Source organism: Nostoc sp., assembly GCF_036919615.1.
GTDB lineage: Bacteria > Cyanobacteriota > Cyanobacteriia > Cyanobacteriales > Nostocaceae > Nostoc.
Genome location: NZ_JBALCN010000084.1, coordinates 1 through 57,671 on the forward strand (window position 1 = coordinate 1; position 57,671 = coordinate 57,671).

46 protein-coding genes and 2 pseudogenes (1 of these 48 running past the window's edge) are annotated in these 57,671 nt (G+C 41.3%); 31 read left to right on the forward strand and 17 right to left on the reverse strand.

What is annotated here, in order from left to right:
• Nucleotides 1-177 precede the first annotated feature (177 nt).
• Nucleotides 178-1,269 (reverse strand): 3-dehydroquinate synthase, encoded by a 1,092-nt coding sequence (aroB, locus tag V7K48_RS23360; RefSeq protein WP_335075813.1) that lies wholly within the window; start codon nt 1,267-1,269, stop codon nt 178-180.
• Nucleotides 1,270-1,415: 146 nt separating this feature from the next.
• On the opposite strand from aroB, the gene petL reads away from it, so the two are divergent.
• Nucleotides 1,416-1,511, forward strand: coding sequence for a cytochrome b6-f complex subunit PetL (gene petL, locus V7K48_RS23365; RefSeq protein WP_298908792.1), 96 nt, complete (start codon nt 1,416-1,418; stop codon nt 1,509-1,511).
• 110 nt (nt 1,512-1,621) lie between these two features.
• Here the strand turns inward: petL and bioB are convergent, their stop codons facing one another.
• Entirely contained in the window at nt 1,622-2,629 is a 1,008-nt protein-coding gene (gene bioB, locus V7K48_RS23370) for a biotin synthase BioB (RefSeq protein ID WP_335075816.1), read from the reverse strand.
• A gap of 297 nt (nt 2,630-2,926) precedes the next feature.
• On the opposite strand from bioB, the gene V7K48_RS23375 reads away from it, so the two are divergent.
• Both V7K48_RS23375 and V7K48_RS23380 read left to right on the forward strand, forming a co-directional pair.
• A complete protein-coding gene (locus V7K48_RS23375; RefSeq protein WP_334973871.1) occupies nt 2,927-3,502 on the forward strand; it encodes a GNAT family N-acetyltransferase in 576 nt (191 codons plus the stop codon).
• Nucleotides 3,503-3,911: 409 nt separating this feature from the next.
• A complete protein-coding gene (locus V7K48_RS23380) occupies nt 3,912-4,370 on the forward strand; it encodes a hypothetical protein (RefSeq protein WP_335075819.1) in 459 nt (152 codons plus the stop codon).
• A gap of 23 nt (nt 4,371-4,393) precedes the next feature.
• Here the strand turns inward: V7K48_RS23380 and V7K48_RS23385 are convergent, their stop codons facing one another.
• Nucleotides 4,394-5,071 carry an SMI1/KNR4 family protein gene (locus V7K48_RS23385; RefSeq protein ID WP_335075821.1) on the reverse strand — a complete coding sequence of 226 codons (678 nt, stop codon included), beginning with the start codon at nt 5,069-5,071 and terminating at the stop codon, nt 4,394-4,396.
• A 122-nt stretch (nt 5,072-5,193) separates the two neighbouring features.
• Between V7K48_RS23385 and V7K48_RS23390 the strand changes: the two genes are divergently transcribed.
• Nucleotides 5,194-6,651 carry a protein adenylyltransferase SelO gene (locus V7K48_RS23390; protein ID WP_335075823.1) on the forward strand — a complete coding sequence of 486 codons (1,458 nt, stop codon included), beginning with the start codon at nt 5,194-5,196 and terminating at the stop codon, nt 6,649-6,651.
• Nucleotides 6,652-6,721: 70 nt separating this feature from the next.
• Here the strand turns inward: V7K48_RS23390 and V7K48_RS23395 are convergent, their stop codons facing one another.
• Both V7K48_RS23395 and V7K48_RS23400 read right to left on the reverse strand, forming a co-directional pair.
• A complete protein-coding gene (locus tag V7K48_RS23395) occupies nt 6,722-8,446 on the reverse strand; it encodes an ABC transporter ATP-binding protein (protein ID WP_335075825.1) in 1,725 nt (574 codons plus the stop codon).
• Between the two features lie 96 nt (nt 8,447-8,542).
• Nucleotides 8,543-8,738: pseudogene (locus V7K48_RS23400) on the reverse strand (transposase); the annotation flags it as partial.
• A gap of 644 nt (nt 8,739-9,382) precedes the next feature.
• Between V7K48_RS23400 and V7K48_RS23405 the strand changes: the two are divergent.
• The 5 genes from V7K48_RS23405 to V7K48_RS23425 all read left to right on the forward strand — a co-directional run bounded on the left by V7K48_RS23405 (nt 9,383) and on the right by V7K48_RS23425 (nt 12,426).
• A complete protein-coding gene (locus V7K48_RS23405) occupies nt 9,383-9,607 on the forward strand; it encodes a hypothetical protein (protein ID WP_335075827.1) in 225 nt (74 codons plus the stop codon).
• A 43-nt stretch (nt 9,608-9,650) separates the two neighbouring features.
• Nucleotides 9,651-10,064: a secondary thiamine-phosphate synthase enzyme YjbQ gene (locus V7K48_RS23410; RefSeq protein ID WP_335075829.1), complete on the forward strand. Its 414-nt coding sequence runs from the start codon at nt 9,651-9,653 to the stop codon at nt 10,062-10,064.
• 110 nt (nt 10,065-10,174) lie between these two features.
• On the forward strand, nt 10,175-10,963 hold the full coding sequence (locus V7K48_RS23415; protein WP_335075832.1) for a Nif3-like dinuclear metal center hexameric protein: 789 nt from the start codon (nt 10,175-10,177) through the stop codon (nt 10,961-10,963).
• Nucleotides 10,964-11,262: 299 nt separating this feature from the next.
• Nucleotides 11,263-11,481: a hypothetical protein gene (locus V7K48_RS23420; protein WP_335075834.1), complete on the forward strand. Its 219-nt coding sequence runs from the start codon at nt 11,263-11,265 to the stop codon at nt 11,479-11,481.
• A 633-nt stretch (nt 11,482-12,114) separates the two neighbouring features.
• On the forward strand, nt 12,115-12,426 hold the full coding sequence (locus V7K48_RS23425; RefSeq protein WP_086765716.1) for a DUF6679 family protein: 312 nt from the start codon (nt 12,115-12,117) through the stop codon (nt 12,424-12,426).
• Nucleotides 12,427-12,514: 88 nt separating this feature from the next.
• On the opposite strand, the gene V7K48_RS23430 is transcribed toward V7K48_RS23425, so the two are convergent.
• From V7K48_RS23430 to V7K48_RS23440, 3 genes and pseudogenes are all read right to left on the reverse strand, one after another.
• Entirely contained in the window at nt 12,515-14,185 is a 1,671-nt protein-coding gene (locus tag V7K48_RS23430) for an MBL fold metallo-hydrolase (protein ID WP_335075836.1), read from the reverse strand.
• 76 nt (nt 14,186-14,261) lie between these two features.
• Complete coding sequence (locus V7K48_RS23435; protein ID WP_335075839.1) at nt 14,262-14,426, reverse strand: hypothetical protein; 165 nt, start codon at nt 14,424-14,426, stop codon at nt 14,262-14,264.
• A gap of 745 nt (nt 14,427-15,171) precedes the next feature.
• A pseudogene (locus V7K48_RS23440) lies at nt 15,172-15,606 on the reverse strand (DUF29 domain-containing protein).
• A 484-nt stretch (nt 15,607-16,090) separates the two neighbouring features.
• Here V7K48_RS23440 and V7K48_RS23445 point away from each other — a divergent pair.
• Complete coding sequence (locus V7K48_RS23445; RefSeq protein ID WP_335075841.1) at nt 16,091-16,972, forward strand: Npun_R2479 family HD domain-containing metalloprotein; 882 nt, start codon at nt 16,091-16,093, stop codon at nt 16,970-16,972.
• A 294-nt stretch (nt 16,973-17,266) separates the two neighbouring features.
• The gene (locus V7K48_RS23450) at nt 17,267-18,382 is read left to right on the forward strand and encodes an ABC transporter permease (RefSeq protein ID WP_335075843.1); all 1,116 of its coding nucleotides are present in this window, start codon (nt 17,267-17,269) and stop codon (nt 18,380-18,382) included.
• Nucleotides 18,383-19,390: 1,008 nt separating this feature from the next.
• Here the strand turns inward: V7K48_RS23450 and V7K48_RS23455 are convergent.
• Together V7K48_RS23455 and V7K48_RS23460 are read right to left on the reverse strand one after the other, a co-directional pair.
• Nucleotides 19,391-20,416, reverse strand: coding sequence for an ABC transporter permease (locus V7K48_RS23455; RefSeq protein WP_335075845.1), 1,026 nt, complete (start codon nt 20,414-20,416; stop codon nt 19,391-19,393).
• A gap of 249 nt (nt 20,417-20,665) precedes the next feature.
• Nucleotides 20,666-22,318, reverse strand: a complete 1,653-nt coding sequence (locus V7K48_RS23460; protein ID WP_335075847.1) for an ABC transporter substrate-binding protein — start codon at nt 22,316-22,318, stop codon at nt 20,666-20,668.
• A 743-nt stretch (nt 22,319-23,061) separates the two neighbouring features.
• Between V7K48_RS23460 and V7K48_RS23465 the strand changes: the two genes are divergently transcribed.
• From V7K48_RS23465 to V7K48_RS23495, 7 genes are all read left to right on the forward strand, one after another.
• Nucleotides 23,062-23,388, forward strand: a complete 327-nt coding sequence (locus V7K48_RS23465) for a hypothetical protein (protein WP_335075849.1) — start codon at nt 23,062-23,064, stop codon at nt 23,386-23,388.
• A 213-nt stretch (nt 23,389-23,601) separates the two neighbouring features.
• Nucleotides 23,602-23,784 (forward strand): hypothetical protein, encoded by a 183-nt coding sequence (locus tag V7K48_RS23470; RefSeq protein WP_335075852.1) that lies wholly within the window; start codon nt 23,602-23,604, stop codon nt 23,782-23,784.
• 137 nt (nt 23,785-23,921) lie between these two features.
• Nucleotides 23,922-25,451 (forward strand): photosystem II chlorophyll-binding protein CP47, encoded by a 1,530-nt coding sequence (psbB, locus tag V7K48_RS23475; RefSeq protein ID WP_335075854.1) that lies wholly within the window; start codon nt 23,922-23,924, stop codon nt 25,449-25,451.
• A gap of 103 nt (nt 25,452-25,554) precedes the next feature.
• Nucleotides 25,555-25,662 carry a photosystem II reaction center protein T gene (locus V7K48_RS23480; RefSeq protein WP_084227385.1) on the forward strand — a complete coding sequence of 36 codons (108 nt, stop codon included), beginning with the start codon at nt 25,555-25,557 and terminating at the stop codon, nt 25,660-25,662.
• A 295-nt stretch (nt 25,663-25,957) separates the two neighbouring features.
• Complete coding sequence (locus V7K48_RS23485) at nt 25,958-27,085, forward strand: 30S ribosomal protein S1 (RefSeq protein ID WP_335075856.1); 1,128 nt, start codon at nt 25,958-25,960, stop codon at nt 27,083-27,085.
• A gap of 206 nt (nt 27,086-27,291) precedes the next feature.
• Entirely contained in the window at nt 27,292-28,026 is a 735-nt protein-coding gene (locus tag V7K48_RS23490; protein WP_335075858.1) for an HAD family hydrolase, read from the forward strand.
• Nucleotides 28,027-28,250: 224 nt separating this feature from the next.
• Nucleotides 28,251-29,267 (forward strand): sulfate/molybdate ABC transporter ATP-binding protein, encoded by a 1,017-nt coding sequence (locus tag V7K48_RS23495; RefSeq protein ID WP_335075859.1) that lies wholly within the window; start codon nt 28,251-28,253, stop codon nt 29,265-29,267.
• 123 nt (nt 29,268-29,390) lie between these two features.
• Here the strand turns inward: V7K48_RS23495 and V7K48_RS23500 are convergent, their stop codons facing one another.
• Nucleotides 29,391-30,317 (reverse strand): hypothetical protein, encoded by a 927-nt coding sequence (locus V7K48_RS23500; protein WP_335075861.1) that lies wholly within the window; start codon nt 30,315-30,317, stop codon nt 29,391-29,393.
• Between the two features lie 632 nt (nt 30,318-30,949).
• Between V7K48_RS23500 and mnmA the strand changes: the two genes are divergently transcribed.
• Nucleotides 30,950-32,005 carry a tRNA 2-thiouridine(34) synthase MnmA gene (gene mnmA, locus V7K48_RS23505; RefSeq protein ID WP_335075989.1) on the forward strand — a complete coding sequence of 352 codons (1,056 nt, stop codon included), beginning with the start codon at nt 30,950-30,952 and terminating at the stop codon, nt 32,003-32,005.
• 561 nt (nt 32,006-32,566) lie between these two features.
• On the opposite strand, the gene V7K48_RS23510 is transcribed toward mnmA, so the two are convergent.
• The 4 genes from V7K48_RS23510 to V7K48_RS23525 form a co-directional block, all read right to left on the reverse strand.
• Nucleotides 32,567-33,229, reverse strand: coding sequence for a class I SAM-dependent methyltransferase (locus V7K48_RS23510; protein WP_335075864.1), 663 nt, complete (start codon nt 33,227-33,229; stop codon nt 32,567-32,569).
• Nucleotides 33,230-34,921: 1,692 nt separating this feature from the next.
• Nucleotides 34,922-36,151 carry a tetratricopeptide repeat protein gene (locus V7K48_RS23515; protein WP_335075866.1) on the reverse strand — a complete coding sequence of 410 codons (1,230 nt, stop codon included), beginning with the start codon at nt 36,149-36,151 and terminating at the stop codon, nt 34,922-34,924.
• Nucleotides 36,152-36,307: 156 nt separating this feature from the next.
• Nucleotides 36,308-37,042 carry an NB-ARC domain-containing protein gene (locus tag V7K48_RS23520; RefSeq protein WP_335075991.1) on the reverse strand — a complete coding sequence of 245 codons (735 nt, stop codon included), beginning with the start codon at nt 37,040-37,042 and terminating at the stop codon, nt 36,308-36,310.
• A complete protein-coding gene (locus tag V7K48_RS23525; protein ID WP_335075868.1) occupies nt 37,043-37,492 on the reverse strand; it encodes a hypothetical protein in 450 nt (149 codons plus the stop codon). It abuts the gene before it with no gap.
• A 218-nt stretch (nt 37,493-37,710) separates the two neighbouring features.
• Between V7K48_RS23525 and sat the strand changes: the two genes are divergently transcribed.
• The 6 genes from sat (at nt 37,711) to V7K48_RS23555 (ending at nt 46,212) form a co-directional block, all read left to right on the forward strand.
• Nucleotides 37,711-38,889 carry a sulfate adenylyltransferase gene (gene sat, locus V7K48_RS23530; protein ID WP_335075870.1) on the forward strand — a complete coding sequence of 393 codons (1,179 nt, stop codon included), beginning with the start codon at nt 37,711-37,713 and terminating at the stop codon, nt 38,887-38,889.
• Nucleotides 38,890-38,988: 99 nt separating this feature from the next.
• Complete coding sequence (locus tag V7K48_RS23535; protein ID WP_335075872.1) at nt 38,989-41,238, forward strand: caspase family protein; 2,250 nt, start codon at nt 38,989-38,991, stop codon at nt 41,236-41,238.
• 210 nt (nt 41,239-41,448) lie between these two features.
• Nucleotides 41,449-42,291, forward strand: a complete 843-nt coding sequence (locus V7K48_RS23540; protein WP_335075874.1) for a DUF2382 domain-containing protein — start codon at nt 41,449-41,451, stop codon at nt 42,289-42,291.
• Nucleotides 42,292-42,727: 436 nt separating this feature from the next.
• Nucleotides 42,728-43,618: a DUF2382 domain-containing protein gene (locus V7K48_RS23545; RefSeq protein ID WP_335075875.1), complete on the forward strand. Its 891-nt coding sequence runs from the start codon at nt 42,728-42,730 to the stop codon at nt 43,616-43,618.
• 618 nt (nt 43,619-44,236) lie between these two features.
• Entirely contained in the window at nt 44,237-45,130 is an 894-nt protein-coding gene (locus V7K48_RS23550) for a YsnF/AvaK domain-containing protein (protein ID WP_335075877.1), read from the forward strand.
• A 167-nt stretch (nt 45,131-45,297) separates the two neighbouring features.
• The gene (locus V7K48_RS23555) at nt 45,298-46,212 is read left to right on the forward strand and encodes an ion channel (protein WP_335075879.1); all 915 of its coding nucleotides are present in this window, start codon (nt 45,298-45,300) and stop codon (nt 46,210-46,212) included.
• 20 nt (nt 46,213-46,232) lie between these two features.
• Here the strand turns inward: V7K48_RS23555 and V7K48_RS23560 are convergent, their stop codons facing one another.
• Nucleotides 46,233-46,427 (reverse strand): hypothetical protein, encoded by a 195-nt coding sequence (locus V7K48_RS23560; protein WP_335075881.1) that lies wholly within the window; start codon nt 46,425-46,427, stop codon nt 46,233-46,235.
• 509 nt (nt 46,428-46,936) lie between these two features.
• Between V7K48_RS23560 and V7K48_RS23565 the strand changes: the two genes are divergently transcribed.
• Nucleotides 46,937-48,625: an alpha/beta hydrolase gene (locus tag V7K48_RS23565; RefSeq protein ID WP_335075883.1), complete on the forward strand. Its 1,689-nt coding sequence runs from the start codon at nt 46,937-46,939 to the stop codon at nt 48,623-48,625.
• 664 nt (nt 48,626-49,289) lie between these two features.
• A complete protein-coding gene (locus V7K48_RS23570) occupies nt 49,290-50,039 on the forward strand; it encodes a hypothetical protein (RefSeq protein ID WP_335075885.1) in 750 nt (249 codons plus the stop codon).
• A gap of 196 nt (nt 50,040-50,235) precedes the next feature.
• Here the strand turns inward: V7K48_RS23570 and V7K48_RS23575 are convergent, their stop codons facing one another.
• On the reverse strand, nt 50,236-51,570 hold the full coding sequence (locus tag V7K48_RS23575) for an HlyD family efflux transporter periplasmic adaptor subunit (protein WP_335075887.1): 1,335 nt from the start codon (nt 51,568-51,570) through the stop codon (nt 50,236-50,238).
• Nucleotides 51,571-52,514: 944 nt separating this feature from the next.
• Between V7K48_RS23575 and V7K48_RS23580 the strand changes: the two genes are divergently transcribed.
• The 4 genes from V7K48_RS23580 to V7K48_RS23595 form a co-directional block, all read left to right on the forward strand.
• The gene (locus tag V7K48_RS23580) at nt 52,515-52,841 is read left to right on the forward strand and encodes a hypothetical protein (RefSeq protein ID WP_335075889.1); all 327 of its coding nucleotides are present in this window, start codon (nt 52,515-52,517) and stop codon (nt 52,839-52,841) included.
• 637 nt (nt 52,842-53,478) lie between these two features.
• On the forward strand, nt 53,479-53,793 hold the full coding sequence (locus V7K48_RS23585; RefSeq protein ID WP_335075891.1) for a hypothetical protein: 315 nt from the start codon (nt 53,479-53,481) through the stop codon (nt 53,791-53,793).
• 192 nt (nt 53,794-53,985) lie between these two features.
• Nucleotides 53,986-56,130 carry a peptidase domain-containing ABC transporter gene (locus V7K48_RS23590; RefSeq protein ID WP_335075893.1) on the forward strand — a complete coding sequence of 715 codons (2,145 nt, stop codon included), beginning with the start codon at nt 53,986-53,988 and terminating at the stop codon, nt 56,128-56,130.
• 1,201 nt (nt 56,131-57,331) lie between these two features.
• On the forward strand, nt 57,332-57,671 hold the 5' portion of the coding sequence (locus tag V7K48_RS23595; RefSeq protein WP_335075895.1) for an SDR family NAD(P)-dependent oxidoreductase. It continues 536 nt past the right edge of the window; 340 of the gene's 876 nt are visible here — the first part of the coding sequence; its start codon is at nt 57,332-57,334; its stop codon lies off the right edge, out of view.

Genomic DNA, 57,671 nt, shown 5'->3' on the forward strand with positions numbered 1-57,671 from the left:
GTCCGTGTTCTTCTTTTAACCACTCAACTATTGCACCATAACTACTAAAGCCTTTTCCTGTTTTTAACTCCTCTAAGAGTGCTGCGATCGCAGTAACGATCAAGATAAGCGACGATGGATATGACCGATATGCCGCCTCAAGTTATCTGGGGGGATTTACTTTTTACTTTTATCTTTTTACATTCCCTGCAATACTTGCCGAATGATATCCGATGGCACCTCATCGGTAACTGTCACTACACCAATCTCCGTTGGTAAAACAAACTGGACTTTCCCCGCTTTGACTTTCTTATCTAATTGCAATGCCTGAATAATTTCTTCAATATCCACCCCAGCTGGAAACTGAGTCGGTAAACCCGTTTTTTGAATTAAAGCATTTTGACGTTCCGTGTCTTCCTTTTGCCACAGTCCCAAATCCACAGCAATTTGACCGGCTGCTACCATGCCAATGGCTACCGCTTCACCATGATTCACTAAACGATAACCAGTCAAACTTTCTACTGCATGACCGATGGTATGTCCATAGTTGAGAATCGCTCGTAATCCGCCTTCTTTTTCATCTTTGCTAACAACGTCAGCTTTCGCTTGACAAGAGGACGTTAATATGTTGTTTATTAATTCCGGTTTTACATAGCGGAGTTGGTCGAGGCGTTTACTTGCTTCTAACTGGGCAAACAATTCGGCATCCCAAATCACACCGTACTTAATAACTTCTGCCATTCCTGCCCGAAACTCGCGCATAGGAAGAGTTTTCAAGATATCTGGGTCAATCAAAACCAAGCGCGGTTGATGGAATGACCCAATCAGGTTTTTACCGTGGGGATGATTTACGCCAGTTTTGCCACCAATTGCTGAATCTACCATCGCCAAGAGAGTGGTAGGCACTTGAACAACATTAATGCCGCGCAGCCAAGTTGCAGCGGCAAAGCCAGTCATATCGCCAATCACACCTCCCCCCAAAGCCACCATCGTAGAAGAACGTTCTAAGCGATTTTCCAAGGCGATATCGTAGAGTTTTTGGATGGAATTAAGGGTTTTGTAGCGTTCACCAGGTGGTAAGGTGCAGCTAACAACTTCAAATCCAGCAGATGTCAGGGATGCGATCGCTCTTTCCCCAAAATGTTTTAAAATCGTCGGATTAGAAACTAGCAATACCTTCTTGCCTAACTTGAGACTAGCCATCTGTTGACCCAGCTGATCTAAACTCGAAGGTGCGATCGCAATCTCATAAGACTGCTCTGGTAAATTTACATTAATTACAGAAGTCATTGCCCAACCCCAAACAAGCTCTCGTGGGCTGTATTCTATCGCAATCTGGGAGTGAGGGAGTGATGGGGATGAGGAGACAAGGGTAATAACCAATGCCCAACAACTAATGATTCAATAGATTTAGGAAGTATTGTGGAGAAAAATAAATGTTTGCAATTGCAGCTTACATCGGCTTTTTAGCTTTGTTCTTTGGTTTGGCTGTTGCTCTGTTCTTCGGTCTGCGGACTGCCAAAATAATTTAACCAAGACTCTTGTGGGGTGGGCAGCGTTCGACTGAGCGCTCACGTCGAAGTCGAACGCTGCCCTCAGTTTACTAAGTACGGGCGAGACGCCCATCCTACAAGAAGATTATTTATCCCACAACAGCTGGACTTGCTACCTTCTCCTGTCTTTGAGAAGGCAGACGCATTCCCAAACCAAGTAAATTTAGCATTTCTCGGTCAGTATTGTAATCTGGACAGGGAGTTGTCACCGTCAACATCTTGTTGTCGTCACTGGAAAAGATAGAATTAGCTCCTGCCATAAAGCAGAAAGCTTGTTCAACTTGAGAAAGTCTAGCCCTACCGGCACTAAGACGCACATCGGAAGCTGGCATTAAAATTCTAGCTGTAGCAATCATCCGCACAATATCCCAAATGGGAACATCAGGCTGATTTTCTAAGGGTGTGCCTGGTACTTGTGAAAGAATATTAATTGGTACTGACTCTGGATGTGGATGTAAGTTTGCCAGAGTCTGTAACATCCCAACCCGGTCATCGACAGTTTCACCCAAACCAAGGATACCGCCGGAACATACAGTAACATTTGTCTGACGGACATTTTCAATTGTGTTCAAGCGATCGCTATATGTCCTGGTGGTAATAATTGTGCTGTAATATTCCTGTGAGGTATCTAAGTTATGGTTGTAGGCGTAAAGTCCCGCTGCTTCCAATTTCCTGGCCTGATTGGCTGTCAACATACCCAGAGTGCAGCACACTTCTAAACCCATTGCGGTCACATCCTTGACCATTTCCAGAACTTCCTCAAATTGTGAGTTATCCCGCACTTCGCGCCAAGCAGCACCCATGCAGATGCGACTAACACCAGTTTCTTTCGCTTTTTGGGCGATGCTAACTACCGTTTCCTTTTCTAGAAGTGCTTGCGCCTTTACCTCTGTTTTATAGCGGGAAGATTGGGCACAGTAGCTACAATCTTCTGGACAACCTCCCGTTTTAATCGATATGAGCTTACAAACTTGTATTTTTGTTGGGTCATGATATTGGCGATGCACGCTAGCAGCTTGATAAATAAGCTCTAGCAATGGCATGTTGTATATCGCCCGAATCTCTAATTCCTGCCAATCGTAGCGTATTCCCACCACATCACTATCCTTCTTATAGACTGGGTTGAATCTTGAGCTGTCTTTTGGTTGAATCTCCTGCGGTATAGCGTTTGGACAAAGCGATTTTATCGAAGTTATGCCACGCACTGAGCTTTATCACCCATTGGCTCTCAATCCTTCCGCTCTAGATATTAGACATCAGCTTATCAAGATTTTGGTTGGATGGCAGATTAAAAGCAAAAATACTCACTTCACTGCTGCTAAACCGCAGGTATGAGAGAATTTACAAAATTAGCGAGAATGTTTCAGGAAGAGATCCCGTCGATTAAGTAATTTATGATATCAGAACTGCCACTAATTACAAGCGATCGCCTATTCTTACGAGCAGCGATTCATGAAGATATACCCCAAATTCTCAAATATTTTACTGATAATAGAACTTATCTCACACCATTCTACCCTCTTTGGGCTGATGGTTTTTTCACTGAAGAATATTGGCTGTATCAGATAGAGAATAGTTTTCTGGAATTTCTCAATGGGCAATCGTTAAAACTATTTATTTTTACCAAAAAAAATCCTAATGTAATTATTGGAACAGTCAATTTCAGTAATTTTGTCCGAGGAGCCGCTCATTTTTGCTATGTTGGATATAGCCTTGCTGAAAAGAAACAAGGTAAAGGATACATGACAGAAGGGCTAAAAGCCGCAACTCAATATCTATTTCAAGAGTTAAATTTTCACCGAGTCATGGCTAATTATATGCCTCACAATCGGCGTAGTGGCAATGTACTCAAAAGACTCGGTTTTGTCATTGAAGGATATGCTAGAGACTATTTGTTAATTAATGGGCAATGGGAAGATCATATTATGACAAGTCTCATCAATCCTAATTGGCAAACACCTAAATTTTAACCAGCTATTTTTCTAATAAAATAAATATATTCATCTGAATTTATGAGTGCAGAGATTAGAGCTTTATGCAAACATAAACTGTTATTTGAAATAATCAACTAGAATTTTTGCAACAACTTAAAATAATCATCTAGCAATCATATCTGATTTAGGAAAATCGCAGTGTCCAGATCCCCAACTTCTGAAAAAAGTCGGGGATCTGAGTATTATATTTATTTATACACAGCTAATTAACAAATTTGAGACATCAATTAGCAACATTTATAAATTCATGGTAAATCCATAATAAATACACAACAACTCCACAAGCAAATGCAATAGTAATATTTGTTCACTATCCGGCTCAGTTATCAATATTCGCTTTAGCCGATGTGTCCAATGTTATTAAATGATTGAGGAGTTTTTCAAAATGTCTATTAATTCTATAAAGCGTTTATCTGTCTTTTCTACTATTTTCGCTTTTGCTACCATCTTACACGGAGTTGTCTTGGCAACACCAGTTCCAACAACTTCCACTACTACACCAGCCTTAAAAACTCAGACTAATCCTGCATCACACCAAAAAATTAAACTCACAAATCAACAGCGCCTACAAATTCAAGTGGCTCGCCAGCAAAGAGATAAGGATATTGAGGCTCTATTAAACTCGTCCCAAGATACTAAATTTAAGGCAGCACTGCAATCTCGTCAGAGAGTCAGAACAGTGTTAACATCTTTGGATCTGAATCAAGCTCAACAGAAACAGGTTCAATCAATTTTGCAAACTTATAACCTGCAAGTGAAAAAAATTCTATCTTCACAGGCATCACAACCAACATCAAATCCAACAGCAGTTACGCCACCAACATCACAACCAGTTACAAAATAAAAATTAGTTTGATTTAATTAAGGTTAAGTTTCGGAAGACTGGCGGATTTGATCTAAACTTCGGTTAAGCCAGTCTTCATACCAATCATAAAAACTCAAAGACTGCTCTTCATCACTATCTTGATAAAAATCATCAGGGTTGGTGTCATGGAAAGCATGACAAAAAGTCAAAGAAGCAGGATATATCCCATTATCATTAGTACGATCATCTATCCAGATTTTTCCTGACTGCTCCCCAGTAATGACTAACATCGCATAAATTCCACAACCATAATTTGTAATGGTGAGAGTGCCCTGAATTAATTTATCATCAAAGTAAGCATCATTGTTGGCAACAAAACCTGTATTATTCTTGACAATCAAATCTAAATCATTCCAAGCTTCTGTTAAAAGAAATGGTTTAGAGAGAATTTCGTAGTTTTCTTGGTATAATTTTTCTGGGATGACATCTTCATTTTCAATTCCCAATAGTCCGGATAAGCCATATCCTGGCCCGACACCACCATTACCAACTTCTAAGAGAAAGTTTCGATATTCACTTGGTAGTGTAATATTGTATCTGGATTCAAACACTTGAATATCTTTGTTACTCAAGCAAGGTTTAAATTGATATTGGTGTGACTCTGAGCCAAAAACCTCAAATGTAGCGTCTAAAATAGCTAATTGAGTTAACTTTTTCTTTAATTGCAAAACTTTATTCATTATGCGCTCCAGATTTTGATGGTGGCGCTGCCATATTTTAGATATGGGTCGCTTTTTGCGTTTATGCTGATGCTGAAGCCAGAGGTAGTATTAAGGGAAGAATGAATTAAGCTTTGCTCGTAATGACTCTGGCTGAAACTCCAAACTACAAGAATTCTAGCAATCCTTTTCTCACCCTCAACTACGAAAGCGCCTTAGAATCTCTAGGCGGTGACTACTACGATGAGGTTGCAGCGGCGGAATTTCCCCAACACCTCCTGCGTTGGCGTAACGATGAACTATTACCCCGTTTCGGTCTAGACCCCCAAGTAGTCAAAGACGAAGATTTTATCACAGCCTTTGGCAAATTTCAGGGCCGCAAACCCTTGTTAGCACTTCGTTACCACGGCTATCAATTTGGTGAGTATAACGGACAGTTGGGTGATGGTAGAGGCTTTCTCTATGGGCAAGTACGCGCCAATGATGGCGAATTGTACGATTTTGGTACGAAAGGTTCTGGGAGAACGCCCTACTCTCGAGGTGGCGATGGTATGCTCACACTCAAAGGTGGGATGCGGGAAGTTCTGGCTGCGGAAGCACTGCACTACTTGGGTGTACGTACCTCACGCTGTCTGAGCATGATTGAAACAGGTTTACCCCTCTGGCGAGGCGATGAACCTTCGCCTACCCGTTCATCTGTGATGGTTAGGATGAGCAGTTCTCATATTCGGTTTGGCACTTTTGAGCGACTGCACTATTTCCAGCGTCCAGATTTAACTAAAAAGCTGTTAGACCACGTAATTGAGCAGTATTATCAACACTTAAGTGCTGAACAAGATAAATATGCTCTATTTTACGCCGAATTAGTGAAACGGGTTGCAGAACTAGCAGCGCAGTGGATGGCGGCTGGCTTTTGTCATGGAGTCCTGAATACTGACAATATGTCAATTACCGGAGAAAGTTTTGATTATGGGCCTTACGCGTTTATCCCTAGCTATAATCCCTACTTTATAGCTGCATATTTTGACTATTCTGGACGCTACTGTTACGGTAATCAACCAAGTATTTGCCAGCTGAATCTACAAATGCTTCAAGAACCTTTAAAGGCGATTATTGATAAAGGTGAAATGGAAGCCGGATTAGCTAGGTTTGGTGAATATTATGAAGCTGAATACAGTTCTTTGATGTTGAAAAAGTTGGGTTTTGAGGATTTGCCGCATTCAGAAGCTGAGGAACTTTTGAATCTAACGATTGAATTCTTGAAAGAGAGCCAAGTTGGTTATCACCAATTCTTTTATAAGATGGCTCGTACTTTTTCATCTAAATGGCGAGATGAACCAGGTTTTGTGATGAATAGTTCAGATATTGTCCCAGTACCGGGTGCGTCAGGAATTTTTGATGATTGGTGCATACTGTACCATAAAATTTTGAATGATATGGAATGCGATCGCATTGATGTAATTGCCCAAACTCTAACAGTTCATAATCCGCAAACGGTATTATTAAGACCTGTGATTGAATCTATTTGGGAAGCAATTGCTCAGGAAGATAATTGGCAACCTTTTTATGAGTTAGTCAAGACAATTCAGTCTAGGAAATAGACATATTAAAGAAGCAAGGGGACTGGGTACAAAACAAAGAATTTGTTTCTCCCCCTGCCTCTTCTTCAGGCTAACTAAACTGCTGGGCATAAGACCGCGCATAGCGCCGCTCTAGGGCTAATAATTCTTCATGGGTTCCCGATTCGACAATTTGTCCCTGTTCAAAAACTAAAATGCGATCGCACCGTCTAACTGTTGATAAACGGTGAGCAATAATAAACACTGTCCGTTTTTCCATCAATCTTTCCAGCGCTTCCTGTACCAGTGCTTCTGATTCGGAATCTAAGGCTGATGTCGCCTCATCAAGAATCAAGATTTGGGGATTGAGCAGAACAGCACGAGCGATCGCAATTCTTTGTCTTTGTCCACCTGATAAGTTTACCCCACGTTCACCCACCCAAGTCTGATAACCCTCTGGCAGTTTGCTAATAAACTGATGGGCATTAGCAATTTTCGCCGCCTCTTTAACTGCTTTTATGTCAAAAACATCTTGTCCAAAGGCAATATTTTGGGCAATTGTTCCCGAAAACATGATGGTTTCTTGAGGAACAATCCCAATTTGTCGCCGCAGACTATGCAACTTCACATCCCGAATATCAACACCGTCAATCAATATTTGACCAACTTCGGGGTCGTAAAAACGCGGTAGGAGATTCACAAATGTGGTTTTACCAGCACCAGAAGCACCCATAAGAGCGATCGCTTCACCTGGTGATACTAATAAACTGATATCTTTTAGTACCGATTCACCTAGTTTATAGGCAAAGGAAATATGACGATATTCTACTTTGCCGTTGACTGGGGGGAGAGCGATCGCATTGATCTTTTCGATCACCGTCGGTTGAATTGCCATCAATTCAAAAACGCGGTCAACAGATGCTTCACCCTGCTTAAATTCGTTGTAGTTGTTAGTAGTGTGACCAATGGGATCAATTAACAGCGCCGCCGCCGCCAGATAACTGAAAAAATTCGCCACTGTCAAGTTACCTTGGGAAATTTGCCACGCTCCCACAATCAGTAACGATAACGCACTTAAGGCTTCCAGAAATCCGATGATCGGAATCTGAATCGCTTTCAGGCGTTCGGCTGAGTATTTTGCTTTGAGACTGCGTTCTGCTTCATGGCCAAACCGGGCGATTTCGTAATTTTCAGCAGCAAAAGCCTGTACCAAACGAATACCGTTGAAAACTTCCGCGAGGATGGCTGATAAACCCGACACACGATTTTGACTTTTTAAGGAATATTTGCGTAACCGTTCACCAAACCAGCCAACTAAAATACCCATCAGTGGTGCAACTATTACTGTTGCTAATGTCAGTTGCCAATTCAGGTAAATCATATAAATCGGAATTGCTAGCAACTGCAAAGTGCAGGGGATAAAGTCGTGAAACACTTTATTTATTACTTCGCCAACCCGATCAACATCTTCCGTGAGACGGTAAGATAAATCACCTGCTTTTGCCGTTTCAAAATAGCTGAGATTTAGCTTTTGAAGATGGGCGTAGACTTGCTGGCGCAGATGAAAAGCAACTCTCAAAGCAGCTTTCGCCATGTACATATCTTGTATAGACTGAAACAAGCCTCTGACAAGAAAGACTAAGGCACAACTGCCAGTTATTTGAGCGATCGCCACTACATTACCTTGTGCAAAGGGAATTGCCAATTTCCCGGCGAGATTGATCAGCACTAATGTTGCCAGTACGTATCCCAAGATGCCAATAAATCCCTTGGTGATGGTTTTCCACTGGAGTCGGATATAAGGCAGTAGTTGCCAGTAATTAGAACGCGTTTTCAAGCTTGAAGGTCCACAACGATATCTCCTTTGTTTGACGCTAGCAGTTTTTGGTGAGTTTCTGAACAGTTAACTAATTAATGTGAGTTCGGGTTAAGATTAGGCGGCAGAAAGCAAATTGTGATTGATGGCGATCGCAGGCTTCTGAGGTTGGTGGCAGTAGGCGATTAAACTTGCAGTTAACAGGCGATCGGTGACGAAAATGCTCAATCTGAGAGATATTCTTGAACTGGTCAATGATGGTCTCAATGATCGAGCGTTTCCTGAGCAACAGGCGATCGCTCAACGACATAAAGCGATGGTAGCTGACCAAACCGGGGAAGTATGCCTGCCACTGAACCTATACTTTATCCTGGTAGTTAACTAGACTAATGAAAGTCGATCATAATCGTCATGATCTCGCTCAAACACAAACTGTGCGATCGCTTTCTTGCAGCCCATTACCCAACAGTTGGCGCTCCCACTGTGCTTCAAAGGTTTGACAGAAGTCATCCACAAAAGAGTGAACATGGGGCAAGCAGATGCATGAGAATTTAGCACTTTCAGCCTACCTGTTTTGCCCCCTTTCTTATCCCGAACTCACGTTATATTTAGTATCTTCAGTGTGTTAAAGATCCGATTCTTTTCCATTAACTTTCTGTTATTAATCTGGATGCTATTGCCACGGAAGTTTTTTGTCAGCCCTAATCTATAAATAAAGAAATAAAACGAAGAAAATAAAAAACATCTAAAATTTTCAGAAGTTTATTTGATATTTACACCTCAAGAATACAATTTACAGATGTTAGCTGACTTCAGAGAAACTTATAATAATAACCAGAAGCAAGTAGACGATATTTCCCTAGCCTTGAAATATGCTACTAATTTTATCAGCTAAATTACTGTGGCTACCTGGTTACATCAAATACCAGTTTATTTCATTCCGGAATTACAAAAATTATGAATATTAACCAAGATGATACAAAATATTCTAAAAATAGTTTAGAACTGCTAGAGTCGAACCTAGACAACATTATAGCTTTATCTCACAATCTGCCTAATACACCTATCATCCCCAATGTTTTCAAAGAATCTGTAAATGCGGTGTTAAGCCTCTTTAGGAGAAGATATACTCAGTCTAATGATCAACCAACAGCAGAACAACAACCAAATCAAGCAGATTGAACCGCTAATTAGCTTTTACTGTCATGAATAATTATTGTTTTAAATGACTCACTACCAAAAATTACTAAAAATCTCCACCACTGGCAAATCTTTTTACAACATCACTGCGAAAATTGAAGCTACAGTCGCAGAGTCAGGAGTAGAAACTGGTCTTTGTACTCTATTTTTGCGCCACACTTCAGCTAGTTTAGTGATTCAAGAAAATGCCGATCCCGATGTCCTTGTAGATTTAGCTAACTTTATGGCAAAACTCGTGCCAGAATCGGGAAAATACATCCACGATGCAGAAGGCTCCGATGATATGCCGGCACACATTCGTACAGCACTCACCCAAACTTCTGAGCATATCCCCATTAATCGAGGTCATTTAGTGCTGGGAACTTGGCAGGGAATTTATATTTGGGAACACCGCCAGCGCAATCATCTAAGAGAATTGGTTGTCCATATTTCTGGATAGAGAGTTCTCAGTTTTCATTTATTTAAAGCGTAGCTTTGTAGAGTTTAAATACCCTGCTGCAAAATTTTCCAGAAAATATCTTCTGGGATTTTGATTTTCTGGTAATAATTATGAAAATTTCTGATTTAATTACTTGGTTTGAAGCATGGGCAAATCCCGCTTGGTGTGAAAGCTGGGATAATTGTGGCTGGCAGATTGAACCAGGAGTGTTGCAGGAAAAAGCACGGGTTTTGGTATGTTTGACACCGACTTTGGCAGTAATGCAGGAAGCGATCGCTCTGAATGCTAATCTGATTTTTGCCCATCATCCTTTAATTTTTACTCCTCCCAAATCTTTACGCACTGGTGAAGCGATCGCCGAAATGGTACGGTTAGCCTTTACCCATAATATTGGTATTTACAGCGCCCACACAAATTTTGACCAGGTGCAGGATGGTACTGCTGACGTTTTGGCTCAGATTTTAGAACTTAAAGAAGTTACTCCCATAGTACCTACACAAGCAGGATTAGGATATGGTCGTGTTGGTTTGCTAGAGCCATTTATGACATTACAAGAGTTACTCGCAGCTATTCAAACCCGACTTGCTACCCCTAATTTGATTTTTTCCCCAACTGCTGATTTACAGCAAACAATTTCACAAGTTGCCGTTTTAGGTGGTTCAGGGGCTAGTTTCATTTCAGCCGTTGCCAAAACTGGTGCTCAAGCTTATCTGACTTCTGATTGTAAATTCCATCAGTTTCAAGAAAGCCGCGATTGCAGTCTAATTTTAATCGATGCCGGACATTACGCTACCGAACGTCCGGCTTGCGATCGCTTGGTGCAAAAATTCCAGTGTTTAAACCTAAACTGGGTACAATTAAGTCAAAAGGATGAAGATTTCCGCCAGTTTTTTGCTTGATTACTTATGTTTCACTACATTTTTTGGATATTTACTTAAAAGTTTCTCTATATTTTAAATTTTAATATTGTTAAATCAGGTGTCTTTTCAGTAATAGGGGTAAAAACTTTTGTAACTATCTATCACCATATACTAATAGATAGACGCACCTAAAGCTCATATTGTCACCGATTATTGTGATGCAAATCACTAATTGGGTGTAATTATAATCACATAAGATTAATGTTCCATATCAATTAGTAGCAGAGGAAAATGTTCCACACTTGAGATCACAAATTGTTTACTCTGCCCTAATTAAGATGATTCGCACACTTGTTGAATCTGCCTTCCAAACTGGATATCTTAGTGTTGAATCTGAGGGTTTACTCCATCAAGTGCTGACCACTAAATGCTGGAAGGAACAGGATTTGTCAGCTTTGGCAGCCCTATACAATGCAGTTCGCGCAGGCCAAATTAAACGAGAAGCGTCCTCGTTGAATGTGCTTATGGAATTTCCCCTACCCTATAAATCTTGCTGATACTTCCATAAAAGAAGCAAAGTAGCAGAGGAGTAATTTTCTTAAGGTCTTTCCTCTGTGCCCACCATCTCCTTTGCCTCCGGAGTTTTTTACCCCTAATCGCTTGCCTTTTTCCTAGTCATGATCAGCCAAAAACCTTAAAAACTCAAAACTCTTTGAGTGTTGTTGTTGAAAACCATCAAGGTCAGCAAGAGAATGAGTTAAGATCAGATACACATGGGTAAAAGTAAAGCCAAGTCCCCGGACTTCCCAGTAATGCTAATGAGTAAAAGTAGGCAAGTTAAACAACCGCAATCAACGATTGTTTTGGAGTATTCTTTATTACATAATAGTAAAAAGGACTCACCAGCAAATATGAACCTGGTTAGGACAGATTCCGAATTGTTTGACTTTTATGAAGCAGACATTCCTTAAAATGAGCCAAAGAGAGATTGAGTTCATTGGTACAGCCAGCATCGATTGATGACTCAACATTTCCCCATATTGTGACAACTACAAGCAAATGTTGGGATCGGGTCATGAAGCGTACTTATTCTGAACCGTGAAATTAACCTCTAAAAGGTGTAATGTAATGGGGTAGAACCCAGATTTTGATAGGTTTAACTACGTTGTTTAAAAAGGCAGAAACAATACATGCTACACCGCAAGATTTATCAACTGTGTTGCGATGGGCGCGAGGTATGTGTTTTCTTGCGGGACCAGCAACGCTGGATTGAACGCGCCCGCATCATCGACATAGAGGGAGATTTAGTGACCCTACGCTATGAAACAGAAGAAGAGGACGAAGTTTGTTCTTGGGAAGAAATGGTTCGCCTCGAGAGCATTGGTGCTGTAACGCAAAAATTGGCTTCAGTACCACGCGGTAATGTGGAACCTTTGATGACTGAAGATTGTCCTGAAGCTGAACGCATCCGCAACCGTTACACTGACTCGAATCCAGAATAATCAGTGCTGAGTCACCGAACTTCTGATCAGAGGCAGCCTCTGCTCAAAGTTCTCGCCGAGTGCTGAGTAATAAATCCTAACTCAGCACTCAGGACTCAGGACTAGATAAACCTTCAAAAGCAGGACAGTAACCTTCTAGAGTTACCTTAAAGTTATACAATGGGGAAGCTGGATTCCAACACCGCTGCCCCCTTTGATGTCGGCAGGTACCGCAACAGTCTACATCTGTCCATGTATAGCGATCGCTATTTTGGCTGAGCAGTTCTCGTTGAGACAATCCCCTTAATACTAGTTCTTCCCCTTGCCAACGAGCTTCGATTAAACCAGTATCGGCAAATTGCCGCCAACGCGGATCAGCAGTAATCACATCGGGTAGGGTAATTGTGATTACTGTTCCTAACTCTGTCAGTTCGCCTTCGTAGTTAGTTTCTGGTGCTGCCGGTTGTAAAAATGTATCGCCAATAGGCAGTTCTACTAAAGTGTCAGCCGCCGGGGAATGTACATGGTAGCGGTTTTGCAACTCCTCTAAGCTAGTCAGGTCTGCCAAGTAGGCAGGAGAACCGTGGACAAAAATGACGTGCTGGGGTCGCAAATTATGAATTAGCTGCGTAGTACCAGGGCCATCACTATGTTGAGCTAAAAGATAGGTTTCGACAGTAGTGGGTGCTAAATATTCTTTGTTAACTTTTATATCAATTTTTTCTGGTAGAAGGATCAGCCAAGGGCCTGTGTCTAGTTGGCAGTGTTTACCTAAATCATCTGTAGAGTCTGTAAGGACAATACAAGGTGACTTGCCCACAGTGGGACGATGTTCTGGTTGTAAACGACGCACGCGGGGACGTACCCGTTCATCCCAAAACAAGGGTTGATGGCGGGCAAAGTTCTGCACGGATGGGGGAAGGTGAGGTAGCAGTTCTAGGTACGCATCACACCCAGTGGCGACAGCACCATCTACCCAGATATCTAAATCTCGTCCGGTGAAGTGGTGATGAGACCGTAAGAGCATTAATAGTTCTTGACCCAATCCTAAAGCCGGGGTGGGAAGGATTACAGAACAATGGTCAGCGATCGCCCGATTAATTCGCTCTGCTAGTTGATTTTCTTGGTTGCGGCGATGGGGATGACGGGATGTGCCATAACTGCCTTCAATGATCAGCACATCCAAGTCTAATCCTCGTAGTTCCTCTAAACGCAAACCTTCTACCAACCGGGAGTTTGACAGGAAAAAGTCCCCTGTATACAGTAGCTTGTAAATACGCTGTTGGGTGGTGTAGGTAAGCAGAATTGCCACTGCCCCTGGTAGATGTCCTGCCGGAAATAATTCTGCCACCAGACCCTCTTTGAATTCCACAGGCGATCGCAATGGCAAGGCATGACAAAATTGGGAAATTTCCTTAGGGTCTTGGTCTAGCCAATTCAGCGGCAGTAACTTGCTCGTCACCTCACTGCCATAGATAGGTAACTTTGGAAAAGCTTCATGCAGTGCCAGTAAGCCTCTGGCGTGATCTGGGTGGGCGTGACTAATCAAAACTAAATCTGCTGGTAGGGACGAACTAGCTCCACGTCCCGACTTACTAAGTCCCTTCCCCAGTGATGAAATATCCTCCAAACCACAGTCCAACAGGATGCGGTGTGGGCCCATTTTCACTAATAAACACACGCCCTCATTGTCATGCTGGACACTATAGGGCAAACATTCTAATTCACTACCCCCTTCCCCAGCATCTACGCGAGAGGATGCTGACAGATTATCCCTCATGCTCTCCTCCCCTCAAACCTCATCATCATGGACACATCCCAAAAGCCAAAAATTACACAAATTTTGGTTTTGTGACTTAGGGGTAAGTTTTATCGTCATTGGTGTCAACTTCAGCCAAAACCCTTTTCAAACCTGTTTCCAGCCAGAAGCTGGAAATGCTGTTCATTGCGCCTCTGCCGCGAGTAAGGAAGGCAAAGCCTAAGAATAGGCATTCCCAGTCGGAGACTTCTTCTCGAGACAATCTCTAAAAGCTAGTTCTAGACTGCTTTTAACGTTAAGTTGACACCAATGGTTTTATCGTGCGCCCCTACACCCTGAGAATACGGATTTTTGATTGGGGAGGACGCCTCCACCGAACCCGCACTGGTTCGGAAAGGTGGGCTAACGAGAAGCCTCAAGTTAAAAGAGTTTGGCTCTTGTCTATTTTCCCTTTGCAAGTTCTGAGCGCTCTTAGCCAACTCACCCTACGGGAAGCCGCCCAAGCGTCTACAGACGATCTCAATGTGCAGAGCCATTTCCGTGATAGTTATCTGAATCATAGAATCCATTTTTCGTGCCAAAAAATAAGCACGAAAGCGTAAATATAACTGTTAATCCAGCTAGAATCAGCTTTACATCCATTAGTTTGCTGCCCCTTACTTAAAGACTTTCCTATATTAATTTAGTGCTTCCGCAATTAAACGCAATCACCGGAAAATCTTTACTATGCTTATGTGGATTGGGCAATAGGTAAATTTACCGCAATCAGTCAAATTGTAGAACCTTTCGGTCAACCTGTCCATCCATCTAGACGTAAACTAATAAGTAGATAAACAAAAACATTTACAGTCATTGCGAGTAAAGCGTTCGCGGAGCCTCTCGTAGAGAAGAGAAGCAATCCCAGCCGCAAGCGAATTGCTTCGCTTTGATCAAAATGACATTGTGTAGTTAATTATTTTTACATACTTATGACAGCGATCGCAATCCTCTACAGCTCGGAAAAATCTTCATCTAGAATCTGCTGAATCGAAAAAGGACAAATCATACTCACTTTCCTGGGGTATCCGAACCCCAAACTTAGCTTCCTTAATCTCTAGCTTGTGAGCATCTGGGTAGGCTTTTTCCACCGCCTCTACCAGAAAACTTTTTAGAGAAGGAGCATCTGCCAATTTATTCAAAACTCACTGATGATGTTCAAGTATTGAGCTATACCAGTTGACTTTCATGCTATCGGGTACATCATGTTGATTCCGTAATTTGAGTAAATGCGCCAGCAAAATTGTCAGATTACTTTTGAGCGCATTTTTCTTAGCCTTAGCCAAATCAACTAGCTCCTCAATCAAATGCTCAATATCCAACGCCTCAAATTTATGATTCTGTAACTGTTGAATGGTTTGCTCAATCCATGATTGCAAATCTTGATCGTATAGCGTGTTAGGCATTTCTCAGATCAGTTACTACTTAACATGTATTTAAAAATACTTTATTATTAAGTAATTCTTTGTAAAAAAGGGTTAAAATTTTATGTAGATTATGATCCAAAAAAAATATCTCATCTAGCCACTCTAGGTCACACAAGAGATGTATTTAGATCACCGTCAACCAGTAGTTACATATGAAAAACTAGTAAAGCTAATGTAGATTTATCAAATTTATCAAAATTAGAATAAAAAAATAATGCATTTTATTATACTAAAAAAATTATTTATACGCAACACATAATTCTTCTGAAGCTTTTGTGTTGCCGTAAGCCTGGGTATACCATGCAATCCAGATATAGGTCAAGCTAGCGTGTACAGCTACACGTGAGTTACAAAGGAGCAAACTCCATTGCCCTAAATTCCAGCAAGGGTGGCCTTGATTATGGGATTTTGAAATTAATCAATCAAATCAATAAATAATTGGTATTTACCAAAGTAACCAGATATGTTCAATGCTACTGAAATTTTAATTGATGCCTTTGTAAATGAAATTCGAGAAGGCTACCGTCGCACCTATGGCTGCTTCAAAAATGATTATCAGGACATTATCGCTTGGGCTGGTAACATGGCTTTGGAAAATATTGCCAATAGCGACGCCCTTTATCACAATGTTGAACACACTGTCCTTGTCACTCTGGTGGGGCAAGAAATCTTACGTGGCAAACACATTAGAGAAGGCGGTGTTTCCAGTGAACACTGGTTGCATTGTATCATTTCCTTAGTGTGTCATGATATTGGCTACGTTAAGGGAGTTTGCCGACAAGACCGAGAAACAGCAAGCTTATATGCCACAGGTAAAAATGGCAGAATGATTTCTGTAACTCCTGGCGCTTCCGATGCCAGTCTGACGCCATATCATGTTGATAGAGCCAAGCTTTTTATTGATGAGCGTTTTGGAGGTCACAAGTTAATAGATGCTGAGGCAATTAAGAGCAATATTGAATTGACTCGATTTCCCGTGCCTGCGGCAGAAGATCATGAAGATACAAAGTGCTTTGCCGGATTAATCCGGGCTGCTGATTTGATTGGTCAACTAAGCGACCCGCGTTACCTGAAGAAAATTACTTCTTTATTTTACGAGTTTGAAGAAACTGGTGTAAATAAAGTTTTGGGCTATAAAACCCCTGCTGATTTACGTAATAACTACGCTAAGTTTTACTGGAATGGCGTCTATCCCTATATTCAAGAGGGACTGCATTACCTATCATTGACACAACAAGGAAAACAAATTCTTGCTAATCTCTACTCAAACGTGTTTGTTGTGGAACATGAAAAACAATTGGAAGAACAGCAGCGGTATTTAGAGAAGTTAGGAGTTGGGAGTTGAGAGTTATTCGATTTTGGATTTTAGATTTTAGATTTTAGATTTTAGATTTTAGATTTTAGATTTTTCCTTCAATCCAAAAGACGTTCTCTAAGAGACGCGCAAGGGACGCAGACTCGCTCTAAGCGTTGGCGCAGCCTCTCGTAGAGAAGCCATGCCGCAGGCTTTACGCTGCGCTATCGAAAATTCAAAATCCAAAATTGGCAGAGTTGGAAGTTCAGAATTATTAATGATGAATTATGAATTAAGATAAAAACTTAATAACTCATAACTCATAACTTATAACTCCTAACTACTATGGATTGGTGGCGACGACTGAAGAAAAATCCTTTGGCACGATTTGGGGCAATTTTGCTGTTGGTTTTCTACATAGCAGTAATTGCAGCTGATTTTGTGGCTCCTTATGACCCCTATGCCTCACAGGCCAATGGTTCATTGCTACCACCAACTAAGATTCACTGGGTTTCTCAGTCAGGACAATTTATCGGGCCTCATGTTTATCCGACGACTCAGGGAGACACGAATTTAGAAACAGGTGATCGCCAACTCATTGTAGACTTCAAAAAGCCTTCACCCCTGCGTTTATTTGTCTCGGGGCCAGAATACCGATTGTTGCAGATGAGTTTGCCATTACCCCCGAAGTGGGATGAAGTCACAATCTTTTCTGGTATTCCCTTAAATTGGCATTTATTTGGCACAACAAGTGACGCAAAAGTCAACATTTTGGGCACTGATGACCAAGGCCGCGACGAATTTAGTCGCCTGCTGCATGGCGGTCGCATCAGTATGTTTATCGGGATTTTTGGCATTATCATTACCTATCCCCTCGGTTTGCTCATCGGTGGAATTTCTGGTTATTTGGGCGGTGTGACTGATAGCGTCATTATGCGCTTGGCAGAAGTGCTAATGACTTTCCCAAGTATTTATCTTTTGGTGACTTTGGGAGCAGTTTTACCAGCTGGTTTAAGCAGTACCCAGCGCTTTTTGCTGATTGTGGTGATTACTTCGGTTATTAGCTGGGCTGGTTTAGCACGGGTGATTCGCGGACAAGTACTATCAATTAAAGAGCGAGAATTTGTCCAAGCGGCACGCGCAATGGGCGGTAACCCACTTTATATTATCCTTCGCCACGTTTTGCCGCAAACGGCTAGTTATATAGTTATCTCTGCTACTCTTGCAATTCCTAGCTTTATTGGCGCAGAAGCGATACTGAGTCTCATCGGCTTGGGAATTCAACAACCAGACCCTTCTTGGGGCAATATGCTTTCTCTGGCTAGCAATGCTTCAATTTTGGTACTGCAACCTTGGTTAATCTGGCCGCCGGCTGTGCTGATTATCCTCACAGTGTTAGCATTCAACTTACTCGGTGATGGATTAAGAGATGCCCTCGACCCCCGCAGTTTAAGAAGATAAGCCCTCAGAATAGCTTTTGCGATCGCCGATATAGCAAATGCGATTGCTGAAATAGCTTTTGCGATCTCCGAAATAGCTTTTGCGTACGCCGATATAGCAAATGTGATCGCTGAAGTAGCAAACGCGTACGCCGAAATAGCAAATGTGATCGCTGAAATAGCTTTTGCGATCGCTACCCATTCTATTAGATGGCTTCGAGTACTTTCTGACTGAAATCACAACTGTAAGGGTTTCCCATTGTAGTCAGTCCTAATTTTGGAACATAATACTCAAATTCGTAATTGGCAATAATAAGAGCAGAGCGCTTCTCTGTCATAATAATTTACAATTTAATATGTCGTTTAATCCAGGCATCAATAAGCTGTTGCTGTTCTTCAGATGAAATTCCAGTAATTTGCAGCTTGTTACCATCAATTTCTAAGGTTATGCTTCGTCGTTAATGGCGAGTTAGCCAAGATTGAATAGCATTAATTAAAGTTGTAACTACACCGCCTGTAGCCAGCAGAGTTACTATAATTGTTCCCCAACTAATTGGATCGGCAACCTTAGCCTTGTCAGATTCTTTTCCTGCTTGAACTAAGTCAGCAGACTCTACGTTTAGTTCTAAGAGTTCATTCCGAAGTTGCTGAGTTTAGCTGTTCAAGTTCTTGAGCATCAGTTTCTTGGTTTGTATCAATATGTAAAATTACTTCTTTAGTTACATCTGTCATAATAAAAATCTTTGTAATTTTTATTATTTTAGCTGATTATAAGTTTTTTTATGCGTAAATATGTCCTAAGCTTTCTTGTAAAATATAATCCAAAAGTAAAACTTTGAAACCTATACGGTTTATTTATAAGTTTGAAAAGATGTTTGAGAGGTAGCGGATGTAACTTAACATAATTTTTTGATAGCTGCAAGTAAACGTAAAAGTTTGTACTTCTCTTTATGTGTATCACCTACTCAAAAAGGCGGGCAAGATGCCCACCCTACAATAAAATAAACAAGAATTAATAACTAACTCTTTACTAATATCGAATTCGCGGATCTACATAAGCATTTAAAATATCAATCAAAATGCTGGCACTGACAACGATCGCACCAAAAAATACTAGCACTCCCTGGACTGTGGGATAATCGCGATCGGCGATCGCTTGATATAGTCTATTCGCTAACCCAGGCCAAGAAAATGTTACTTCTGTCAAAATTGCTCCACCTAACAGAGATGCAAAGGTTAATCCTAAGACTGTAATTACTGGAATTAGCGCATTTTTTAAAGCATGGGAGGCTAAAATCTTATTTTCACCAATACCTCTAGCTCTAGCCGCTTCTACATAATCTGCTTGCAAGGTTTGCTTTAAATTCACTCGCACAATTCGCTCAAAAATCCCACTGAGCAAAATTCCTAGTGTAAGACTCGGTAGGGCAAGATGGTGCAAAGATGTGAAAAACTGGGTGAAGTTTCCACCGAGTAAGCTATCAATTGTATACAATCCAGTTACAGGAGTGGGCGCTGGAAGATTAGGCGGAAAGCGGTTGGAATTGGGAAACCAACCCAATTGGACTGAGAAAATCAACTGTAAAAGCATTCCTGCCCAAAACATGGGGAGTGCGTAGGTGATAATCCCAAATAAGCGCCCACCGACATCAAAATATGTCCCAGGACGGGAAGCTGAAAGAGTCCCAACTGCAATTCCGACGATGAGTGCAACCGCCATACTAAATACTGCTAACTCCACCGTCGCCGGAAAATATTGCCCAATGATGTCCCAAACATTCTCTCCTCGACTCAACAAAGAACTTCCCAAATCAAAGCGCAGTATGCTTCCCAAATAATTTAGGTATTGTAGCCACAGGGGAAGGTTTAAACCTAGTTGTTTTCGCAATTCTTCTTTAGCAGCTTCTGGCGCACGTCCACCGAGAATTGCATCTGCTGGATCTCCTGGCGTTGCTCTTAGTAAGAGAAATACAATGGTAATAATCGTTAATAGCTGAAGTGGCGCGAGAAGCAACCGAGAAACGATGTAATATTGTAAAGCTTTAGAGCGAGACATATTTATATTTAGTTAGAAGTTAGGAGACGCGATTAATCGCGTCTGTACAAAAGTTAGAAGTTAAAAGTTAGGAGTTAGGAGTTGATAATTTGGGTTAGGAATTAAGATAGACATAGCCTGCAAAAATTATTTAATTGCTGCATTGCGTGAAGTGGAATATCTTTGTTTCAATCATAATTACATTCATGATTTTGTGACTTTTGCAGGAAGTATAATTCCTAATTCCTAACTCCTAACTCTCATCTCAACTTACTTTTTAATTGTCTGGTAAACCAGAATTTGGGTAGGGTTAAGTTGGACGCTACTCACACCATTTCGAGCAAATACATAGTCTCTGCTTTGCCATAAGGGAACGTAAGGTACATCACTAGTTACTTGCGTTTGAATTTCTGTAAAAATTTTCTGACGCGCTTCGGGGTTTTGTTCTTTGCGTTGCTGATCAATCAATTTATTTATGGCTTCGCTATAGTAGAACGAACCCTGAGTTTGACTGCCTCCATCTTCGCATCCTTTAGCAACTGAACCTTTATCACAAGCCAAAAATGGCTGGACGTAATTATCTGGATCTAAAAAGTCTGGATACCAATCAAGTAAAGCTGCTGGATATAATCCTTTGGAAATGTCTTTAAAGAAGGCTGGCCCTTCGGCGGGGGTGACTTCAAATTGCAGGATTCCATCCATCTTGGCATCAACAAGCGATTTAAGTGTCTGTGCTGCCAAAGTACGAGTAGGTGAACTAGAAGGATACCAAATTTGTACTTTTGCAGGATTTTCTTTGGAAAAACTAGCAGTAGTTAACAATTTTTTAGCTTGATCAAAGTTAGCATCGCCATATTTATCTTTAAATAATGGCTGGGAAACATTGAACGTCGTGGGAATCATGCTATAAAGCGGATCTGCTTGACCAAGTAACGCCCGCTCATTTAAAAGTGGACGGTCAATTATTGACGCGATCGCTTGTCTTACCTCTAATTTATCTAAAGGCTTTTGATTTCGGTTTAATACTAGATAACTTACTACACTACCTTGAGCTGCGATCGCTTGCCAATCCCCTTTTTTACCACCTTCTGACAAGCTGCGATTTTGATCTGGCTGTAGTGACAGATAGGCTACATCAACTGCACCTGTACGGAAAGCATTAAACAAGTTAACCGGACTAGTTTGAATTTGGAGGTTAACACCTTTGTTTGCTGGTTTTTCTCCCCAATACTTATCAAACGGATCAAATCGAATGGAATCAGTACCATACTGTCCTAATTTGTAAGGGCCAGTCCCCACAAAGATATTCGGCTTGAATTTACCAGCACCGAGTTCGTAAGCTTTTGGCGAAACTGCACACACCCCAGGAAACGCCAGCAGTGAAGGAAAGGCTGCAAAGGGCTTTTTCAGCTTGATGGTTAACTCATACTCGCTTGTAGTTTTTACCGAATCTACTATATCAGCTAGTAAGAATGAGGGTTTACCTTTATTTTCAATAAAGCGCTGGATGGTAAACGCCATTGCTTGGGCATTGAAGGGAGTTCCATCGTGATAAACTACTCCCTGACGTAAGGGGATGGTATAAGTTAAGCCATTTTGACTGACTTTGGGTAATGCTGTAGCTAGCTGGGGCTTAATTTCTATACTTCCTGGTTCGTAGGTGTAGAGGCGATCGCTCATATTAAACACCAAACCTAAGGATGCTAACTCATAAGCATCAGCCGGATCAAGAGTTCTTGGCTTTGCTGTTGTACCTATAGTAATACGACTATCACCTGTAGGGCTATTTACAGAACCGGATGGTGGTGTAGAAAGCTTAGGACGAGGAGCGCAACTAACAACTAAAAATAAACATAGACAGAACAAAGATAGGAATTGTGTAATCCGACCCCACCGTTTCACGGACAAGGAAAACCAGGTCATGGCAATAATATTTTTGAGATCAGCGGTCAGTAATTTTACTACATTTGTGACTATTTTGCTGAATCTTCATAAATATAGTGGTTCTCGGTTCTCGTATCCTGCCTTAAGCCGCTACGCGTCTATGGATGGAACACACGCTTTGGTTGGCAATGCCTATGGCTAAGTATATAAGTATAAAAAAACAGAGCTTACACAGCTAAGTGAGAGAAAACTTGTTCTACATTATGACTTTGTAACCTTTTATAGCAATCCTATTTGATTTGTGAAAATCGAGAGGCTCAGATCCCCAAGAACTTTTACAAAGTCGGGGATCTTGTTGTTCACGAATGATTTAGGACTGCTATAAATCAAAAATTTATGGCAGATGCTCAACTTCATAGTTAAGTTTACTACTACTGTAAAATTGCACTATTTGTTACAAAAAATCATTGACAAAAATACAGAATTTTCGATTTGTTAAGTACTGAAAAATTTTTATTTAATTAAGATTTTAAACATTGGCTGAATTTGTCGTAAATTCATAGTTACTAGTAAATAGATTTGTTAAGCTTTGACTGTAGTCCAAGTAATGTACATTAAGACGGGAGCATGTTATTGCTTGGACATAACTACCTGTTGAGCGGTTTCTTTTAGAGATCGGCTGCATGTTTTTACTTACAAATCTAGTGTTTATACATCGCGTGAATAAAGCGATCGCGATATCGTAAACAGCAGATTGAAAGTCTAATAGTGAGACTAAGACTGTGAAGTATTTCTTTCTATCTGAGGGATGGACAGTTGCTAGAGTCTGGGCATCTGATGGACTCTGGCAAATCACTGCATGGCGACGCCAACCAGATATTCAGCGAATGAATATTTGTTTAGTGGAACAAAATGAATTGCTATGGCTTTATCGAGTTGAAGAAGCCGTTTTAACTGTGGAAGTTAAACCAACAACACCAGTAATCGCCAGTAAGACTATAGGTCAAGTAGTACTCAAGCGTTTGATGAGCGCTGAACAGGTAATTGAACGCCTGGGTACGGCTGAGACGAAATGTCAACTGCAAAATATCCAATTGGTGGTTCAGTAGGATAGGCATTGGGCAAAAGAATTTTAGATTTTGAATTTTGGATTTTGGATTGAACAATCTAAAATCTAAAAGACACTTGATGACTCGCTAACGCAAATCCAAAATTGAGGGGGCATTGGGCATTGGGTTTAATCGTCTCCCTTGTCCCCTTGTCCCTCATCTCCCCATCCTCTTCCTAAAGAAAAGATAAGCAAATTTAATCTGTGATGGGTATTGGTAGCGAAAAAACTTGGAGATGCTACGCGATCGCATCAATTTACACGCTTGCAAACAATTCCATCAATAGTTACACTTTTTAAAACATTCTCATTTTTTCTTGGCGGTGGCTACCCTACAGGGGAAACCTCAAGGGAGCGAGTAAGCATTGCCAAAGCACCTACGCTGTCTAACTTCTAAGACTAAGCTGTAGTAAAACTCTGGCTCTGGCAATAACAAAAAACAAGAGACAGTTTTCTGAGTGGCGACTTTCGTTTCTCAGAATCTCAGTAAGAAAATTGCTTTGTAAACTAACTCATCGAGGAGGAGCGTAGTCGATGGGACTACCCTGGTACCGAGTACATACAGTCGTTCTGAATGATCCAGGGCGGCTGATTTCTGTACACCTGATGCACACAGCCTTAGTAGCAGGCTGGGCTGGTTCGATGGCACTCTACGAACTAGCTGTTTTTGACCCTAGCGATCCAATTCTCAACCCGATGTGGCGACAAGGGATGTTCGTCCTGCCCTTCATGTCACGTTTGGGCGTTACCCAATCTTGGGGTGGTTGGAATGTTACTGGTGGCCCAGCAACTGATCCTGGCTTCTGGTCATTTGAAGGCGTTGCTGCCGCTCACATTGTTCTTTCCGGTCTTTTGTTCCTAGCCGCCGTATGGCACTGGGTTTACTGGGATTTGGAACTCTTTAGAGATCCCCGCACTGGTGAACCTGCCCTAGACTTGCCAAAAATGTTTGGCATTCACCTGTTCTTATCTGGTCTACTTTGTTTTGGCTTTGGTGCTTTTCACGTCACCGGACTATTTGGGCCAGGGATTTGGGTTTCTGACGCTTATGGAATAACTGGGGCTGCCCAAGGAGTAGCACCAGAATGGGGCCCAGATGGTTTTAACCCATACAACCCTGGTGGCATTGCGGCTCACCACATTGCTGCTGGTGTTGTTGGTATTATTGCAGGTTTATTCCACCTCACAGTTAGACCCCCCGAACGGCTCTACAAAGCCCTGCGGATGGGGAATATTGAAACAGTACTTTCTAGCAGTATTGCAGCAGTCTTCTTTGCTGCTTTCGTTGTTGCAGGTACTATGTGGTACGGTAACGCCGCCACTCCGATCGAATTGTTTGGTCCTACCCGTTATCAATGGGATCAGAACTACTTCCGTCAAGAAATTCAGCGCCGCACCCAAACAAACGTTGCCCAAGGTGCAACCCTTGAGCAAGCTTGGTCGCAGATTCCCGAAAAACTGGCTTTCTATGATTACGTCGGTAATAGTCCCGCTAAAGGCGGTCTATTCCGTACAGGGCCGATGGTCAAGGGTGATGGCATTGCTCAGTCTTGGCAAGGTCACGCCGTATTCAAAGATTCTGAAGGACGGGAATTGACCGTGCGTCGTCTGCCCAACTTCTTTGAAACCTTCCCAGTGATCTTGACTGATGCAGATGGAATTGTCCGCGCTGACATTCCCTTCCGTCGGGCAGAATCCAAGTATAGCTTCGAGCAATCTGGTGTCACCGTTAGTTTCTACGGTGGCAATCTGAATGGTAAGACCTTTACAGAGCCAGCTGATGTGAAGAAGTATGCCCGTAAGGCTCAAGGCGGTGAAATCTTTGAATTTGACCGAGAAACCTTGAGCTCTGATGGTGTATTCCGCACCAGTCCTAGAGGTTGGTTTACCTTTGGACATGCCGTATTTGCTCTGCTTTTCTTCTTTGGTCACCTCTGGCATGGCGCTCGGACAATCTACCGAGACGTATTTGCTGGTGTTGATGCGGATCTAGAAGAGCAAGTTGAGTGGGGTCTATTCCAGAAAGTGGGTGACAAGTCAACCCGCCGGAAGGAAGCCCTTTAAGAGACTTTTGACTGGGGACTGGGAAAAGTTTTCCCAATCCCTAATACCCAGTACCCAATCTCTAATCCTTCATTACTAGCTGGATAGGCAGGAAATCGTATATATGGAAAGCGTTGCGTACATTTTGATTTTTACTCTGTGTATAGGTACTCTCTTCTTTGCGATCGCATTTCGCGAACCCCCTCGCTTTGAGAAACCAAAAGATAAGTAGAGCCTATTACCAGACCTTTAAGTGGATTTAATGTTAGTATCCGTTGCGACTAATCATGGTAGCAACGGATATTATAGTTTTTGTTTTTTGTTAGTTCTAACTACTAAGTAAATTACCAATCATTTTTAATATTGTGATATAATTTCCAATCTTGGGAGTAGATATGTGTTAATACTAGCTTTTCTGCGCTAGGATGAAAAAGAATGTTTTGTGTAAACCGCCCTAAAAGCGCTTGCATAACACATCGCGCTTGTCGAACAACCTTTACGGAGACTAGAACCGGGAACAAATCAGCATGGTCAATCAGAATTTAACCGCTACAGAAATTGGATTCACTCACGAAGATTTCGCTGCTCTACTTGACAAATACGATTATCATTTTAGCCCTGGTGATGTTGTACCAGGAACAGTTTTCAGTATAGAGCCGCGCGGCGCTCTGATTGACATTGGTGCTAAGACCGCAGCATATATACCTATACAAGAAATGTCTATTAACCGGGTAGATAGCCCGGAAGAAGTATTACAGTCAAACGAAACGCGGGAATTTTTCATCCTTACCGATGAAAACGAAGATGGTCAATTAACCCTTTCCATTCGCCGTATTGAATATATGCGGGCTTGGGAGCGCGTGCGACAGCTGCAAGCAGAAGATGCTACTGTGCGTTCTGGCGTGTTTGCAACCAATCGTGGTGGAGCATTAGTACGGATTGAGGGATTACGTGGCTTTATCCCAGGTTCTCACATCAGTACCCGCAAACCTAAAGAAGAATTGGTAGGTGAAGAACTGCCATTGAAATTCCTAGAGGTGGACGAAGAACGTAATCGCCTAGTTCTATCTCATCGTCGGGCGCTGGTTGAGCGCAAGATGAACCGCCTAGAAGTCGGCGAAGTAGTAATTGGTACAGTTCGTGGGATCAAGCCCTACGGTGCTTTCATCGACATCGGTGGCGTCAGTGGTCTACTGCACATTTCTGAGATTTCCCACGAACATATTGATACACCTCATAGTGTGTTCAATGTCAATGATGAAGTGAAAGTTATGATTATTGACTTGGATGCAGAAAGGGGTCGGATTTCCCTATCTACCAAGCAGCTAGAACCCGAACCCGGCGATATGATTAAAAACCGGGATTTGGTCTACGATAAGGCAGAAGAAATGGCTGCTAAGTATCGCGAACAGTTGTTAGCCAAGCAACAAGGTGCTACTGCTGTGCCTGCGGCATCTGTGGAAGTTATAACAGAAGAAGAAATTCCACCAGCAGCAGAACTCGAAGAAGAAATTCCACCAGCAGCAGAACTTGAAGAAGAAATTCCAGTAGTTGGAGAAACTGAAGAAGAAATTCCAGTAGTTGCGGAAATTGAAAAGGAGATTCCAGCAGCGACGGAAACTGAAGAGGAAATTCCAGTAGCTATTGAAGAGTAATAGATTTTTTATAGTTTTACTTGTCTTTAAGTAAGAGGATCAAATTATTGGATAAAGAGGGAAAAACCCTCTTTTTTTATGTGGAGAATTGGCTGTAGAGACGCGATTAATCGCGTCTGTACAAGAGAGACGCGATTAATCGCGTCTGTACAGGAGTTAGGAGTTAGAAATAAAAACTCATAACTAAATAAGTGGGGTGAAATATTGTGGCAACCATTAAATGTAGAAACATCACTTTTGATAATATCCAGGCAATTTTATTTGATAAAAACGGTACTCTAGAAGATTCAGAAATATATTTGCGATCGCTTGCACAAAAGGCAGCAAGATTAATAGATGCTCAAATCCCTGGAACTGGGGAACCCCTATTAATGGCATTTGGTGTCAATGGTAATCTTCTAGATCCCGCAGGTTTAATATCAGTAGCGAGTCGCCGTGAAACAGAAGTTGCGGCTGCGGCATACATTGCTGAAACTGGAAAAGGATGGTTTGAGTGCTTACAAATAGCCCGTCAAGCTTTAGATGAAGCGGAAAAATATATTGGACAAACTCCTTCACCACTATTTGTGGGTAGCTTAGAAGTTTTGAAATCCTTGCAAGAAAGCGGATTAAAACTCGGTATCCTCTCAGCTGCGACAACTGAAGAAGTACGTAACTTCGTAGCGAATCACCAATTAAGTGATTATATCCAGTTGGAAATGGGAGTAGATGAGGGGCCGAATAAACCAGATCCAGTATTATTTTTGCAAGCTTGCCAAGCTTTGGGAATCAAACCAGGCGCTACATTGATGGTGGGTGATTCAGTTGGTGATATGCAAATGGCGCGTAATGCTAAAGCCGCAGGTTGTATTGGTATCACTTGGGTGGGTAAGTCAGATAATGTCCGAGGTGCGGATGTGGTGATTAATCAACTTGATGAAATCCAGATTTTAGAGGATTAACTTATAGCAGTTTTCGGGGTTGCATAAATGCGGGATGGTTCTTAGCTAGTCTTTATTTCTTCAACCCCAAAGCTGCTCACACTTTGCTCCTGATTCCAGCTTCCTCGACTGCGGCAGTTGTGGTAGCTAAATCTTGTTCATCTATAAATAATTATGTATGGTATATGTAAGACACGGTAATCCTAGCAAGGATCTGTAGATTTAGTTGCAGAGGTATAGCGGCAGTGGGCATAGTAGTTGAGAATGTCTCAAAACAATTCGGGAGTTTCAAGGCAGTTGATCAGGTCAGCCTGGAAATTAAAAGTGGTTCGCTAGTTGCGTTGCTTGGACCATCGGGATCAGGTAAATCTACGCTACTAAGATTAATTTCAGGTTTAGAAATGCCAGATAGTGGCAAAATCCTGCTTACTGGTAAGGACGCTACATACCAAAGCGTGCAACAGCGGAATATTGGGTTTGTGTTTCAGCACTATGCTCTATTCAAGCATCTGACCGTCAGGCAGAATATTGCCTTTGGCTTAGAAATTCGCAAGGCACAGCCAAAGAGGATTAAGGGGCGAGTAGAACAGTTACTAGAATTGGTGCAATTAAGTGGACTAGGCGATCGCTATCCATCACAACTTTCTGGTGGTCAAAGACAACGGGTAGCATTAGCAAGGGCACTGGCAGTAGAACCTGAAGTATTACTACTAGATGAACCCTTCGGCGCACTCGATGCTAAAGTCCGCAAAGATTTACGGGCATGGTTACGCCGCCTCCATGATGAGGTTCATGTTACCACAGTTTTCGTCACCCACGACCAAGAGGAAGCAATGGAAGTTTCCGATGAAATTGTGGTCATGAATAAAGGGCGTGTGGAACAGGTAGGGACACCAGCAGAAATTTACGATAATCCTGCCACTGCATTTGTCATGAGCTTCATTGGTCCGGTGAATGTGTTACCTAACACCTCGAAGATTTTTCAAAGTAGCGGGTTTGATACGCCATACCCACAAGTATTTTTGCGTCCCCAAGATGTGATTTTGGAAAAGGTTGCCAACGGTGCCACTACACCTGCGACAGTCAGCCGGTTGGTACATTTGGGTTGGGAAATTCAGGTGGAATTAACTTTTGATGATGGGCAAGTAGTGACGGCGCATTTAACACGCGATCGCTTTAATGACTTAGAGTTAGAAGCCAAACAGCGAGTTTATGTGAAGCCAAAGGATGCGAAGTCCTTCCCACTGTCTTATTCAATCTAAAGTATTGAGAAATGGGGAGTGATTCAATTTTAGATTTTGAGTCGCACCTTTGGTGCGCTTTCAGCGCAACTTAGATTTTAGATTAACCTCATAAAATCTAAAATTGAACGACTCCTAACTTATTCACTTTCCGTAGTAAACCCTGGCATTAGCGTATCCGAGATGCCGCAGATATTTATTCCATTCCTCAGCTTGGAATCGCTCAGGGAAAGGCCCTACTGCTACGTGTGGCCCTCGTGGTTGCGTCCTTTCAAGGACTCCGCCAGAGCTTCCAAAATCTTGGTTAAATCGGCCTATATTCTGCCTAATTTGGGCTGCGATCGCAGGTAACTGTTCTGAAGTGGTGGGAATGGCGACATAATAGCTAGAGGCTCGTCTGGTAGCACTTATATTACTGCGATCGCCCTGGCCTCTATAGCCTCCATCTATTTCCTGTCCGTTAGCGGTGCTGATCCGTACATTATAAATGCCTCGTGACTGTAGCTCACTCACCCGTTGTTGGGCGTTAGATACTCTGTTAAAAACTCCTGACTGAATTACACTTCGTCCTTGGTACTGGCGAATGTAAGCACTGGGTTCAATCCGACGGATTGCTTGTAGCGTCTGGAAATCACTACTATCAACATAAACTGAGTAGCGCTCAAAGTTCTGGTTATATTGACTAAACTGTGCAGGTTGAGAGGGCTGAAAATTCTGCTCAATTTGATTGTTCTGTAATGGTTGCGAGGGCTGAAAGTTCTGCTCAAATTGATTGTTCTGTAATGGTTGCGAGGGCTGAAAGTTCTGCTCAAATTGATTGTCCTGTACTGGTTGTAACTGCGGTGATGGCTGTTGACCAAAGGGAATTGGCGGTGGCGGTAAAATTTCACCTGCTTGTTGAGCCAGTAGCAGGTTGTTGGGGATTTGTGCTTGTGCTGGGATCGAGTCAGGAATCAGCACTAACCATCCTCCCACTAACAACCACAGAAGTCTGATAGTGGGCTTCCAACCCTGAGAACTTCGGCGCAACATCTGAAATGGGATAAATTGACTTGGTATTCCTCTCGACATAATAGTCACAAAATAGTCAAAGTATTTCTAGGCAATTTCCATCAGGAACTAATTAGTTCACTGTTGTAGCAACAATATAGCGTTAACGTAAAATTAGCTTATCTGTATGGCAAAAAATACATCTGTAACTAATCTTAGATAAGGGTAACTCGATTTTGGATTTTGGACTTTCCTGCGGAACGCCACGCGAACGGCTAAACTCAGTCGAACGATTTTAGATTCACCCCATAGCTGTCTCTTGCGTGTTCCCACTCTTTAGGCAGTTGCTCTGAATAAATAATTTTAGATTTTAGATAATAAGCTAAACCACATCTAGTTTGCTAGGACTAGCCCTTTCAAGGTGACTGATAAAATCTCTGTTTTCCTCTCTGTGCTCTCTGCGCCTCTGCGGTTGAAAAATAATTTATTTAACCTTATTAGGTGCAGAGAACACAGAGAAAATAGGAATTATTGTCCAAAAATTTTACCCAATCCAAAATTTAAAATCTAAAATACGGTGAACAGCGATATCTACGACGGGCTATTCAGCGTCGCTAATTCAGTTGCTTTAAAACTGAAGTGCTTTGGTAGCAAGGCTTTGAAGAGTGTGTGCTACAATTGGACAACCACGCAGCTATCGTGTCGTGCTTTGTATGAAAAAAGTCGTCGTTGGTCTTTCGGGTGGCGTTGACAGTTCCACCGCCGCAGCTATCCTGCACCATCAGGGCTATGAAGTGATTGGTTTGACTCTTTGGCTAATGAAAGGCAAAGGTCAATGTTGCTCTGAAGGTATGATCGACGCGGCTGATATCTGTGAACAACTGGGCGTTCCGCATCAGGTTGTGGATATTCGGGATCTCTTTCAGACGCATATTGTTGATTACCTGGTGACTGGTTACAGTGCTGGAATCACGCCTTTGCCTTGTTCTCAATGCAATAAAACGGTGAAGTTTGGGCCGATGGTGCAGTATGCCCATGAACAACTGGGATGCGATCGCATTGCCACTGGTCATTATGCCCGAATTAGCTATGACGAAGCAACTAGACGTTACCAGTTATTAAGGGCTGTTGATCGCAACAAAGACCAGTCATACTTCCTCTATGATTTGTCTCAAGATTTACTAAGAGCAACTATATTTCCTCTTGGTGAACTAGAAAAAACTGACACCCGCCGCATCGCCACTGAATACGGACTGAAAACGGCTGATAAACCAGAAAGTCAAGACTTGTGTTTAGTGGAAAGTAACGGTTCCATGCGGGCATTCCTTGATAAATATTTAGCTCCCAAAACAGGCGATATTGTAGATGTTACAGGCAAAGTTTTGGGACAGCATGATGGTGTCCATCACTATACCATTGGCCAGCGCAAAGGCTTGGGGATTGCTGCTGCTGATCCACTGTATGTGATTGAATTAGATGCAGAAAATAATAAGGTAGTAGTAGGCGATCGCACTAAGGTAACTCAACCAGAATGCACTGTAAATCGGGTAAACTGGGTTTCTATTGCTGAACCATGCACCCCAATTCATGCCGAAGTGCAAATTCGCTATCGTTCCACGCCTACACCAGTGACGGTGATTCCTTTGGAAAACTCCCGTGTGCGTTTGGTGTTTGATGAACCCCAATTCAGCATCACCCCCGGACAAGCTGCTGTGTGGTACGACGGCGAGAAAGTGTTAGGTGGCGGAATAATTGAACAGTTTAGTTAATAATAACTCTTACCCTGTTTTGGCATAAACGAAAACTACCCTTCCTGGCTTGTAAGGAGGGGTAGTTTTATTTTTAAATTGGATACAGCGTATTGCAGGTAAATGAAGTACACGGGTAGGGGCACAACATGTTCATTGGTGTCAACTTAAGCTCAAATGCTTATCCCACAGACGTTTTACCCCCCTTAGTCCCCCCTTTCAAAGGGGAGAAAAAGAAACCAGTTCCCTCCCCTTTACAAGGGGAGGGTTAGGGTGGGGTAACGCAGTGAGTAAACTAAGCCAGAGAACTGAATATCACGTCTTGACAAGAGTTTCACGTTAAGTTGACACCAATGAACATGTTGTGCTCCTACGATAATCTGTACCTTAACAAGTTGCAATCTGCTGTATATGCCGAAAGAACCTATCTCTCACAATCACGAAGAATTGAGTTATCAAGCTTCAGTGAAGATTTCTCTCTTCTATCTTCCTTGCCTATCATCCTCGAATATTCTATTCGTTTCAACAGAACGAATCACGCTAGCGAACTGCAATCATAAACACTGCGTGGTCGGGGCTAATCTAATATAAGTCAAAATAGGCACTAGTTGCTGCCGATTCTGATGCAATTAAGCGTTGAATTACATCCTCTGCCTGCGGTACTAAAGGATGGTGTGCGTGAACATAATCCAAAATATTATAAAGATACCAAGGAGCAATAGTAGGCACTAAACGTAATTGCTCTCGGATTCTATCAGCACATAAAAAACTATGTTGGGTAAATTGACGATGCCAATAATCACGGGGTTGTAAATTAATATGTCCAACTCCACCCTGTCCTAAAACTGCGGCAGAAAATACTACTACTGGCGCTACTTTTGTCAACCAAGCAACTAACTCTGACGAGACTGAGGGATTTAAATGTTCCGCCACTTCTAAACACACTGCCAGATCAAATGTTCTGTTAGTGAATGTATTAGCTATGGCAATTGGGTTGTTCAAATTTACAGGATGAAATTCAACATTTAAATTAGAAAAATCCGGTTGAGAAAAACCATCAACAGCAGTTACCTTAACACCTAATTTGGCGAACTCTCTACTTAAATGTCCAGGGCCACAGCCAAAATCTACAACTGTTTTTGGTTGATACAAGTTAAAAATCGTCGTAGCTATAGTTTCATAATCAGTTTGAAAATATTTGCTATTAAAAAAATTCTCATCGTAAAGAACTGTAGATTCAGTCATTGGTATAGCAGTCCTAAATTCTTAGTAAGAAACAAAAAGGCGGAAAATTTTATAAATACAGCAGATTGCAACTTCTCTACGAGAGGCTATGCCAAAGTGAAGTATAGATTAACCTACTTAATCTTGAAGTCTGTAGCTGTCTGGCTTGCCTAACTGGATCATGCAAATGATCTGGCACTTCTAACTCAATCCTCATAATACCAAACAGCGACTCTCAAAACCCGTAACCTTGCTCATGTTTTGTTACTGCTTTTCGGTTACGCCAAGGTAGAAATATACGTAAGGTATTCGTGAGAGGTTAAGGTTGAATACCATTTGTCAATAAGCAATAGTACTTAAGGTATGGCTAAAAATCGGGGTTGGAAACACAATTTTTGAGCAGGTGATGCCTATGGCGGGCTACGCCTACACTTAATCTTGATACGCATCATTCATTAGACCTCTTGCAAAAATCCTTGAATCACCCCTCCCCAACCCTCCCCTTATAAAGGGGAGGGCGCAAGATTTCAAGTTTCCCCCCTTTATAAGGGGGGATTAAGGGGGGTCTATTCTTGACGCATAACTTTAATACAAGAGTTAACTTAATACCTATGTTTCTGCCAAATTTTCAGCATAATTTTTAGTTGACAAAAGTACGATTATTTTAAAATCTCATTGATGTACGTAGGGTGCGTTACGCCAAAGGCTAACGCACACCTCTGATTCTAAGTGCCGTACTCCAGCGATAATACACCCTACATATACTTAGATTTTTTCACAAATCAAATCGGATCGCTATATATAAGGCGTGTTATGCCAAAAGCTAACACACGTTGAATTGCCGATGATACCCTATTCATTAACAAAATCATGATTTTTATCAACGAAATTATAGTGTTCATTAACAAAATCATGATTTTCATCAACAAAATCATAGTGTTCATCAACAAAATCATGATTTTCATCAACAAAATCATGATTTTCGTCACAACAGCTTTTTAGGGAATTGCCAAACGCTCAATGGGTAACTCTAAAATTCTTCTACACTAGACCTCTTGCATAAGTCGAATAGACCCCCCTTTATCCCCCCTTATAAAGCTATCGTGTATACACAAGTCGTATTACCCCCCTTAATCCCCCCGATATATTGGGGAGAAACCGAAAATCTAGTTCCTTCTTTGGATCGAGATGAACAGGCTCAAAGCCGAAGCTTCCCTTATAAAGGGGAGAAACCAAAAATCTAGTTCCCTCCCCTTTATAAGGGGAGGGTTAGGGTGGGGTAATACGAGAGTCTCAACCCAGATTTCAAGCTATTTCAGACTTGTGTATACACCGTAGCTTTATAAGGGGGGAAACTTGAAATCTTGCCCCCTCCCCAACACATACGGCGAGGGTTGGGGAGGGGTGATTCAAGGATTTTTGCAAGAGGTCTACTAGCTTTAACTTTTAATTGAAGTCAAGCAACTGTAGGACTTACGCAGAAGAGATCCCCCAACCCCCTTAAAAAGGGGGCTTTTCAGATCCCCCCCAATTTATCAGGGGGTTAGGGGGGAGTGCGCTTTGCGCACGCTACGCGAACGAGGTTTCAGGTTTTCAGTGCGTAAGTCCTAAACTGTTGACTTTTTACCAGTTGACACGGTAATATATTCATAATGGAAAAGGTGCGCGCAAATATACCTTTTTCTTCAAAGATATTCGTTACTAATTTTTGACTCAGCGGCGTAGTAGTAGAAAAGCAATTAAGCCAACAAGAAAACAAAACGCAAATTTTACCCAACGCTGCTGGAAAAATTGCATCAATCTCTCTTTTATTCCCCCTGTTGGTGTGGGTGTAGAGTTGATTTCGGCTATGCGAGTTTGGGCGTATTCTTGGATTGGTGCATAGTTAATGGTGGTGGCGAGTTCAGCCGCATGAGTTAAGGAATTAATTGCAGCGTCTGAGTCTCCCATGTTTAACTGTGCATCGGCGATAAAATATGCCAGATTACGACTTTGGCTGTAAATATCGCCAATTTGGATGTAGAGGTTTTGTGCTTGCTGGAGATATTCTAGTGCTTGCTGGGGGTTTTCTTGCAACTTACCAAATTCTTGCAGAATGTTAGCTTCCCCCAAGCGATCGCCGATGTCGCGGTAAAATGACAAAGCGGTATCGTAGCGTTGTAATGCTTCCTCACGTCGGTCAAGGAACTGCAAAACATCGCCGTACACCTTGAGTAAATCACTGTAAAATTTTAATTCATCTGAATTTTCTGGTTGTTTCCACTCTTGATATAAACGCTCATATAATGCCAGACGGGCTGGATAGTAGTAATTTTTTCTTAAAAATTCGTCGCAGTCATCATGATTGTTTGCACGATAATAAACGCTAGAAAAAGCCTGAACATATTCCCCAAGTTCACAGTGATGATGAAAAATTTCTAGATATTCCGCCACCTCATCCAGTTTATCTGTGGATAAAAGTTTTGGTTTACGGTGTTGTTCGTAATAAGCGATGGCGCAACGATGTGCTTTCGGTGAAGAGGAGTTTTGTAAATAGCTTTGAATTAACGGTTGAAAATAAAACTTCCACACCCCTTGCTGTTTCTTCTCTTGTAATAGAGAACGTTTTGCTAATTGTCGCAGTTCTACTTCTACCTGACTCTTCACCTCATCTGGAAAAGAAGAGGCGACTAATTCCTTGGCCCCCTTCTCTACTAGCGTTGGGGGAGAATTCAAAGCCTCTCTCCTCTGAGGAGAGAGGTTTGGAGAGAGGTTTTCCAAATCCTGTAAAGACATCACCAGTGCTGCTGAAGAATCAAAGGGTAAGCGATATACGCTTAAATCCTGCAACAGAGTTTGTAACCTGGGTTCTAGACGCTGAATACTCGCATCTAAAATTTTAGCAATACTCGCCTCTGGGTCATCTCGGTGCAAACCTAATATCTTGAAAATATCCTGTTTCAAAACACTAATATTCGCCTCTTCTCCCTCCTCAGCTTTCCTGACTTTTCACGGTAAGTCCTCAAACCACGAAACAGCGTGGCTTTTTCCACAGTCTAATTCTCAATAACTCTAAGTTAATGAAAATAGGTAACGTAAAAGTTAGGGTTTGAGAAACCCTCAAAATAACCTTTTCCACATCCCGTGAAAAGTCAGCTCAGCTTTCAGCAACCCCGCCACCAGCTTCAGCAACAAAGGATGTCCATCTACACCCTTGACAAATTCTGCTAAATTTACCTCTGAACCTGGAATTTCCAAAGCTTGTAACAACGCCACCCCTGCATCTGTGGAAAGTCCATCCAGTCGTAACCATTGACTTTGGTTTAGGGTATTGCTTGGTAGCGTTGGTTGTTCGCGGCTTGTCACCAAAATCTTACTTTCACTGCTAGAACCGAACCAACGCCCTAAAAAATCAGAATAAGCCTGATCTTGCCATTGTCCATCATTTTGCAGCAAAGTTTCTAGGTTATCCAACACCAGCAAATATCGTTCTGTTTGCAAACAATCACAAACCGCAATTAATAAATCTTCTGGTTTTTCCGGCGCTGGTTTCTCCAACTTATCCAATAGCCAGCGTCCCCACACAGCAAAAGGATAGGCATCACTAAAAGTTGCCCAAACCTGTTGGGGAAAACTCGCTGCTACTTTTTCAGATAATTTAGCAACTAACGCCGACTTTCCATAACCACCCGTAGCCGTGATACCAATTAGACGCAGATTAGCTGAATGTAACCATTGCTGCATTTGGGCAAGTTCATGATTCCGTCCTTGCCAATAGCTAGTTTCTGGACGTAGTGAGTTAATAATCGGACTGTTAGCATTTGAATTTATCCGTTGCTCTACGGACGACTCCAGTCAAGCCGGTGGCGGATTGCCATAGTAGTTATTAGTTGTACTATTGCCAAATTGATTAGTATTGTTCTCACCCGTTTTAGTTTGATAATTCTGTCCACCATAGTTGTACTGATTCTGGCTGCTGTTATCTTCCAGGCGATGAATATTGATTTCATCAGCAATTTTTTGGACATCAGTGGCAAAGTTACCGTCAGCGTTCATTACATCCAAAAGATAAACCGCTACTCGCTGTAACGCTTCTTGATTACCTTGTTCAACATCAGCTAAAGCATGATTAGCGCCAGGGTTATTACTGAGTTTTCTCCGAATTGTCTGATACAATTCGTCAATCTTCTTCAGTCCCGCCTCAGTAAACTTCTCGCCTAACTTACCTACACTCGACTCAAAGAACTTGCTAAAGGCAACATTTGCGATCGCTTGCGCCGCTGTTAAAGTAATAAGGCCAACCATATCTGGTAAATCCTCAGACAATAGCTATATTTTATATTTCGTTCCACGTTTGATTACAGTTTTAAGTATCTAAATTCCCCAAATTTTTTAACACAAACGATAAAGACAAGGGGAATAACTACAGACTATTGCCCAAACTCCTTATCTCTACGTACCAGCATTTGATAAATTAGTACATAATCTGAAACAATAACAGTTAATACAAAGAGGGGATTACATTGAGTCAAAATCCAGATGCCATAGCCCCCCACGGTGGACAGTTAGTTAACCGGATCGCTACACCAGAACAAAGAGCAGAGTTTCTCTCAAAAGCTGACTTTTTGCCGCGAGTGCAACTTGACGATCGCGCCGTTTCTGATCTAGAAATGATTGCGATCGGTGCTTTTAGTCCACTGACGGGTTTTATGAACCAGGAAGACTACGATCGCACTGTTACAGAAATGCGACTAGCTAACGGTCTTGTGTGGTCAATCCCGATTACACTATCGGTAAGCGAAGAAGTAGCTTCCCCGTTGCAATCAGGCGGCTTAATCCGTCTGGATAACTCCAGAGGTGAATTTATTGGGGTTTTGCAACTCACGCAAAAATATCACTACGACAAAACCCGCGAAGCAATAAAGGTCTACCGCACTGATGATGCAAATCATCCAGGTGTACAGGTACTCTATAACCAAGGTAATGTAAATCTGGCGGGTGATATTTGGCTATTGCAACGCGAACCTCATCCCCAGTTTCCCACCTACCAAATTGATCCAGCTGCCTCACGGCAACTATTTAAAGACAAGGGTTGGAAAACCATCGTTGGCTTTCAAACTCGCAACCCCATCCACCGCGCCCATGAATATATTCAAAAGTGCGCTTTAGAAATCGTTGATGGTCTATTTTTGCACCCATTAGTTGGGGTGACGAAAGAAGATGATATTGCCGCTGACGTGCGGATGCGTTGCTATGAAATTTTGCTGGAACACTACTACCCCTTAGACCGGGTAACTTTGGCAATAAATCCAGCCGCAATGCGCTATGCTGGGCCTCGTGAGGCAATATTTCATGCTTTAGTCCGTAAAAACTACGGCTGTACTCACTTTATCGTCGGACGGGATCATGCTGGCGTCGGTGATTATTACGGCACTTACGATGCTCAGTATATTTTTGAAGAATTTGCGCCAAGTGAATTGGGCATTGTGCCGATGAAATTTGAACACGCTTTCTATTGCCTGCGTACTAAGCAGATGGCAACATCTAAAACCAGTCCTAGCAGGCCAGAGGAACGCATTCATCTATCGGGAACAAAAGTTCGGGAAATGCTGCGGCGCGGTGAGTTACCTCCACCAGAATTTTCCCGTCCTGAGGTGGCGGCAGAATTAGCGCGGGCAATGCGGATACAAGTACCAGCTTAGGGTTGATAGTCAATAGATAAACACTATCCACTGTAACTTTACACTACAGAGTCCAGCCCTGTAAGCTGCTAACTGATAGCTGAGGGCTGATAGCTAATTATGAAACGGCGCACGTTTTTACAGAAAATTGGCTCAATACTCGCGGTATTGGGAGTAACTGAAACTGAGTGGTTGTCTTTGGGAAATCGCTATTATCAGGCTTTGGCACAACCCAGTCCGCGCAAGTTGGCATTATTAATAGGTATTAACCAATACCCAAAAATTCCAGCCCTCAGTGGTTGTCTGACGGATGTAGAACTACAAAGAGAACTTTTGATTCATCGCTTTGGCTTCCAAGGGTCAGATATCTTAACCTTAACTGAGGAACAAGCTAGCAGGGAATTCATTGAGGCGGCTTTTTGGGATCACCTGGGCAAACAAGCTAAACCCGGTGATCTGGTTATCTTCCACTTTAGCGGCTATGGCAGCCGTGTCAAATTGGAAACATCGCCAGATACAATCCAAAATGCTCTGGTGCCAGCTAATGTGAGTTGTGAACCACAAAACGATAAAATAGTCAAGTATATATTAGAAGAAACTCTACTGCTATTATTGCGATCGCTCCCTACAGACCGAGTAACAGCAGTATTGGATACTAGCTATTATGCTCCTAGCACAGTCTTAGGATTAAAAAGTCGCGCCCTTCAAGAGTCAGTAGGGGCAAAGCTAGCAGCAGAGGAACTTGACTTTCTCAAACAACTTAAAACTCAAAATTTACCCAGCACTCCTGTTGTCTTAGCGGCTACCTCAAATCCAAAGCAGTCGGCGAGAGAAGGACTCTTTTCTGGTTTTAGTGCTGGGTTATTTACCTACGCCTTAACGCAATATTTGTGGGAATTCACCCCAGCTACCACAATTCAAGTCGCCTTCTCTCATCTGGAAAATTCTCTATACAAATTGGGTAGTAAACAGCAAGCAGCGTTATTAAGTAGTGAGAAAAATCAACATGTAACGTCTTTACTATCAGCGGATGTAGAAAGCCTCTCTCCTAAGAAGAGAGAGGCTTTGAATTCTTCCTCAACCCTACAAGAGAAGGGGGCTGGGGTGTTAGGTTTTCCAGATGATCTGAAAAATCAGCTATTGCCAGACGGGATTATTGGTGCCCAAGGCGCGGTAAGTGCTGTTGAAGAAGACGGCAAAACCGTGCATCTGTGGTTGGCAGGATTACCTTCACAAGTGCTGCTATACTACGGAGTGAATTCTCGACTGACCTTAGCAACTGGAGAAGAGTTAATATTGCGATCGCGGACTGGGTTAACAGCAAAAGCGCAAATTTCCAAAATTGATAATACAACTCCTCTACAAGTAGGGCAACTCGTCCAAGAAGCAGTCCGGGTTTTACCCCGGAATATTAATTTAACCATAGCTTTGGATACTGGACTGGAAAGAATTGAGCGGGTAGACGCCACAAGTGCATTTGCCGCATTTTCTCGTGTGTCCACGGTAGTAGCAGGAGAAAAACCAGCTGATTATTTATTTGCCAAGCTACGGGAAATTTCTAGTCGTTATGGTTTATTTTCTCTTGGTGGCGAGCTAATTCCTAATACCACGGGGGAAGTAGGAGAAGCAGTAAAATTAACAGTGCAAAGGTTAGCGCCAAAATTATCAACCTTGCTAGCAGCCAAGTTATGGCGACTCACAGAAAATCAAGGTTCTTCCTGCTTGGCTCTCAAGGCAACCTTAGAAATAATTAGTGACATATCGCCTCGCGTCGTCATGCAGTGCGAAACAGTACGAACTTTCAAAACTGAAACTTCGATTAAAAAATCAGTACAGACGCGATTAATCGCGTCTCTCCCTCCGATTGTGCCTATCGGTAGTCGAATGCAATATCGGGTGGAAAACCAGAGCGATCGCCCAGTCTATTTAATCTTGCTGGGATTAAATAATAATCATACAGCAATTGCCTTTTACCCTTGGGAAACTCCCCAAGAACCAAACACTGCGGACACCGAACCCCTCCTCAAACAAGTCGTCATCGCCCCAAGTGAAACCCTCACCCTACCCCAAAGTAATACTACTTCTGAATGGGTAATTCCAGGGCCAGCTTTCTTTTATGAACAACAACTGATTGTTAGTACTGCCCCCTTTAGCGAAACTCTCGCCGCCTTGAACACTGCTAAGTATTCCACAGCCGAACAAGGGCCGATTGCCCCATTGTTGAATCCCTTAGAGGTTGCACAAGCCTTGCTACAAGACTTGCATAACGCCAGCGCCCTGAAAACGGAGATCAACGGCACAGCAGCCGACTCATATATCTTGGATGTGAATAATTGGGCAAGTCTTAGCTTTGGTTTTCAAGTAGTGTAAACACGGAATTCAGTCTTTTAGTTGTGTATATAACTATAGATTCTGTGTTAACACTTAAGAAAGTTTCATGAAAATCAAGAATCAGATAGGATAAGTATGAATTATAAATCATAAAATATCTCAATTAAATTCAGTCGTTAGCAGGAGGAGACTCAGCACAATATTTTTTATACTAGTAAATGAACCTGATAAACAACCTGCAAACAGCGTATGCCTCTTCACAAACTTGAACATTTTGACCCAAACTATCGAGAAACTTTTGGTGGAGACGACTTTAAAGCGCTGGAGCTTTATACTGAGGGAGGAGAAAAAGTTGGCTCAGTAGCTGATGTTTTAGTTGATAACGATGGTCGTTTTCGCTATTTAATTATTGATACAAGCTTAAATTTTGTTAGTAAGAAAATATTACTACCAATTGGTCTTTCCCGGATCGATTATTCTACAAAACGTGTTTATGTTGATGGGTTAAGCAAGCAACAAGTAGAAAATTTACCTGACCACAAAGAAGACGCGATCGTTGACAATGATTATGAAGAAAAGGTTCGTAGTGTATTTCGTTCTCCAATCAGCGGTGTGACTTATGATCGCGATACATATGATTACCAAAAAGAACCAGCTTTATATGGGTTGAATGAGCAAAATCATCAAACTTTTAGACTCTATGAAGAAAGATTAATTGCTAACAAACAGCGCATTAAAACTGGAGAAGTAACGGTTGGTAAACACATTGAAACAGAAACTGCAAGCGTTACAGTACCTATTCAAAAAGAGCGAGTTTTGATTGAGCGAGTTGTGCCAACAGAAGCAGGAAAAGTTGTAGATCCCAATGAACTTAAGTTCCAAGAAGGGGAAGTAGCACGAATAGAAGTGTACGAAGAAACGCCTGAGATACGTAAAGAAGCGTTTGTGCGTGAAGAAGTCCGAGTTAAGAAAGTAGTAGAACAGGATACTGTGGAAGTAAAAGGCACTATTCGTCGAGAAGAGTTAGATGTTGATACTGTTGGTAATTTAAATTTGCAAGAAAATGAGACCATTACAGATGAAGCTGTTTAAGTAGCTGGTCAATAAATTTGTTTGGTAGATTTATCTAAAATAATCATGCAGGCAGAGTTAATTTTTATCTTTCTATGCCTGTGTTTTTTTATTCAACAACAAGATTCCCGGCTTCTCTAAGAAGTCGGGAATTTCAGGCTTTAAAAAATTTACATCTTGATAAACCGCGTAGAGATGCGAAATTTTCCAGTGAGCATCTTAATATATCCGGCGACTTTCATGCACCAAGGCTAGACATATTTTTACAAAGTGAGATTCTCCCAATTTCACGTCTCTAGTTAGCCATATTGTTTTATATGCCATAGGATCAAAATATCTATAACTTTTGATTATTTAAGTTTGAAAATAATTCATTCGCCAGATGGAGGTAAAAAACTCAATAAATATCTATTTTTGTTATTGAGAGATGACAATAAAATTTTTCGGGTTAAATATAATGGTTCTCTACAAACTAGAAGATTTTGAGCCTAACTACCGGGATACCCTTGAAGGTCAAGACATTAAGGGGCTTGGGGTTTATACACAAGGAAATGATGAAAAAATTGGTACTGTCAACGATGTTTTAGTTGATGAAGAAGGTCATTTTCGCTATTTAGTTGTTGACTTAGGCTTCTGGATTTTTGGTAAAAAAGTATTACTACCGATTGGTCGTGCCCGTATCGACTACAATGTTGACCGTGTATACACAATTAACTTGACTAGAGAGCAAGCAGAAGATTTACCTGAGTTCAATGAACGCCAAACCCTTGATTACGACTATGAAGAACGGGTGCGTGGGGTATATCGCAAACCCACAGACTATACCCTTCCTGTAGAAGCAGCAGCTATAGACCCTTTAACACCTGTAGATCCTTTAGCACCATTGCATGCAACGCCTATTTACACCCCTGATAGCTACACTTACGAAAATGAGCCTTCTTTATACGGGTTAAATGAGCAAGATAATCAAACTCTGAAATTATATGAAGAACGGTTGATTGCCAGTAAACGACGCCAAAAAACTGGAGAAGTATCGATTGGCAAGCGTGTTGAGACTGATACTGCAAGAGTTTCAGTGCCAGTAGAAAGAGAACGAGTTGTGATTGAGCGTGTAACTCCAGCAGATGCAGGTACTGCTGCTTCTGGGCGCGGAGCAGACTTCCGTGAAGGCGAAGTTACTCGCATAGAACTTCACGAAGAAACTCCTGATGTTCGCAAAGAAGCATTTTTGCGTGAAGAAGTCAGAGTTAGTAAAGTGGTAGATCAAGAGACAGTTGAAACTCAAGAAACCGTGCGTCGTGAAGAGTTAGATGTGAATTCTGGTAATCTTCCGATTGAAGAACGCTAATCAACATATAGGACTCCTATCTGATTCCTGAACAATATTTCAAATGAAACCCTGAAAAAACGGGCTTTTCAATCTTAGTATGTTTTCAAAAATCAATTCGGAGTCTTATAGTTATTAGCTAAGAACTAATAACTAATTTGGCAGAGTACGGGTGGGGCTGTTTAATTAGCTTTGCCTGTGCTTTTAAAAATTCAAAATGAACAATACATTTAATGTATAGGAGTCATATTTGATTTTTGAAATATACGTAGGGGAGGCAGTGCAGTCTTCTCCTAAGAGGAGACGCTGTTCGCGTTCGCTTAGAGCGAGTCATTTCTCAAGGGGAGACGCTTTGGGCGAACGAGCGTCTGAGGTTTCCCCAAACGAAGCAACTGGCGTTGTGTTAGACGAAAGTACGGCATCGTCCAAAGGCTTTGGTGCGTTACGGACTTCGGACTAACGTAACGCCAGTTGCCACAACGGCTAGCGAAGCGGTAGCGAGTCGTCGAGCGTCGGGAACCTCTGCAACGCAGTGGCTCCTCTATATATACATTAAATTTTTTTACGCAATCAAATCAGATTACTATAGCTAATTAGAAAGCAGTTCAGAAATTTTGCATGCATATGAATAGCCAACCGATGACAAAAAACATTGGACAGGCAAATACGAAGACTCGCACTACCACCTCACTGGCAGATTTGAAACAGAAGGTGAAGGATTTTGTTGTCATTGATAGGCAAGGTCAGCTAGTAGGAGTAGTTCATGATTTAATTGTTGATGCTAATCGTCGGCTAAACTTAGTTATATCTAACAAGACAAATCAAGAAACTGTAGAATATGGTCAGCAGTTAGCTGATAAACATCCTTCTTTATTCCGATTGCAGAGCCAGAGAATAAAACAAATCCACAAGCCGACTAAATCTGTTTTCATAGACTTAAACAAATCAGAAATTGACTATATGCCTGAATATTTAGAAACAGAAACACCAGGCGATCGCACACTATCAGAAAACTCAACTGAGCAACTAGCCAATAATCAAATTACAGATAGTCCAGTTGAGCCAGAAAATTTACAACAGGTTACCGAAGAACAGATTATTCGTCTAATAGAAGAACGACTATTTGTTGAAAGCAGTAAGCGTAAAGTTGGTGAGGTGATTGTTCGCAAAGTAATCGAAACCCGGATGGTACAAGTTCCTGTCCGGCGTGAAAAGCTGATTGTTGAACAAATTAGCCCAGAACACAAACAACTCGCAGAAATTGATTTAGGACAAGAGGAAATTTCTGGCATTGAATTGACTGAAGTAGAAAGACTTGAAGTTACACGTTTTGACAGCGGTTTAACGGTAAGCGGCGAATTTAGCTCGCCTAAAATTGCTAGTTTATTATTGAATGCGATCGCACTAGAACAAAATCACGGATGTAAGCAGGTGCGAGTGACGATTGCTCTTGAAGATGAGTCACACCAGAAAAAATACCAGGAGTGGTTTGACCGCTGTTCTAAAGGTCAATCACTAAAGCCGGAAAAATAAATTAGTTTTTAGAAGATAAATTAGTAGGGTGGGCATTGCCCACCCTACTTTTTTGCTGAGAAAAGTATAAAAAGTTGAAGTTTCTGTTCCCTGGTGGGTAAGTGGAATGTCTTCAAAGCAACTTAATTTACAATACTAAGCAGTTGCCGTTCTTTTGGCTACTTGCAATGAAATTTCGACTAAAGAGACTTTTACCGAAGAAACGACAGCCTCTGATCCCACCTATTCAGATTCAAGTTCAAGATGGAAAATTTGAAATTATGGGTATGGGTGCATGGTATTCCTACTTGCGCGATCCTTATCATCTGCTGCTAACGATTCCCTGGACTGCCTTTCTGATCCTGATTTGTACTTTCTATGTAACTATTAATGCTCTATTTACCTTAGCTTACTTGATAGGAGGAGATTGTATTGCCAACGCCCGACCTGGCTCTTTTTTAGATGTCTTTTTCTTTAGCGTCCAAACCCTAGCATCTATCGGCTATGGGGCAATGTATCCTAAAACAACTTACGCCAACATTATTGTCACGATTGAAGCAATGATCGGTTTGGTGGGAATTGCTGTGATGACGGGACTAGCGTTTGCTCGGTTCTCCCGACCCACAGCTCGTGTGCTCTTTAGCCGTGTAGCAGTGATTACATCTCATGATAAAATGCCGACTCTCATATTTCGCAGTGCTAATAAGCGTCGCAATATGATTCTGGAGGCACAGATGCGAGTCTACTTAATGCGTGACGAAGTGACTCTAGAAGGGCAGTTCATGCGTCGGATCTACGATCTTAAACTGCTAAGAAACCAAACACCTAGCTTTACGTTAAGCTGGTCAGTGATGCATGTCATTGATGAGTTTAGTCCTCTGTATGGGATGACAGCAGAATCCTTAACCCAGACAAATACTATGCTAATCATCTCTTTGAGTGGCATTGATGAAACGGTTGCACAAGTCGTTCATGCCCGTCATAGTTATGGTGCTAATGAGATTTTATGGAACAATCAATTTGTCGATATCTTCCACCACACACCCGATGGAAATCGCTACATTGATTACAACCGCTTCCACGATGTTTTCCCTTTAGATTAAAGGGGTTAAATTCCTGAAATTTACTCGGAAGTCTGATTGAGTGGTGGTTGTGAGGGTTTAACGACAACCCGACCATTTTCAACTACAGTGCAATTTTTAACCATGCTCTTGCTATGATTAACTGGCACATCCTGGCACTGGTTTTGGTGGGAGATATTTTGCTCTTGTTGTTGATTGAGGACGACAACACAACAGGCGCAGGAGGGGAAAGACATATAAAATATTTTGATCTCTATATCTATTATCGCCCTACTAATGCTGTTTGGCTGAAAAATTTGCTCCCTATGTGTTTATGATAATTCAGGATAATAAGTAGGGGCACACAGCTAGCTATGCAAGCCTGTCAACTTCAGCTAAAACCGCTTTAAAACCTCGTTTCCAGTCAGAGCGGTGAAAATCTGCTCCTCATTGGGCTGCTGCCGCGAGTAAAGGAGGCTCCGCTTCAATCAAGGACACTCCCAGTCAAAAACTGGTAACGAGGTAACGAGGTAATGTCTCAAAGCATTTTTACACCAATGACAGCTATGCGTCTTTAGCATCCCAAAATTTAGTTCAGTGCCGATTATTGCCTATGTGCGAAACTATGGATGTAATACTTGCTTTATTGTACTTGTAGCCTGTTTGATATATCTAAACCAAGTAAACAGGAAAGCGGTTATACATCCCGCTTCGCTTTCCTCCCTGCCCAAACTTGTTTGACAGGGTTAGACAGTGGGTTTTTCTAATGAAAAAATTTTTGAGATACCTGGGTTTAGGTTTGCTATCTACGTTTTTGACTGCTACTCCCGGATTAGGAGCTGAACGCATTAGCTTTTATTACCCTCCCTTTGGCGAATTCTACTTATCTGTGGACTCACTAGAAACCTTTGCTAAAGAAGGCAAAATCGATGAAGACTTTTCATTTTATGCTAATCGTGCTACTCCTCAACAACTCGCTCAACTGCGGGATCTGCTCCAGCAACGCTTCAATGTCACTCCTACACTAGTATCTCAAGTTACCTACTCACCTATAGGCGAGGAGGTGGTACAACAACTGGGAAAATTACTCCTCACTGAGTCTCGAAAGAATGGCTTCTATGCCATACGTGCCTCTTTAATTTTGGCTGCTGCTGATCAAAAGGGTTTAACAGTTGTGAATTTGCTGCGGAAATTTCCTAGCAATACTATCCGGGTAAATTTTACAGAGGGGTTAAGGATAGTCGATGACTTGTCACAATTGATCAAAAAAAAGGATGAAGTTTTTGCCTCTCTTCAAAAAGAAGCGATCGCTCAAGCAGCCAATTCAACAGTTGACTTCTCACAACAGCCAGATTTGCGATCGCCAGGAAAATTCCGCTGGCAGAAAAAAAGTCTAGAGCTAAATGACATTTCTCGCTCACGCCGTCTACCTGTGGATATCTATTTACCTGAAGCAGGTTCACAAAGCCAAGGAGAAGTGTCCTTTCCCCTCGTTATTATTTCTCACGGTGTTGCTTCAGACCGCTCTACCTTTGTCTACCTGGCTGAACATCTAGTATCCTATGGTTTTGCCGTTGCTGTACTGGAACACCCTGGTAGTAATGCCGAACGCTTTCAGCTATACTTTGCAGGTTTGGCAGGGCCGCCAGACGCAGCAGAATTTATTAACCGACCTTTGGATATCAAGTATCTACTCAATGAACTCCAGCGTCTAGACAAATCCGATCCTACCCTCCAAGGGAAACTCAATTTTCAGCAAATTGGGGCGATCGGTCAGTCACTTGGAGGTTATACTGTTTTGACTTTAGCAGGAGCAAAGATTAACTTTAACCAACTTAGGCAAGACTGTAAACCTAATAATTCATCCTTTAATTTGTCGCTCTTTTTACAGTGCCAAGCAACTAAGTTACCCCCAAGGAATTACGAACTCAAAGATGATCGCATCAAAGCCATCATGGCGATTAATCCGATTGACAGCTCAATTTTGGGTGAGGGTAGTGTAAGTCAAATTAAAATTCCGGTAATGCTGGTCGCGGGTAGTCAAGATATTTTCGCTCCACCCGTATTTGAGCAAATTCGCCCCTTTACCTGGCTTTCTGACTCCAATAAGTATCTAGCTTTGATTGAAAACGCTACCCACTTTTCGGCGATCGGCGAACTTACTTCTCAAAATGATGTCTTACCTGTGCCACCTGCCTTGCTGGGCCCTGATCGGGCTGCTGTTTATTCCTATCTCAAAGCCCTGAGTGTAGCTTTTATGGAAACCCATCTCCTCAATCGCCCTGAATACCGACCCTATTTGCAGCCATCTTACGCCACATTTATCAGTAAAGAGCCGCTTAATCTCAGTATTTTACAGTCGTTGTCGGCAGATCAATTTAATCAAATTTGGAATGGCTCAACTCCCCAGTCAGCCAAACCATCAAATCTTCAACCTACCCCTACCCATCTATGAGCAGTTAAGGTAAAGCGCTTTTTGTCAATCAGTTAAAATACTCAAAATATTTTTAACGAAAATGATAATCGTGCGTAGGGACAGGGGGAAGAGGTAAGTGATGCTTGCCTCCTCCCCCGGCTTTTGATCATCATTATTTTTAGATTTGGCAACTTAAATAGGACTTACGCAAAAAGGTAGTGAAAGCCTTGATTTACCGTAAGTGCAATTTATGTAGACGTAAAGCGGCTTCCCGCAGGGTATTGCACTTACATTTCGTACTTGATGCGTAAGTCCTATTAAATAGGGTATAAAAAAGTATGTAAAAAGTTAAGTTCACTTCTTAGGTAAATTCAACTATCAAATGAGGTAATGAAAAGTTTGGTTTACCACCATGCCCAAGCGACCAAAACAAAACTCTGACCACACACAACGGGAAAACTTAACTGTAAAGCAGTTTGTGAACTTTTGTAAACAAAGGGTGTCTTCTGCGAAAAACTTCTGAGCCGAATTGATAACTCAATAGACACTCCACTGTCCAATTATCAAGCAGGATTTCTTTATGAACTTTTGTCAAGAATTAGCTAGCTCTGTATAAAACTTGTGCACCCTACTTAGACTAAGCAGGTACTACCTGGATGAACTTCAATAGTAAACAAGTAATGATTGTAGGTAAAAGTTCAACATGAAAAAAGTGTTTGCATTAATTGAAGAAGAATCAGCTAAATTTGCTCAATTCCCCTTATTTGAGTTTTTAGAAAATCAAAGCATTGATCCTATACAAAGATTATTTTTTGCTCCTTACTTTGCACTTTTTGTAATGGGATATGGAGATTTCAACAAGTTTGTTTGGTTAGAAGAACCAACAGTTAACCCAATTCAAGATATTGTTAACAAACAAATCTGTGAAGAAGAGAATCATTGGATATGGTTTTTACAAAATTTAGAAGACTTGTATTGTAACCGATTTTTAAATTTCACTGACTCTTTAAAGTTTAATTGGAGTGATCAGACAGTGATTTATAGACAAATAACTTTTCAAGTTAATCCCATTTATAAGCTAGTAGCTATTGAGTCGATAGAATCCATCTGGAATATTTTTTTATCAATAACTGCATCAGTCACTCAAGAATTAAAAATTCTTACTAATCCAGAGTATCCCTATTTTGGAAATCCTCATTTACCCGCTGAAAATGACCATAGTGTTCATTTTTATGAAACAAAAGATTTTATTGCAAGTATGCATTTAGCAGAAGATATTCGCAAGCAAGCCTGTGGATTAGTTAATAAAATTTTTGAAATGTTTACAGCCTTGGTAGATATGCTTGTTAATTTTGCTGAAAAATATAAGATTAAACAATTATTAACTCGGAGTTTCGGTGGCTCTGACTCCACTCAGTTACCCTGCTCTAAGCAAACTACATTCGGAGTTTAAATCCCCCGTAGTCGCCACAACTATTGGAACCCCCGCAAGGCGCTGCTCTTTTGATCTAACTTTCTTCTCTACGTTCGCGCAGCGTGTCGCAGACAGACGCTCTTGCTAGCTTGCTTCGACCTAAGAGTACAATGCATGAATTTTGAATTTGGAATTGTTAAAGTGGTTTTTAATGGCGTGGAATAGTGCAAAGAGCCTACAAATCTGTTAGCAACCTTGCTTTTCTTAGAATAAATGTCAGTACGGTTTCTTTTTTGGAAATGATATCAGCTGTAACTTCCATCCCTGCTTGAATGGGATAGGATTTATCGCCCCTTTTTAAATAAAGTCTCTCTGCCTGAATTGTTACCTCATAGTAAGGCGCAATTGGAACGTTGCTGTTACTTTGAGATGTAATGACGTCGGCACTAATATTTCTGACAGCACCTTTGAGAGTGCCATACTCTGGGTACGGATAGGCAGGAAGTCGCATTTGTACTTCCCCCTCTGGACATTTTGTGACTTGTGCAACTTTACACTCCTTCACTTTGCTAATATCATCACGGGCAACACGGGCTTTGATGACCAGAGGGGCATTGTTGGGAGCAATTTGAGCGATCGCATCCCCAAGACGGACTACTTGCCCAGTATTTCTTAATTCTAGTTTGAGAATAGTACCCGCCTCTGAGGTCCGAATTACAGTTTTTTGCAGTTCCGTAAAGACTTGTCTAAGTTCTTGTTGAGCGTTGCTAATTTGATTTTGGATTTCAACTTGACGCCTGATGATTTCCTCTTTCTCTTTGTTCAACTGAGCGAGGGTAGATTCACCTTTTGTCGATTCTTGGGCAATGCGTTCCTGTGCGATCGCCACATTAGCATCACTGGGATTCAGTCCAGCTTTAGCGTGTTCGAGTCTAGCAATAGCAGCTTTAAAAGCTTGTTCTTTTTCTTTAATTTGGAGAGTGGTGACTGCTCCTGTATTTCCCAACCCCTCATATCGCTTCAGTTCCTCTTTAGCGAATTCAACACCAGCTTCTATTTCTCGTACGTCTGCATCAGTAGTGATTTGCCTATCTTTATAGTCTCTTTTGTTGCGACTGAAGTCTGCTTTGGCTGATGCGATCGCCTGTTGCATTGCATTGGACTCAGCAGTCATTTGATTTTCTAGCGCTTTGAGTTGTGCATCGATTTGCGCTCGTTGTAACTGATTCTGTTGGATATTTCCGAGTATTTGGTTTTTTTTACTTTGCAATTGGGAGTTATCGATCAGTGCGATCGTATCTCCCTTTTTCACAATCTGATTTTCTTTCACCTTGATGTTTATAACTGTTCCCTCGGCTGCTGCTTGCACTAACCGTATTTCTCCAGTTGGGCGGACGGTAGCATCGGCTTTCACTATGATGTTGTATTTAATAACACTAGCAAGACCGAAGGCAGCACTAATACTTCCAATTAAAAATATCCCTCCCAACCTTGTCCATATGCTGATTGGCGGAAGATATTCGTCGTTTTCGACTAGGCGGATAAAGTCTGGTTGGGGGTCAATGAGCATGAACGTTAAAAAACATTTTGGTTATGTAAATAATTTAGCAAAAAAACCTACCTAGCGTTAGTGTGACGACCAAGATTTAGGGATATCGAAAAAATAAAAGCTCTCTTGCGTTTAAATAATATTTTTAGCAAAACTCTTATAATCTTGACGTTTTCGCCTTCCAGGGCTAAAGCGACAGCTTTTGCTTTTATTACTGATAACTGCGTTGCCTGTATGTATTTTAGTATGTAAATACAAGGTTTATATACAGCTAATTTAAATAACAATTGGCGTATTTTAGTACGAATACTAAATCTTTATAATTTTCATCTAAAATTTTATCCTTTCTTTATTTTTTTACAAACAATTTGTATGATGGATAAAGGTTTTTCCCATCAATCAATAATTAAGCAAACTTAAGCGTTGTTATATTAAAAGAAATTATATGCATTCAAGTTATGTTTGTATATATTAAGTAAATAATCAGAATTTTTACGTAAAAATACTCCTTTAAAATGTGGAATCCCAGTTTTGAGTCTTATCAATCAATTTAAGTATAAATTGTATAAAAACATAGTCTATTTTTGTTAACTATATCTTTATTTATAGGGTTCTGCGTTATTTCTTCAGTATTAATACGCAATAAGCTTAGATTATATACTTTTTGATAAAATTCAGCTTTTAGATTGCCATCTTAATATCAACATATATATTGACATCTGCAATTTTTTGAGATGTCAGAACTTATTTTTAATTTAATTTGTATAAAGAATAACTATGTATTATCCTTGCTAAGGAGTGTAATATATATTTTTTCAAAAATTAGTTGCTTGACCTTTTGAGCAAGAGTCGTATAATACATTTAGCGACACAAAAAAAGTAGCTAAATATACTCTTTAACGTTTATATTTATTACTTGGAAGTGACGTAAATTTAACCCCAACAATCAAGCGAGATTCGAGATTATGGAAAGCACATTGTTCACTACCTTATCCGCCAACGAAGAAGCAAATTTCTCTGGTGGCAACCCACCGAAGAAGAAGACCCCAGCGAAGAAGAAGTATTACTTAATAGGAATAGGTTTTATAGGTAATGGCGGAGCTGGCGGAACTGGCGGAGCTGGCGGAACTGGCGGAGCTGGCGGACCTGGCGCCGTAAATTCTGGAACTGGCACTCTTACTATTAGTGGCGGCACCGTTAATGGTGGAGATGGTGGAAATGGTGGAACTGGTGGAGTTGGTGGAGTTGGTGGAACTGGCGTTTCAATCACAAACCCTACCGTTAAAATCTAAAATAGGGTAATGGCAAACTTATGAGGTTTAGTAGAAGGGAAAGAATAAGCGTAAAGACACGATTAATCGCATCTTTACTGGGATAAAGCGTCTTAAATAAACTACCCTTTTAGACTAGGTTAATTTACTTTTGCGCCTATCTTAATTGCTAATCGACTTAACTGTGTCAAACTATTAACCGTTTGTTTGTTTATGGTAAGTTATTTTAGCATATGTTTATTCCTAACCTACATACTTTTCTTCAACAAACTTAATTAAAGTCTATCAACGGTTGCTAATAGGCAACTGTTGATAAACTTAAGTTGTGCTTTTCCCTAAAAATACTGCTCACCTTGAGTAGTATTTTTAGGGAAGCAAGCCCTGCTATTTGAGAAATCAGCCAGATTCATCACAACTTAGTAATAGTAATTTGTGAACGATTAACGAAAGCTCTTTTTACAAAACTTACTCCAAAGGAATAAGCAAGTATATCTATTTATTTGGAGTAAGTGAGGTAAACATACTAAAATTCCCGATTTTTCTCTATTGCTGTTGAGGTACAAAATATAGCAATTTTGGTACGTACTACCTCTCGTTATCTTAACTGAAAGCAGCTTTGTAAAAAGTTCAAAAATAATTCAGCAACTTAGGTTAAGTTATGAAAAGCACTCAAACATCCTTAATCTTTACGTCATTAATGGAAACCGAAGAAGCAAGCCTATGTGGTGGTGGTGGTGGCAGTGCCATTATCATTATTAAAGGTATTGTAAAGACAGGATCACGTGGGCGAAATGGAGCACCAGGGAAACCAGGGAAACCAGGGAAACCAGGGATAAATGTATTATATAAACCTGCAACTGTAAAAACTGTAAAAACTGTACAGAAACCCCAAGCAATTAAAACTACAGCAGTTGTTGAGCTAGTAGGATTGAAAAGTCTATTCTCCCTACTAGAAGATATATCGGAATGGTAATCTAATTGGCATTCATGTTTCCAGAGTGATTCACTTTTAGTAAAGATTTCATATCTGCTTTCATGAAACTTAAATGAATGCTCATTAGCTTAGTACAATTAAACTGTTGGTCAAATTTTTAATGATGCAGGGACGAAACCCTGCTATTTTTTTTGGGTTTTATCACAATATTATTAGGTATTAAAGTCTGAAATGAAATACCAAGTTGTTACACAACATAGCGAAGAAGATTGTGGAGCTGCTTGTCTTGCTTCCATTGCCAAACATTATCGGCGTAACTTTACACTAAATCGCATCCGAGAAGCAGTAGGTACCGGGCAATTAGGAACAACATTGTTGGGATTGAGGCGGGGAGCTGAGACACTTGGTTTCAATGCCCGTTCGGTCAGGGCATCAAAAGAAATATTAGACCGAATGAACCAAGCACCACTGCCAGCAATCATTCACTGGAAAGGCTACCACTGGGTTGTTTTGTATGGTCAGAAAGGCAAGAAATATATAGTTGCTGACCCAGCAGCTAACATCCGTTATGTCTCTAAAAATGAATTAATAGAGGCTTGGCCGGATATGGTGATGCTTTTGCTAGAGCCAGATTCGGTTCGCTTTTATGCTCAACCGGATGAAAAAATAGGGGGTATTGGGCGCTTTCTGCGGCGTGTATTGCCTTATCGAGGCATACTATTCGAGGCTTTTCTGTGCGCCATCGTTATCGGTCTGCTTTCGTTAACTTCTCCAATCCTGCTTCAAATTCTGACAGATGATGTATTGGTTCGGGGTGATACCAAGCTTCTTGGCGCTGTGATTATTGCCGTTGTGGTAATGAATCTTGTGTCAAGTGGTTTGCAACTATTTCAATCTAATCTCATTGCTCATTTTGCCCAACGACTTGAGTTAGGGCTAGTTCTGGAATTTGCCAGGACAATCCTGCGCCTGCCTCTGACTTACTATGAATCACGTCGCAGTGGCGAGATTGTTAGCAGATTGCAAGATATTGAACAAATTAATCAGCTAATTATCCAAGTAGTTGTCGGTCTGCCTAGCCAATTTTTTATTTCAGTGGTTTCTTTAGGTTTCATGCTGTTCTATAGCTGGAAGCTTACCTTAGTGGGCTTCGTTATTGCTATTGTCATGAGTTCATCTACGGTTGTTTTCTTGCCTACACTTCAACAGAAAGTCAGAAGTATACTAGTTTTAGACGCGGAAAACCAAGGTGTTCTCGTTGAAAGCTTTAAAGGCGCACTAACAATTAAAACTACTACCGCCGGTCCGCAATTTTGGGAAGAATTCCAGAATCGATTTGGTCGGTTAGCAAATCAAACATTCCGTACAATTCAGATTGGAATTATTAACAATATCTTTTCTGGGTTAGTTTATGGTATAGGCAGCGTTAGTTTGATTGGTTTCGGCAGCATTTTAGTTATTAATAAAGAACTCAGCATTGGTCAACTCCTGGCATTTAATGGGATGAATGGGAATTTTTTAGGATTCATCGGGACTGTGATCGGATTTATAGATGAATTCATGCGTGCCAAAACTGCCACGGAACGCTTAACAGAAGTTATCGATGCCACACCTGAAACTAAAGGCGATGCTAACAAACCCTTTGCTAAAATTCCTAGCAATGCTGATATTATTTGTACAAATCTAAACTTTCATTACCCCGGTAGGTTAGAGTTATTGGAAGATTTCTCTCTAACTATTCCTGGCGGTAAAGTTGTTGCCCTAATTGGTACATCTGGTTGTGGTAAAAGTTCTTTTGCTAAACTGATAGCCGGATTATATACACCTATTTCTGGCAACATTCGCATTGGGATTTATAATCTGCAAGACCTAGCCCTCGATTGTTTGCGGCAACAAGTTGCTCTCGTTCCTCAAGATGCTCATTTTTGGAGTCGCTCAATTATTGAAAATTTCCGGTTAGGTTCTCCTCACGTCACCTTTGAGCAAATTGTCAACGCTTGCCAAATTGCAGAGGCAGACGATTTTATTAGTAACCTACCTGAAAAATATCAAACTGTATTAGGTGAATTTGGGTCAAATATTTCTGGTGGACAACGCCAAAGACTGGCTTTAGCAAGAGCTATCCTCAACGATCCACCAGTCCTGATTTTAGATGAATCAACTGCTGGACTCGATCCAGTTAGTGAAGCCCAAGTTTTAGATCAACTGTTGTTCCACCGCAAAGGCAAAACCACGATCCTGATTAGCCACCGTCCTAGAGTAATCACCCGTGCTGATTGGATTGTCCTACTAAATCAAGGCAAGTTACAAATTCAGGGGACAGTAGAAGATTTGCGTGCCCAACCAGGAAACCATTTAGACTTTTTAACCCCTTAATTAGCCATAGTTTTAACTAGAGCAATCTTATTTGATTTGTGAAGATTGAAGCCTTAGATCCCCAACTTCTTAGAGAAGTCGGGGATCTTGTTGTTCATGAATGATTTAAATATCGTAAGTGATTTACCAAACTTGATACAGCAGATTGCAACTTCTCTTCTTAGGCTACGCCAAGGTGAGGTACAGATGATCTCAAGGGCACAGCACTGCTCATGCATGTCAACTTAAGGTGAAAGCCTTCCTAGAACAAGCTTTTAGAGATTGTCTAGTGTCTTGTTAAGAGTCTCTGACTGGGAATGCCTAATGTGAGGCTCCGGCTCCGCCTCAAGACTAGCGGCAGAGCCGCAATTGAAGAGCATTTCCAGCCTCTGGCTGGAAACGAGGTATTAAATGGGTTTACGCTTAAGTTGACACCAATGAGCAGTGCTGTTGTGCCCCTACCTGTGTACTTCATTTACCTGAAAAACGCTGTATCAAAGCTAAAGCTAAACAAATTACCATTTGTCCTAAAGTTTTGGCAGATAAACATGCCGTTGTAATTTACATTAAAGACAATAATTTAACTCTTTTCTATTATTTTAAAAAAGATAAATCAAAAACCTTAATTTAGATATATATACGTATATTTACTGATAAATTTCTGCAAAATAGCTGAAAAACCTAATTGTTGCAATAATAAATTCAAATCTATATGTCTTTTTTATTTCCTAGCTATAACTTAGATATCAAAATTTCCTAAAACAGGGCTTAATTGTCAGGAAATTCAGATATTTGTACTGAGGTATTCATAAAAACTTATTTAACAAAATCTTTTCCATATATATGCTTGTGTTAACAAGTATTAAGAAATTCTGATTAAAGAATATTGCAATAACTTGATTTAATTGCTAACGTGTGTATGACAACGATGCTGATGAGCGCTCGGATCTAGGAGAAGTAAAATCTATGAGCTACACGCATTCAGCCAAGTATTTTAGGCTTTGATGAGTTAAAAACGAGAAATTTCTGCCTCGTATAGACAATTATGAGGGATTGCAGATTAACCAAGAAATATCTCGTTGCTAAAGGCTTCGTTTGGGTTTGATTTCAATTGCAATTAATTATTTGTCTTACTTTGTGCCGACAAGCGAGTAGCTCTTGATTGTGTCGGTCAGCAATAACTAAGAGTTTGGTAAGACTTAGATTTTGGAGAATAAAACCAATGGATATTCAAGGCAAAGTAGCCCTAATTACAGGGGCTTCCCGTGGTATTGGACGAGCGATCGCCCTCGAACTAGCGCAACAAGGCATCAAGCGGCTGATATTGGTAGCACGCGATCGCCAAAAGTTAGTCGAGGTAGCTAACGAAATCGAGGCGATGGGTACAGAAACTGCGATCGTGGCATTAGATTTGACGCAGACAATTGAAGTGAATATCGCTGTTGCCCAACTGTGGCGCAATTACGGACAGATTCACCTACTGGTTAATTGTGCGGGAGTCGCATACCAAAGTTCATTTTTGCAATCTAAAATGCCCCAAGTTCAAGAAGAACTCTCTGTGA

Coding starts and splice junctions, on each gene's coding strand:
- aroB (WP_335075813.1), bottom strand. CDS start 1,269: ATGACTTCTGTAATTAATGTAAATTTACCAGAGCAGTCTTATGAGATT.
- petL (WP_298908792.1), top strand. CDS start 1,416: ATGTTTGCAATTGCAGCTTACATCGGCTTTTTAGCTTTGTTCTTTGGT.
- V7K48_RS23375 (WP_334973871.1), top strand. CDS start 2,927: ATGATATCAGAACTGCCACTAATTACAAGCGATCGCCTATTCTTACGA.
- V7K48_RS23380 (WP_335075819.1), top strand. CDS start 3,912: ATGTCTATTAATTCTATAAAGCGTTTATCTGTCTTTTCTACTATTTTC.
- V7K48_RS23385 (WP_335075821.1), bottom strand. CDS start 5,071: ATGAATAAAGTTTTGCAATTAAAGAAAAAGTTAACTCAATTAGCTATT.
- V7K48_RS23390 (WP_335075823.1), top strand. CDS start 5,194: ATGACTCTGGCTGAAACTCCAAACTACAAGAATTCTAGCAATCCTTTT.
- V7K48_RS23405 (WP_335075827.1), top strand. CDS start 9,383: ATGAATATTAACCAAGATGATACAAAATATTCTAAAAATAGTTTAGAA.
- V7K48_RS23410 (WP_335075829.1), top strand. CDS start 9,651: ATGACTCACTACCAAAAATTACTAAAAATCTCCACCACTGGCAAATCT.
- V7K48_RS23415 (WP_335075832.1), top strand. CDS start 10,175: ATGAAAATTTCTGATTTAATTACTTGGTTTGAAGCATGGGCAAATCCC.
- V7K48_RS23420 (WP_335075834.1), top strand. CDS start 11,263: ATGATTCGCACACTTGTTGAATCTGCCTTCCAAACTGGATATCTTAGT.
- V7K48_RS23425 (WP_086765716.1), top strand. CDS start 12,115: ATGCTACACCGCAAGATTTATCAACTGTGTTGCGATGGGCGCGAGGTA.
- V7K48_RS23430 (WP_335075836.1), bottom strand. CDS start 14,185: ATGAGGGATAATCTGTCAGCATCCTCTCGCGTAGATGCTGGGGAAGGG.
- V7K48_RS23445 (WP_335075841.1), top strand. CDS start 16,091: ATGTTCAATGCTACTGAAATTTTAATTGATGCCTTTGTAAATGAAATT.
- V7K48_RS23450 (WP_335075843.1), top strand. CDS start 17,267: ATGGATTGGTGGCGACGACTGAAGAAAAATCCTTTGGCACGATTTGGG.
- V7K48_RS23455 (WP_335075845.1), bottom strand. CDS start 20,416: ATGTCTCGCTCTAAAGCTTTACAATATTACATCGTTTCTCGGTTGCTT.
- V7K48_RS23460 (WP_335075847.1), bottom strand. CDS start 22,318: ATGACCTGGTTTTCCTTGTCCGTGAAACGGTGGGGTCGGATTACACAA.
- psbB (WP_335075854.1), top strand. CDS start 23,922: ATGGGACTACCCTGGTACCGAGTACATACAGTCGTTCTGAATGATCCA.
- V7K48_RS23480 (WP_084227385.1), top strand. CDS start 25,555: ATGGAAAGCGTTGCGTACATTTTGATTTTTACTCTGTGTATAGGTACT.
- V7K48_RS23485 (WP_335075856.1), top strand. CDS start 25,958: ATGGTCAATCAGAATTTAACCGCTACAGAAATTGGATTCACTCACGAA.
- V7K48_RS23500 (WP_335075861.1), bottom strand. CDS start 30,317: ATGTCGAGAGGAATACCAAGTCAATTTATCCCATTTCAGATGTTGCGC.
- mnmA (WP_335075989.1), top strand. CDS start 30,950: ATGAAAAAAGTCGTCGTTGGTCTTTCGGGTGGCGTTGACAGTTCCACC.
- V7K48_RS23510 (WP_335075864.1), bottom strand. CDS start 33,229: ATGACTGAATCTACAGTTCTTTACGATGAGAATTTTTTTAATAGCAAA.
- V7K48_RS23525 (WP_335075868.1), bottom strand. CDS start 37,492: ATGGTTGGCCTTATTACTTTAACAGCGGCGCAAGCGATCGCAAATGTT.
- V7K48_RS23535 (WP_335075872.1), top strand. CDS start 38,989: ATGAAACGGCGCACGTTTTTACAGAAAATTGGCTCAATACTCGCGGTA.
- V7K48_RS23540 (WP_335075874.1), top strand. CDS start 41,449: ATGCCTCTTCACAAACTTGAACATTTTGACCCAAACTATCGAGAAACT.
- V7K48_RS23545 (WP_335075875.1), top strand. CDS start 42,728: ATGGTTCTCTACAAACTAGAAGATTTTGAGCCTAACTACCGGGATACC.
- V7K48_RS23550 (WP_335075877.1), top strand. CDS start 44,237: ATGACAAAAAACATTGGACAGGCAAATACGAAGACTCGCACTACCACC.
- V7K48_RS23555 (WP_335075879.1), top strand. CDS start 45,298: ATGAAATTTCGACTAAAGAGACTTTTACCGAAGAAACGACAGCCTCTG.
- V7K48_RS23560 (WP_335075881.1), bottom strand. CDS start 46,427: ATGTCTTTCCCCTCCTGCGCCTGTTGTGTTGTCGTCCTCAATCAACAA.
- V7K48_RS23565 (WP_335075883.1), top strand. CDS start 46,937: ATGAAAAAATTTTTGAGATACCTGGGTTTAGGTTTGCTATCTACGTTT.
- V7K48_RS23570 (WP_335075885.1), top strand. CDS start 49,290: ATGAAAAAAGTGTTTGCATTAATTGAAGAAGAATCAGCTAAATTTGCT.
- V7K48_RS23575 (WP_335075887.1), bottom strand. CDS start 51,570: ATGCTCATTGACCCCCAACCAGACTTTATCCGCCTAGTCGAAAACGAC.
- V7K48_RS23580 (WP_335075889.1), top strand. CDS start 52,515: ATGGAAAGCACATTGTTCACTACCTTATCCGCCAACGAAGAAGCAAAT.
- V7K48_RS23585 (WP_335075891.1), top strand. CDS start 53,479: ATGAAAAGCACTCAAACATCCTTAATCTTTACGTCATTAATGGAAACC.
- V7K48_RS23590 (WP_335075893.1), top strand. CDS start 53,986: ATGAAATACCAAGTTGTTACACAACATAGCGAAGAAGATTGTGGAGCT.